The 57671-nt window shown below is 61.4% G+C and carries 44 protein-coding genes and 2 pseudogenes (1 of these 46 running past the window's edge); 35 read left to right on the plus strand and 11 right to left on the minus strand.

Going from position 1 to position 57671, the window contains the following annotated elements:
* From OO306_RS00005 to OO306_RS00070, 14 genes and pseudogenes are all read left to right on the plus strand, one after another.
* A partial coding sequence (locus OO306_RS00005) for an RHS repeat-associated core domain-containing protein (protein WP_323055818.1) occupies positions 1-1772 on the plus strand: 1772 nt, incomplete at its 5' end.
* Positions 1773-2159: a hypothetical protein gene (locus tag OO306_RS00010; RefSeq protein WP_157765546.1), complete on the plus strand. Its 387-nt coding sequence runs from the start codon at positions 1773-1775 to the stop codon at positions 2157-2159.
* A gap of 73 nt (positions 2160-2232) precedes the next feature.
* The gene (locus OO306_RS00015) at positions 2233-2493 is read left to right on the plus strand and encodes a PAAR domain-containing protein (protein WP_265967496.1); all 261 of its coding nucleotides are present in this window, start codon (positions 2233-2235) and stop codon (positions 2491-2493) included.
* 16 nt (positions 2494-2509) lie between these two features.
* On the plus strand, positions 2510-3337 hold the full coding sequence (locus OO306_RS00020; RefSeq protein WP_265967309.1) for an RHS repeat-associated core domain-containing protein: 828 nt from the start codon (positions 2510-2512) through the stop codon (positions 3335-3337).
* Positions 3338-3700: 363 nt separating this feature from the next.
* The gene (locus OO306_RS00025) at positions 3701-4102 is read left to right on the plus strand and encodes a hypothetical protein (protein WP_265967310.1); all 402 of its coding nucleotides are present in this window, start codon (positions 3701-3703) and stop codon (positions 4100-4102) included.
* Positions 4103-4166: 64 nt separating this feature from the next.
* Positions 4167-4430: a PAAR domain-containing protein gene (locus OO306_RS00030; protein WP_265967311.1), complete on the plus strand. Its 264-nt coding sequence runs from the start codon at positions 4167-4169 to the stop codon at positions 4428-4430.
* Between the two features lie 143 nt (positions 4431-4573).
* Positions 4574-4804, plus strand: coding sequence for a hypothetical protein (locus OO306_RS00035; RefSeq protein ID WP_265967312.1), 231 nt, complete (start codon positions 4574-4576; stop codon positions 4802-4804).
* A 165-nt stretch (positions 4805-4969) separates the two neighbouring features.
* The gene (locus OO306_RS00040; RefSeq protein WP_265967313.1) at positions 4970-6679 is read left to right on the plus strand and encodes an RHS repeat-associated core domain-containing protein; all 1710 of its coding nucleotides are present in this window, start codon (positions 4970-4972) and stop codon (positions 6677-6679) included.
* A gap of 14 nt (positions 6680-6693) precedes the next feature.
* Positions 6694-7278: a hypothetical protein gene (locus OO306_RS00045; protein WP_265967314.1), complete on the plus strand. Its 585-nt coding sequence runs from the start codon at positions 6694-6696 to the stop codon at positions 7276-7278.
* Between the two features lie 155 nt (positions 7279-7433).
* The gene (locus OO306_RS00050; protein WP_265967315.1) at positions 7434-7739 is read left to right on the plus strand and encodes a hypothetical protein; all 306 of its coding nucleotides are present in this window, start codon (positions 7434-7436) and stop codon (positions 7737-7739) included.
* Positions 7740-7755: 16 nt separating this feature from the next.
* Positions 7756-8042, plus strand: a pseudogene (locus OO306_RS00055) (PAAR domain-containing protein).
* A gap of 366 nt (positions 8043-8408) precedes the next feature.
* Positions 8409-8528: pseudogene (locus OO306_RS00060) on the plus strand (flagellar basal body protein); the annotation flags it as partial.
* A 292-nt stretch (positions 8529-8820) separates the two neighbouring features.
* Positions 8821-9888 carry an aromatic ring-hydroxylating dioxygenase subunit alpha gene (locus OO306_RS00065; RefSeq protein WP_265967317.1) on the plus strand — a complete coding sequence of 356 codons (1068 nt, stop codon included), beginning with the start codon at positions 8821-8823 and terminating at the stop codon, positions 9886-9888.
* Positions 9889-9900: 12 nt separating this feature from the next.
* Positions 9901-10851 carry a PDR/VanB family oxidoreductase gene (locus tag OO306_RS00070; protein ID WP_265967318.1) on the plus strand — a complete coding sequence of 317 codons (951 nt, stop codon included), beginning with the start codon at positions 9901-9903 and terminating at the stop codon, positions 10849-10851.
* A 6-nt stretch (positions 10852-10857) separates the two neighbouring features.
* Here the strand turns inward: OO306_RS00070 and OO306_RS00075 are convergent, their stop codons facing one another.
* Entirely contained in the window at positions 10858-11571 is a 714-nt protein-coding gene (locus tag OO306_RS00075) for a GntR family transcriptional regulator (protein WP_027593685.1), read from the minus strand.
* A 370-nt stretch (positions 11572-11941) separates the two neighbouring features.
* Positions 11942-13273 carry an MFS transporter gene (locus OO306_RS00080; protein ID WP_186679731.1) on the minus strand — a complete coding sequence of 444 codons (1332 nt, stop codon included), beginning with the start codon at positions 13271-13273 and terminating at the stop codon, positions 11942-11944.
* A gap of 563 nt (positions 13274-13836) precedes the next feature.
* On the opposite strand from OO306_RS00080, the gene mrdA reads away from it, so the two are divergent.
* The 4 genes from mrdA to sfnR all read left to right on the plus strand — a co-directional run bounded on the left by mrdA (position 13837) and on the right by sfnR (position 19130).
* The gene (gene mrdA / locus OO306_RS00085; RefSeq protein WP_027593687.1) at positions 13837-15729 is read left to right on the plus strand and encodes a penicillin-binding protein 2; all 1893 of its coding nucleotides are present in this window, start codon (positions 13837-13839) and stop codon (positions 15727-15729) included.
* A 536-nt stretch (positions 15730-16265) separates the two neighbouring features.
* The gene (gene msuE, locus OO306_RS00090; RefSeq protein WP_099428959.1) at positions 16266-16826 is read left to right on the plus strand and encodes an FMN reductase; all 561 of its coding nucleotides are present in this window, start codon (positions 16266-16268) and stop codon (positions 16824-16826) included.
* 9 nt (positions 16827-16835) lie between these two features.
* The gene (locus OO306_RS00095) at positions 16836-18023 is read left to right on the plus strand and encodes an acyl-CoA dehydrogenase family protein (protein WP_265967319.1); all 1188 of its coding nucleotides are present in this window, start codon (positions 16836-16838) and stop codon (positions 18021-18023) included.
* A gap of 9 nt (positions 18024-18032) precedes the next feature.
* Positions 18033-19130, plus strand: a complete 1098-nt coding sequence (sfnR, locus tag OO306_RS00100; protein WP_265967320.1) for a sigma54-dependent transcriptional activator SfnR — start codon at positions 18033-18035, stop codon at positions 19128-19130.
* A gap of 132 nt (positions 19131-19262) precedes the next feature.
* On the opposite strand, the gene OO306_RS00105 is transcribed toward sfnR, so the two are convergent.
* The gene (locus tag OO306_RS00105) at positions 19263-19769 is read right to left on the minus strand and encodes a hypothetical protein (protein ID WP_265967321.1); all 507 of its coding nucleotides are present in this window, start codon (positions 19767-19769) and stop codon (positions 19263-19265) included.
* A gap of 200 nt (positions 19770-19969) precedes the next feature.
* Complete coding sequence (locus tag OO306_RS00110) at positions 19970-20614, minus strand: glutathione S-transferase family protein (protein WP_085273329.1); 645 nt, start codon at positions 20612-20614, stop codon at positions 19970-19972.
* A gap of 190 nt (positions 20615-20804) precedes the next feature.
* Here OO306_RS00110 and OO306_RS00115 point away from each other — a divergent pair, with 190 nt between their 5' ends.
* From OO306_RS00115 to OO306_RS00135, 5 genes are all read left to right on the plus strand, one after another.
* Positions 20805-22124, plus strand: a complete 1320-nt coding sequence (locus OO306_RS00115; protein WP_265967322.1) for an FAD-binding oxidoreductase — start codon at positions 20805-20807, stop codon at positions 22122-22124.
* Positions 22125-22136: 12 nt separating this feature from the next.
* Positions 22137-22907, plus strand: a complete 771-nt coding sequence (locus OO306_RS00120) for an NAD(P)-binding domain-containing protein (RefSeq protein WP_265967323.1) — start codon at positions 22137-22139, stop codon at positions 22905-22907.
* A gap of 213 nt (positions 22908-23120) precedes the next feature.
* Positions 23121-24500, plus strand: coding sequence for an MFS transporter (locus OO306_RS00125; protein ID WP_027593696.1), 1380 nt, complete (start codon positions 23121-23123; stop codon positions 24498-24500).
* A gap of 12 nt (positions 24501-24512) precedes the next feature.
* Entirely contained in the window at positions 24513-24863 is a 351-nt protein-coding gene (locus OO306_RS00130) for a cupin domain-containing protein (RefSeq protein ID WP_265967324.1), read from the plus strand.
* A gap of 11 nt (positions 24864-24874) precedes the next feature.
* Positions 24875-25213 (plus strand): RidA family protein, encoded by a 339-nt coding sequence (locus tag OO306_RS00135; RefSeq protein ID WP_265967325.1) that lies wholly within the window; start codon positions 24875-24877, stop codon positions 25211-25213.
* Between the two features lie 77 nt (positions 25214-25290).
* Here OO306_RS00135 and OO306_RS00140 read toward each other — a convergent pair whose 3' ends face one another.
* The 4 genes from OO306_RS00140 to OO306_RS00155 all read right to left on the minus strand — a co-directional run bounded on the left by OO306_RS00140 (position 25291) and on the right by OO306_RS00155 (position 41296).
* Entirely contained in the window at positions 25291-26352 is a 1062-nt protein-coding gene (locus OO306_RS00140) for a GlxA family transcriptional regulator (RefSeq protein ID WP_265967326.1), read from the minus strand.
* A gap of 91 nt (positions 26353-26443) precedes the next feature.
* Positions 26444-29395: an RHS repeat domain-containing protein gene (locus tag OO306_RS00145; protein WP_265967327.1), complete on the minus strand. Its 2952-nt coding sequence runs from the start codon at positions 29393-29395 to the stop codon at positions 26444-26446.
* A gap of 11 nt (positions 29396-29406) precedes the next feature.
* Positions 29407-33744, minus strand: a complete 4338-nt coding sequence (locus tag OO306_RS00150; RefSeq protein WP_265967328.1) for a SpvB/TcaC N-terminal domain-containing protein — start codon at positions 33742-33744, stop codon at positions 29407-29409.
* A 97-nt stretch (positions 33745-33841) separates the two neighbouring features.
* Positions 33842-41296 (minus strand): neuraminidase-like domain-containing protein, encoded by a 7455-nt coding sequence (locus OO306_RS00155; RefSeq protein ID WP_265967329.1) that lies wholly within the window; start codon positions 41294-41296, stop codon positions 33842-33844.
* Between the two features lie 348 nt (positions 41297-41644).
* Between OO306_RS00155 and OO306_RS00160 the strand changes: the two genes are divergently transcribed.
* The 9 genes from OO306_RS00160 to OO306_RS00200 all read left to right on the plus strand — a co-directional run bounded on the left by OO306_RS00160 (position 41645) and on the right by OO306_RS00200 (position 52188).
* The gene (locus OO306_RS00160) at positions 41645-43036 is read left to right on the plus strand and encodes an FAD-binding oxidoreductase (RefSeq protein WP_265967330.1); all 1392 of its coding nucleotides are present in this window, start codon (positions 41645-41647) and stop codon (positions 43034-43036) included.
* Positions 43037-43047: 11 nt separating this feature from the next.
* Positions 43048-44016 (plus strand): NAD(P)-dependent oxidoreductase, encoded by a 969-nt coding sequence (locus tag OO306_RS00165; RefSeq protein WP_265967331.1) that lies wholly within the window; start codon positions 43048-43050, stop codon positions 44014-44016.
* A complete protein-coding gene (locus OO306_RS00170) occupies positions 44013-45461 on the plus strand; it encodes an aldehyde dehydrogenase family protein (RefSeq protein ID WP_265967332.1) in 1449 nt (482 codons plus the stop codon). The genes OO306_RS00165 and OO306_RS00170 overlap by 4 nt, the downstream gene beginning before the upstream one ends.
* A 248-nt stretch (positions 45462-45709) precedes the next feature.
* Positions 45710-46027, plus strand: a complete 318-nt coding sequence (locus OO306_RS00175; RefSeq protein ID WP_099429773.1) for a DUF2388 domain-containing protein — start codon at positions 45710-45712, stop codon at positions 46025-46027.
* Between the two features lie 132 nt (positions 46028-46159).
* Complete coding sequence (glcD, locus tag OO306_RS00180) at positions 46160-47659, plus strand: glycolate oxidase subunit GlcD (RefSeq protein ID WP_265967333.1); 1500 nt, start codon at positions 46160-46162, stop codon at positions 47657-47659.
* Entirely contained in the window at positions 47659-48711 is a 1053-nt protein-coding gene (glcE, locus tag OO306_RS00185; RefSeq protein WP_265967334.1) for a glycolate oxidase subunit GlcE, read from the plus strand. Before glcD ends, glcE begins: the two co-directional genes overlap by 1 nt.
* A 9-nt stretch (positions 48712-48720) precedes the next feature.
* Positions 48721-49956: a glycolate oxidase subunit GlcF gene (gene glcF / locus OO306_RS00190; RefSeq protein WP_265967335.1), complete on the plus strand. Its 1236-nt coding sequence runs from the start codon at positions 48721-48723 to the stop codon at positions 49954-49956.
* 382 nt (positions 49957-50338) lie between these two features.
* Positions 50339-50677 (plus strand): hypothetical protein, encoded by a 339-nt coding sequence (locus OO306_RS00195; protein WP_027593708.1) that lies wholly within the window; start codon positions 50339-50341, stop codon positions 50675-50677.
* A 77-nt stretch (positions 50678-50754) separates the two neighbouring features.
* Positions 50755-52188, plus strand: coding sequence for a PLP-dependent aminotransferase family protein (locus OO306_RS00200; RefSeq protein ID WP_027593709.1), 1434 nt, complete (start codon positions 50755-50757; stop codon positions 52186-52188).
* Here the strand turns inward: OO306_RS00200 and OO306_RS00205 are convergent.
* Positions 52181-53377 carry a cyanate transporter gene (locus tag OO306_RS00205; protein WP_265967336.1) on the minus strand — a complete coding sequence of 399 codons (1197 nt, stop codon included), beginning with the start codon at positions 53375-53377 and terminating at the stop codon, positions 52181-52183. The genes OO306_RS00200 and OO306_RS00205 overlap by 8 nt on opposite strands.
* Positions 53374-53832, minus strand: coding sequence for a nucleoside deaminase (locus OO306_RS00210; protein WP_265967337.1), 459 nt, complete (start codon positions 53830-53832; stop codon positions 53374-53376). Before OO306_RS00210 ends, OO306_RS00205 begins: the two co-directional genes overlap by 4 nt.
* Positions 53833-54031: 199 nt before the next feature.
* On the opposite strand from OO306_RS00210, the gene OO306_RS00215 reads away from it, so the two are divergent.
* Entirely contained in the window at positions 54032-54469 is a 438-nt protein-coding gene (locus OO306_RS00215) for a carboxymuconolactone decarboxylase family protein (RefSeq protein WP_027593712.1), read from the plus strand.
* 10 nt (positions 54470-54479) lie between these two features.
* On the opposite strand, the gene OO306_RS00220 is transcribed toward OO306_RS00215, so the two are convergent.
* Positions 54480-55496, minus strand: coding sequence for an AraC family transcriptional regulator (locus OO306_RS00220; RefSeq protein ID WP_265967338.1), 1017 nt, complete (start codon positions 55494-55496; stop codon positions 54480-54482).
* A gap of 168 nt (positions 55497-55664) precedes the next feature.
* On the opposite strand from OO306_RS00220, the gene OO306_RS00225 reads away from it, so the two are divergent.
* A complete protein-coding gene (locus tag OO306_RS00225; protein ID WP_265967339.1) occupies positions 55665-56849 on the plus strand; it encodes an acetyl-CoA C-acyltransferase family protein in 1185 nt (394 codons plus the stop codon).
* Positions 56850-56861: 12 nt separating this feature from the next.
* Positions 56862-57671, plus strand: the 5' portion of a protein-coding gene (locus OO306_RS00230; protein WP_027593715.1) for a 3-hydroxybutyryl-CoA dehydrogenase. The gene runs 39 nt beyond the window's last position; the window shows 810 of its 849 coding nt (coding positions 1-810); its start codon is at positions 56862-56864; its stop codon lies off the right edge, out of view.

Genomic DNA, 57671 nt, shown 5'->3' on the forward strand with positions numbered 1-57671 from the left:
GCACCTGCAGACTGCAATGGTTCTACGATGCAGCAGGTAACAACACGCGCGAGCATCAGTGGCTGGATTATCTGGTCAAGCCACAGGTGGCCGTGTTCAAGCATGAGTACGATGCGCTTAATCAACGCATCGCCACCACCCGCCCCGATGGCCACCGGGTTAGCTGGCTAACCTACGGCAGCGGTCACCTGCTCGCGCTCAAACTCGACGACCAGGAGTTGATCAGTTACGAGCGTGATGACCTGCACCGGGAGATCGGCCGCGTGCAGGGCAATGGCCTGATCCAGCGCCAGACCTGGAGCCCGAATGGTCAGTTGCTGGAACACACCCTGGTTCGGCAAGGTGAGTCCAAACGCATAGCAGCGCGCACCTATCGTTACGACGAGGCGGGTCAGTTACACCGCATCAAAGACTTGAACCGTGGTGATCTACGCTACCGCTATGACCCAGTGGGGCGCTTGCTCGAAGCCAGCCTTAACTACGAAAAGGAAACGTTTGCCTTCGACCCGGCGAGCAACCTGCTGGACCCCGAAGCTCCACCGGGGCCCAATCCGCACTCGCCGCGCAAGCTCATGGACAACGTGCTGCGCAGCTACTGCGGCACGCAGTACCGCTACGACGAGCGCGGCAATCTGCTGGAGCGGATTGAGAACGGCAAGACCGGCAAGTTTACCTGGGACCTGTATGACCGCCTGCGTCGATACGAGGATGATCGACTGGTTGTCGAGTTTGGATATGACGCCTTAGGCCGCCGTGTGTACAAGGACTCGCGCTCGAAGTACCGCAACCGCGTCCAGGCTGGACCGGTTTGGAACGAGAACGCACGGCGTGCGCTGGATCAGAAGCTAGGCTGCGATCTGACGCTATTCATCTGGGACGGTGACACACTGGCCTTCGAGCAGCGCGGTCGGGATGGCAAGGGGCAGACCACACACTATGTGTTTGAACCAGCCACCTTCGTTCCGGTTGCACAAGGAGTGCTCAATCACATCGAGGAAATGCTGTATCAGCCGGCCTATAATTCCCCCTATGACATGGACCGTGATCCGGTGTGGCAGCACAAGCCTAAACCAAAACCGTTGGATGGGTTTGCTTGGTATCAATGCGATCAGCTTGGCACCCCCCTGGACGTGACAAACTGTGGCGGGAAAATATGGCGGCGCGACATCTATACAGCCTGGGGATTAGCTGATCAGAATACAAGCACCAATGAATGCTCACATCTCCACCATAATTCACTTCGATTCCAAGGGCAGTACTTTGACGTCGAGAGTGGCTATAGCTATAACAGATATAGATACTACGACCCCAGTACAGGCCGCTTTATCACCAAAGACCCAATCGGCTTCAGCGGTGGCCTAAATGTTTATACCTACGCGCAGAACCCTACTCAATGGATAGACCCACTCGGACTAACAAAAAGCTCATCGCCAAGCGGAAGAAAACCAAAGTCATCAAAATCCAATCAACATTCTTCAAATCCATGCAGGAAACCATGGGAAGTGCACCGCTACAATCGCGTATGCGAAGGCATGTTAAACGGAACAAGAGCAAAGTATTATCGAGATCCAGAAAGCGACCTATGGTGGTCGCGGGACACTGAGAATCATGGTGGTAGTGAATGGAAAGTAATGAGACAACTCGGCGATCAACTTATCCACCAAGAAGATGCGGATATATATGGCGATTACATGAAGGGCAAACATAAAGGTGCTACTGGCGAAAAAATGAGCCTGAAGGGCATGCAATGCAAGGACCAAAAGGGGAAATAGATGAGTATCACAGCTGAAGAATTCAGGATCCTTTGCGACGATGATGAAGATACCACGTTTGCACACCAAACTGCCTCACTTGAAGTATGGACTGAAATACTTAATAACTACCCGGAGCTCGCACGATGCGTAGCTGGGAACAAAAACATTCCCGACGACATCATAGACCGTCTCTCGAAGAGCAGCGACATAGATATCCGATGGAAAATAGCAACCAAACGAAAACTTAATAGAACGGTCTTCGAGCGACTCGCAATCGATTCGGACGCAACTGTAAGACACCGAATTGCCTGCAATCCCAAGGTGCCCAAAGACATCCTGCAACAACTATCCAAAGACCCTGACCCCATGGTTGCATCATCAGCCATTAGAAAACTTTATACCTAAAACGAAGCCGCAAACCCAAAACAGACACTATTGATTGAGTTCCAACTGAATCTGGAGTAGGCCCAACACAATGATAAAAATAATCTGTCTTGCTGACACAACCGATCATGGCGGAGAAGTCGTGAACGCCATCCCTCATACCAACCTCAACGGCAAACCAATGCCCGGCAAAGGCTATAGAGTTTTATGCCCTCTATGCAAAGGTGAGTTCCCAATCATCGAAGGCAGTGACACCTACCGCGTCAATGGCATTTCCGTCGCGCTCGACAGCATGAAAACCGCGTGTGGCGCCAGCTTGATTGCCAGCGCATCACACGGCAGCGTCCATCGCTGAGTGGCCGCGCAGCCTTATGGACAACGTGTTGCGCAGCTACTGCGGCACGCAGTATCGGTACGACGAGCGCGGTAACCTGATCGAGCGGATTGAGAACGGCAAGACCGGCATGTTCACCTGGGACTTGTATGACCGACTGCGGCGGTACGAGGATGACCGATTGATTGTCGAGTTTGGTTATGACGCGTTAGGCCGCCGCGTCTACAAGGACTCACGCTCGAAGTACCGCAACCGGGTGCAAGCTGGACCGGTTTGGAACGAAAACGCGAGGCGTGCGCTGGATGAAAAGCTGGGCTGCAATTTGACGCTGTTCATATGGGATGGGGACACGTTGGCCTTCGAGCAGCGCGGTCGGGATGGCAAGGGGCGGACCATACACTATGTGTTTGAGCCGGGAACATTCATACCAGTTGCACAGGACGTGATGAATCACATCGAGGAGATGCTGCACCAGCCAAGCTATGATTTTCCCTATGACGTCGCACAAGATCCGGTGTGGCAGCGCAAGCCAATGCCTAAACCATCCCACACCTTTGCTTGGTATCACTGCAATCATCTGGGTACGCCCATGGAGAAAACAGACGACGTTGGCAACATATTCTGGAGCGGTCAGCATACCGTCTGGGGAATGTCGCATGAGAAACACAATGATCATCCCGTCTCAACCGACATTCGAAATCCGCTCCTGTTTCAAGGGCAGCACTCTGACCTCAAAACAGAGTTGCACTACAACTACCATCACTACTACGACCCTCGGACGGCAAGATTTATTAGCAAGGATCCAATAGGGCTTGATGGCGGGCTTTACGTATCAGTACGCGCCAAACCCGATACAGTGGATTGACCCATTTGGACTGACAAAAACCGCCACGCCATGCAGCGCTAGAGACAAGAGAAAAGAACTCGAAAGAGAAAGGACTAGGAAAGAACGTCAATGTGACGAGTTGCACGACGACTACAATCAAGCAATGAATAGCGCCCTAGGACACACTCAAATCTCCGCAAAAGACTCCGTTCCCAATCCGGCTAAATTCATACCAGAACCCTTCAATGGGAGACGCGCTCAAAATGAGCACCGGGGATTCCGTGTGGAATATGACAACAGACACAAGGCTCATATAAATGCTTTCAACAGGAAAAACGAAAGAACAATTTGCTTTGAGGCAACACAAAAAACAGTTGGGAAAATAATAAGGAGATTTAACCGATGAGCTTCACACCAGAATGCCAAGCTTACATCGACACCCACCTCTATGAAAACCAGGATGAACTTTTAAAAAAAATTAGGAGCCTACTACCAACAGGCGCATCCAACATTCATTGGGATAAAATCCCCGACAAATATGAAGCACACTCTATCCAAAGAGACAAATTAATCATGGAGATACTCGCCGCAGCATCACTCATAGACCTAAAGGAATCAGAAACCATAATAATCATCAACATAGATGATGCCTTCCCAGCAATTATAACCACTCTGAAAGAATGGCAACCATACGCACAAGAACTAGATTACGTAAACACTCTATACGTAAATGAAAATAACTCAAAAATTATTCATTGGGGTTTTTACAAAAATCTGTACGCACTTAAAACCCCCTCACAGTAGCATTCGCCGCATTAAGGGTCATTTGAGTGACCTAACCTACCTGAAACACACAAGAGAAATTCACATGAAGAGCATTGTAAGGACTGGGGATCCAACCGACCATGGTGGTATGGTGATCGGCTCCATAGACAATACTAACCTCAACGGCAAACCAATGGCCGGCGAAGGCAGCATGGTTTTCTGCCCTCTGTGCAAAGGCGAGTTTCCAATCATCGAAGGCAGTGACACGTACCGCGTCAACGGAGTACCCGTCGCCCTTGACGGCATGAAAACCGCGTGCGGCGCCAGCTTGATTGCCAGCGCATCACACGGCAGCGTCCATCGCTGAGTCAATCAGGCCAAGTGAAGCAGGCGAACAACAGACACCCAGGCAGTATGTCTGTTGCCGCCGCTCCCGACTTAGAACTCAGAGCTGGTCAGGCAGCTCTCCATTCCGTCGATGTACATGCACCGATGGAGGGCGGTGCGAGAATGAATTTCAAACTGAATGCATGGAACCCAAACATCCGCCTGACTCGCATAGTGGATGCCAACGGCAACCCTGTAGGCCGACTGCTCAAGCAAACCGGCTTCGACAAAGAGACCATCCACTACCTTTACGACAACGGCAGCAACCTGCCGACCCGCCGTGTGGATGGCGACAGAACTACCCACTTCGAGTACGCCCCCATGGGTCGGCTTATCCAGCGCAAGGCCGGATGACGTGGCGGCGAGAAGTGGGAGGTTGAGACCTTTGCCTATGACGGCAATGGCAACCTGCTGCTGGCTAACAACGGTTCCTGCAGGCTGCAATGGTTCTACGATGCAGCAGGCAACAACACGCGTGAGCATCAGTGGCTGGATTATTTGGTCAAGCCGCAGGTTGCCGTGTTCAAGCACGAGTACGATGCCCTCAACCAACGCGTCGCCACCACCCGCCCCGATGGCCACCGGGTCAGCTGGCTGACCTACGGCAGCGGCCACCTGCTCGCGCTCAAACTTGATGACCAGGAGTTGATCAGTTTCGAGCGTGATGACCTGCACCGAGAGATCGGTCGCGTGCAGGGCAATGGCCTGGTCCAGCGACAGACTTGGAGCCCGAATGGCCAGTTGCTGGAACAGACGCTGGCTCGGCAAGGTGAGTCCAAACGCATAGCGGCGCGCACCTACCGTTATGACGAAGCCGGGCAGCTATGCCACATCAAAGACTTGAACCGTGGCGATCTGCGCTACCGTTATGACCCGGTTGGTCGTTTGCTTGAAGCCAGCCTTAACTACGAGAAGGAAATATTTGCCTTTGACCCAGCGAGCAACCTGCTGGACCCCGAGGCACCGCCCGGGCCAAATCCGCACTCGCCACGCAAGCTGATGGACAACGTGCTGCGCAGCTACTGCGGAACGCAATACCGGTACGACGAGCGCGGCAATCTGCTGGAACGGATTGAGAAGGGCAAGACAGGCAAGTTCACCTGGGACCTGTATGACCGGCTGCGGCGGTACGAGGATCACCGGTTGGTCGTCGAGTTCGGCTATGACGCGTTAGGCCGTCGTGTCTACAAGGACTCGCGCTCGAAGTACCGCAACCGGGTCCAGGCCGGACCGGTCTGGAACGAGAATGCGCGGCGTGCGCTGGATGAGCAGCTAGGCTGCAATCTGACGCTGTTTATCTGGGACGGCGATACGCTGGCGTTCGAGCAACGAGGCCGAGACGGCAAGGGGCAGACCATACATTATGTGTTTGAACCAGGCACCTTCATTCCGGTCGCGCAAGGCATGATGAATCATATTGAAGAGATGCTGCATCAGCCGAACTATGATTTTCCGTACAAAGCCGACCGGGATCCAGTATGGCAGCGTAAACCAATGCTGAGGCCATTCGACGCTCTCACCTGGTATCAATGTGATCACTTGGGTACGGCGATGGAGCTTACTTCCAATGATGGAAGAATTCAGTGGAGCGGAACTTATAGAGCTTGGGGACATGAGAGCCAGAAACGGCCCGACACCGGGCTAGCGCACTACCGTAATCCGCTGCGCCTCCAAGGTCAATACCTTGATATTGAAACAGGACTACATTATAACCGACATCGCTATTATGACTCGCGCCTTGGTCGCTTTATTGGAAAGGACCCCATCGGCTTCTTAGGCGGCATAAACATATATATGTTTGCCCCAAACCCAACGGAGTGGGTAGACCCATTAGGCTTGGCGCGAAAGTGCCAACTAGGCACCTACGAAAGCTTAACAGATTTAGAGACTAACAGAGGAGACCAATTGGATGCACACGAATTTATACGACACGAAGCACTTGAGCAAATCGGACTAATTCCAGAAGGGAGGCGAAGCAAGAACAACCCTTCCATCGCTATTCCACGCCCAATGCACGTCGATGCTCATAGAGCAGAAAATCGCCTGGCGTCGTTGCACTTAGGCCTAGGTCGCGACGAATTCCAAATCGGCACCAATGGAAAACCAACTAAACGACAGATGGATATATGGCAAGGAGCATTGAGAACATCCGGGGTTCCAACCTCCCGCGCCAGAGCGTTACGCAATAACGCACAACAATTTCTAGATTGCAACTGCCCCTGCCCATGATAGGATAAATCAATATGTTCAAAGAGTTAATATTTACCAAGCACCCTCAAACAGCTGAGTTGCCGTTCATTGGTGGCGAACCATACATCCCCAAAGCCACGCCATGGCCAACGGACAAGCTCGGAAATCCACTACTACATCTGGCAAGCCTGCCCGCCTCTTTCATTACAAAGCAAATAAGCGGGCTAACCATTAACTCAGAGCTATTGATTTCTATATTCACACCATACTCCAAATCAGACCAATATATTGAAATCGCATTAAACGAAGGTGGCAAGGTACTTGCCTACCCTCCTTGCAAAATTCACTCAAGCACCTTTAATCCAGCACTCGAAAGCCACCTGATATCGATAGTAGAAAACCCCGAAATTGACACCTCAGATAATGGAATTGCAAAAATAGGCGGAATACCATCCTGGCTTCAGGACAAAGAGGAGACCAATCTAAAATTTATCCTCCAAATCAACAACTCAAGGCTAAACAAATCAGCGCCAAACCATAAAGGAATACTTGTTGGCGGCATAGGCTATTTATTACTAAAAAAAGAGATCATTGAGCAAGACCAAGCAGCCGGGTCGTTCGTCATCCAAACCACTTAAATAGACTACTGGACGAGTAATAATGAAACCCCTCACCAGGCTAGGGACTTGCCAGATCATGACGGCGCGGTTATGACGAGCATTCCACAAGGTGAATATCGAACAAGGACTAGCAACACCTGAAAATTAAACTGCACATATTAGGGGGCGACGCAATGCTCAGCAGAAACGAAAAAAAACGCATCGTGCAAAACATGATTAATTTCCTCTCATCAAGAGAGTACAACCCGTTAGAATTCTCCAAATACACATACCTGATCAGCCTAGATGAGAAAACCCATCGCTCCGATGATATCCAGCTGAATGAAATAATTTACACCTTAAGCGGGATGGATGCAGGTGAAGAATTTATATTTACGAAAACCGAAGTACTTGAAATTCTTAGATCCTACCTACTTTCAATTGATGAGGGTCGAGCAGAAGTATCTCCCACCCCAAAATCCGATTCAGCAGAATCATAAATAGGAGCCAAACCGAATGTTGAGGATTATAAGACTTAACGACTCAACCGATCACGGAGGCAAAGTTATTGAGTGCATAACCAATACAACCTCAACGGCAAACCCATGGCCGGCAAAGGCAACATGGTCTTCTGCCCTCTATGCAAGGGTGAATTCCCAATCATCGAAGGCAGTGACACCTACCGCGTCAGTGGCATCCCCGTTGCGCTCGACGGCATGAAGACCGCGTGCGGCGCCAGCCTGATCGCCAGCGCTTCACACGGCAGCGTCCAAAAGCCGCAAACCCAAAACAGACACTATTGAGTGAGTTCCAACTGAATCTCCGCCATGATCGGTTGTGTCACCAAGACAGATTATTTTCATCATTGTGTTGGGCCTACTTGAAGACACCCTTTGCGATGGGGCCGATCGGCAGCGAGCCATTCTTGCCATCCAGCTCCAGTGTTGCGAAGGCGTTCTGGTCCGGGTCGGTCTGGCAAGCGGAAAGGGTGATCTGGAAGTCAACCTTCGGCGTCGCGAGTGGAACGGGTCACCTGGTACTTCTACTAGTTTTCGACGCTGAACCTTGGCGCTAATACTTCCTAACATTCAATGAGTACAAGCGCTCAATTGCAAATCGGCTAATCATATTTGAACGGGTGCCGTAAACAGGCGCACGAGGAGAACAGCATGCTTCCGGCTCGTTGGGTCGCTAAAACCGGCCTGTCCGCCATGGACACCATTTCCAACAACCTGGCCAACGTCTCGACCACTGGCTTCAAACGTGATCGCGCCGAAGTCCAGGACCTGAAAAAAACCTGTTCGGTCAGGGTCTCGCTAGGCACTGCATGCCACTGCTTTTTGTGCCAGGCGAGGTCGGGATTGGTTTCGTCAGGTTCCGGATCGTTCAAGCGCGGCAGGGTGACATCCAGCGGTGCTGAAAACCCCAGCTAATGGATCCATAAAACAAAAAACCACTCATGTCAGTCCGATAATCGCCCAGATAAATCAGCAAAAAATACCATAATCGTTGACTAGGCCGCCCTCCGCCACTTTTAATGGATCCATTAAATAAAAACAATCGCTACCCCGGAGAGCCTCCATGTACCCCAAAAACACGTGGTATGTCGCCTGCACCCCCGATGAAATCGCCGAGAAACCGCTGGGCCGTCAGGTCTGCGGGGAGCGGATCGTGTTCTATAGGGGCCACGAAAACCGGGTAGCTGCGGTGGAAGACTTTTGCCCACACCGTGGCGCCCCGCTGTCGTTGGGCTATGTCGAAAACGGCAACCTGGTGTGTGGCTACCATGGCCTGGTGATGGGCTGCGACGGCAAGACCGTCGAGATGCCAGGGCAGCGAGTCAGGGGCTTCCCTTGCAACAAAACCTTCGCGGTGGTCGAGCGCTACGGCTTCATCTGGGTCTGGCCCGGCGACCAGGCGCAAGCGGACCCAAGCCTGATCCCGCACCTGGAGTGGGCGGAGAATGACGCGTGGGCCTACGGCGGCGGGCTGTTCCACATTGGCTGCGACTACCGGCTGATGATCGACAACCTCATGGACCTGACCCACGAAACCTATGTGCATGCCTCCAGCATTGGTCAGAAGGAAATCGACGAAGCCCCGCCCGTGACCACCGTCACCGGTGACGAAGTGGTGACTGCCCGGCACATGGAAAACATCATGGCACCGCCGTTCTGGCGCATGGCCCTGCGCGGCAACGGCCTGGCCGACGATGTGCCGGTGGACCGCTGGCAGATCTGCCGCTTCACCCCGCCCAGCCATGTGCTGATCGAAGTTGGCGTGGCCCACGCAGGCAAAGGGGGTTATCACGCCGATGCGCAGCACAAAGCCTCGAGCATCGTGGTCGACTTCATCACCCCAGAGACCGACACCTCGATCTGGTACTTCTGGGGCATGGCGCGCAACTTTGCAGCGCACGACGAAACGCTGACCGCCAACATCCGCGAAGGCCAGGGCAAGATTTTCAGCGAAGACCTGGAAATGCTCGAACGCCAGCAACAGAACCTGCTCGCCTACCCCGAGCGCAACCTGCTCAAGCTCAACATCGATGCCGGCGGGGTCCAGTCGCGCAAGATACTGGAGCGCCTAATCGCCAACGAACGCACGGCCCAAGCCCAACTGATCGCGACCAGCGCAAGCCCAGCCTGACGAGGAACGGACATGATCGATGCCGTAGTGGTTTCCCGTAACGACGAAGCGCAGGACATCTGCAGCTTCGAGCTGGCCGCAATCGATGGCAGCCTGCTACCGCCCTTTAGCGCAGGCGCGCACATTGACGTGCACCTGCCGGATGGGCAAGTCCGCCAGTATTCACTGTGCAATCACCCCGAAGAACGCCACCGTTACCTGATCGGCGTACTCAAGGACCCTGCCTCACGTGGCGGCTCGCGCAGCCTGCACGAGCAGGTGCACAACGGTGCCCGCCTGCGTATCAGCGCACCGCGCAACTTGTTCCCCCTGGCCCTGGGCGCCCGTCGCAGCCTGTTGTTCGCAGGTGGCATCGGCATTACGCCGATCCTCTGCATGGCCGAGCAACTGGCCCACAGCGGCGAAGACTTCGAACTGCATTACTGCGCCCGCTCCAGCGAACGTGCAGCCTTCGTCGAACGCATGCGCGGTGCCGCCTTCGCCGACCGCCTGTTCGTGCATTTCGACGAGCAACCTGAAACTGCACTGGACATCGCCCAGGTATTGGCCAACCCGCAAGACGATATGCACCTGTATGTGTGCGGCCCAGGCGGGTTCATGCAGCATGTGCTGGAAAGCGCCAAGGCGCAGGGCTGGCAGGAGGCCTGCCTGCACCGCGAATACTTTGCCGCCGCGCCGGTTGATACGCAGAACGACGGCAGCTTCTCGGTGCAGGTGAACAGCACCGGCCAGGTCTTCGAGGTGCCCGCCGACCAGAGTGTGGTGCAGGTGCTTGAACAGCACGGCATCGCGATCGCCATGTCGTGCGAGCAAGGCATTTGCGGCACCTGCCTGACGCGCGTGCTGGCAGGCACACCGGAGCATCGCGACCTGTTCCTCACGGAACAGGAGCAGGCGCAGAACGATCAGTTCACGCCCTGCTGCTCGCGCTCGAAAACGCCACTGCTGGTGCTGGATATCTGAAGCGCTTTAAGACGAGGGCAGGATGACCTTCATGCGCGCATCGGCCGTGGCCGCGCCGAACGTCTCGGCGTAGCGCAAGGTGGCATTGGCGTGCTCGCGCATGATGGCCTCGGCGCGGGCGCCCTGCCCGCTGACCAGGGCATCGAACACCGAATGGTGCTGCATGTGTGCATAGTTGAAGCGCCTGTACTCACGCGCCAGGTCATGGCGGTCCACGGCCAGCGCAGTGACCGAGGCAAACGGCAGGTGGTCATTGCGCGCCAGGGCATCGGCAATCGCCGGGTTGTGGCTGGCTGCGATGATCACCTGGTGGAAGCGCATGTTGAGGTCATGGTAGGCCTGCAGGTCTTCCTCGGTGACAAAACCCTTGTCGAACAGCTGGTCGCCTTCGACCAGGCAGCGCTGCAGCGCCGCGCGCGCTTCAGCGGACAGCCCACGCTCTGCCGCTTGGCGCGCAGCCAGGCCTTCCAGCACGCCACGCACCTCGACCGCACCGGCGATGTCGTCTGCGCTGACGGAACGCACCTGAAACCCACGCCCGCCAAAACGCACCAGCAAGCCCTCCTGCTCGAGGGTGCGAAATGCCATGCGCACCGGCATCCGCGAGACACCGAACAGTTCGGCGGTGGGGATTTCCATCAGACGCTCGCCGGCCGCCAACTCGCCGGAGGCGATCATCTTGCGAAGCGTAACCAGCACCAATTGACCGGGCTTGCTCATCCAGGCAGTTTCCAGAGACATGAGCGGTAATCTTATCGCAGTGCTCGCCACGACGCATTGGGTGGCCATGAGATCGAGCGCCGCCCGCGCGGCGCTTCGCAGCACAAGGCTGCTCCCACATCTGTTTCGGGCCAGTGAGGCCTGTGATATTTGCGCGCGACCGCCTTGTTGGTCCGACTCAATATCGTGTCAGGCGCCAAGGGGGCGCGCGCTCATGGCACAGGAATAATTGGCCCGAAACAGATGTGGGAGCAGCCTTGTGCTGCGAAGCGCCGCGCGGGCGGCGCTCGATCTCAATGCCGGCAAAATTGCTGCGGCGTACACCTGCCAGCCTCACCCATTCTTGGCAAAATTTTGCTGGGATACGACCCTAGGCATCGGCCATCACTGCCTGCCCCGGCCGCGACGCTGGCTTGAGCAAAAGCAGGCAACCAGCAGCAAGCACGAAGACACTGGCAAACACCCCATACAGGTGCAGCGGTTGCCAGCCACCGTCGAGCAGTACGCCTGCCACGGTCGGCGACAGGATTGCGCCAATCCGGCCAATGCCGATGCCCCAGCCCACCCCGGTGGCGCGCACCGACGCGTCATAGACCACCGGTGACAGCGCATACAGCCCAGCCACGCAACCGTTGGCGAACAGCCCGATCAGCAAGCCCAGCGCCAGCGCGGCAGTGACCGATGACCCGCTGGCCACGAACAGCACCAGCAGCCCGGCCGTGACCAGCATGAACATCGCCAACACGCGGCTCAGTGGCCAGCGTGACGACAGGCCGCCAATCAGCGCCGCACCAAGGATGCCGCCAACGCTCAGCAGCACTCCGCCGGTAATGCCCTGCTGCGCCGACAAGCCAGCCGCGACCAGCAGCTTCGGTGTCCAGCTCATGACGAAGTAGAAGCCGAACATCACCAGGAAGAACAGCAACCAGATCACCAGCGTGGTACGGCGCATGGCGGGGGTCAGCAACTGCCTGAACCCTGTGGCGGCACCAGGCACGCTTTGCGCGGGCGGCGGCAGCTGGGACAGTGCCGGTTGCCCGAGTTTGTCGGCCAACCGATTGACCCGCGCCAAGGCATTCGCCGGGCGGCGTGCCAACAAAAAGTCCAGCGACTCCGGCAGCCACAGCAGCACCAGCGGGATCACCAGCACCGTGACGATGCCGCCGAACAGGAACACCGAACGCCAGCCCCAGTGGCCCAGCAGCCATACCGCCAACAAGCCGCCCAAGGTCGCGCCCAAGGCATACCCCGTGGACTGCAGGCTCACTGCCAGGCCACGCCAGCGTTTGCTGGCATATTCACTGGCGATCACATTGCTGCTGGCCAGAATGCCGCCGATGCCAAGGCCGGTCAGCCCGCGCAGCAGCGCCAGTTGCAACGGGCTCTGGCTCAACGCCGAGAGCAACATGCCGACACCGGAAAGCGCCAGACAGAACAGAATCAATGGGCGCCGGCCAACGCGGTCGGCCCACGGCGCAATAAACAGTGACCCTGCCGCCATGCCGAACAGGCCGGCGCTGAGCAGCAGCCCCACCTGCGCCCCACTCAGGCCCCACTCGGCAGACACCGAGGCGGCCGTGAAGGCCATCACCAGCACGTCAAAGCCATCGATCATGTTCAGCACGATGCAAATGCCGATGGCCAGGCACTGGAAGCGGCCCATCGGGTCATTGTCCAGACGCTGCTTGAGATCGATGTTCATGGGGCCACCTGCAGGCCGATGCGGGCCACAGGCGGGAGGACAGACGTGCACACGCAAGCAGAGCAGAAGGAACGTTGACAGTTCCGTGCCCCAGATAAGCCATTCATGACTGGACCCTTCTTGTAATTGTCGTCGCGCACGGCCGGAGGGCTGGCCGTCGTCAGGCGCTAATCAATCAGATAATGGATCCACAGACAACCGTGTGTGATTTGCTAAACACCAATCCGACGACACAAAGCGGCAAGCGCACAACGAATTAATACAATAATCCGTTAATTTTCAATATTTTATGAATTTAGCGCCTGATGATTATTTCGTTCGTTTATCGCACAGCAGTTGTTTTGTGGATCCACAAACAACCTTATACGCCCCCTCTGCGCAGCCATCCGAGTGCCGGCATGAACAAATCTTCATGTTCGCCGTGAACACCCTGATACCGGGGCCAACAGCTGATCGCCGGCCCCGGCCCAAGGCCGCCTGCCTTGAGCGAAAGGGAGGGGTTGCGTAGCATCGCCGGCCCCGGGGCCGCCGCCCGGCCACACCGCCACCCCACAGAGCCACCCATGCCGCAGCCCATACCCCTCAAGGACCACGAAAAGGAAAAGCACCTGGTCAACCGCCGGCTGATCGCCTGCGCCACCCTGGTCTTCACCCTGGTCGCCGTCCTCGTGGGCCGCCTTTATGTGCTGCAGGTGCTGCAACATGACCAGCAGAGCGCCGTGTCGGAAAACAACCGCGTGCACGTGCTGCCCATCGCCCCTGAGCGCGGGCTGATCTACGACCGTAACGGTGTGGTGCTGGCCGACAACAAGCCCAGTTTCGACCTGACCATGACCCGTGAGCGGGCCGGCGACTCGGCCAAGGTGCTGGATACCCTGGCGCAGGTGTTGAGCCTTTCGGAGGATGACCGCCGGCAGTTCGACAAGGACCTGCGCCGCGGCCGCAAACCCTTCGAGCCGGTCACCCTGATGGTCGGCCTGAACGAAGAGCAGATCGCCCTGGTTGCGGTCAACCAGTTCCGCCTGCCCGGCCTTGAGGTAGAACCGCAGTTCATCCGCGAATACCCACTGGCCGAGCATTTCGCCCATTCGGTGGGTTATGTTGGGCGCATCAACGAGAAAGAAGCCAAGACCCTCGACAGCACCGAGTATCGCGGCACGCAGTCGATCGGCAAGACCGGTATCGAGCACTTCTACGAACGCCAGCTGCACGGCCAGGTGGGCTACGAAGAAGTCGAGACCAACGCCCAGGGCCGGGTCATGCGCGTGCTCAACCACAAGGCCCCGATCCCCGGCAAGGACATCATCCTGAGCCTGGACAGCCACTTGCAACTGGCGGCCGAAAAGGCCCTGGGCGACCGCCGCGGTTCGGTGGTGGTGCTGGACCCAGCCAATGGCGACGTGCTGGCGATGGTCAGCAACCCAAGCTTCGACCCCAACCTGTTCGTCAAAGGCATCAGCTTCAAGCAGTACGCCGCCCTGCGCGACTCCATCGACCGGCCGCTGTTCAACCGCGTGCTGCGCGGCTTGTATGCACCGGGCTCGACGGTCAAGCCGGAAGTGGCCATCGCCGGCCTGGACAGTGGCGTGATCACCCCCGGCAGCCGTGTGTTCGACCCGGGCTACTACGAGCTACCCAACTACGAACACAAATACCGCAACTGGAACCGCAGCGGTGACGGCTGGGTAGATATGTACACCGCCATCATGCGGTCCAACGACACCTACTTCTACGACCTCGCGCACAAGCTGGGGATCGAGCGCCTGCACGACTACATGGCCGAATTCGGTCTGGGGCAGAAGGTGTCGCTGGACATGTTCGAGGAAGCGTCCGGGCTGATGCCTTCCGCCGAATGGAAGCGCGCCACGCGCCGCCAGGCCTGGTTCCCGGGCGAGACGTTGATCCTGGGGATCGGCCAGGGCTACATGCAGGTCACCCCGCTGCAATTGGCCCAGGCCACCAGCCTGCTGGCGAGCAAGGGTGTATGGCACCGCCCGCACCTGGCCATGACAGTGGGTGGCGAGACCCCGGTCGACCCCAACCCGATGCCCGACATCGTGCTGCATGACAAACGCGCCTGGGACCAGGTCAGCCAAGGCATGCAGATGGTCATGCACGACCCCCGCGGCATCGCCCGCGCCTCGGCGGCCGGCGCCCAGTACCGCATCGCCGGCAAGAGCGGCACGGCGCAGGTGGTGGCGATCAAGCAAGGCGAGCGCTACAACCGCAACAAGACCCTGGAACGGCACCGCGACAACGCCCTGTTCGTCGGCTTCGCACCGGCCGATCACCCAAGCGTGGTGGTGGCGGTGATGATCGAGAACGGCGAAGCGGGCGGGCGCGTGGCAGGGCCGGTGGTGCGCGAGGTGATGGATGCGTACCTGCTGGATGAGCAGGGGCACTTGAAGCCTGAATATGCGGGCAATGCGGCGACCAAGGCAGTGCCGCACGGTTAGGGGTGGATGTGGCGATGGGTTGCTAGGGGTTCGCCATGGGATTTGCAGCGCCTATGAGATCGAGCGCCGCCCGCGCGGCGCATCGCGAGCAACGCTCGCTCCTACGTTTGTTTCGGGCCAGTTATTTCTGGGGCAAACGCGCGCGACCGCCTTGGCGTATGGCTCAATATCGCGCCGAACAAACAAAGCGTTCGCGCGCGCCTGTCACAGGCGTTATTGGCCGAAAACAAACGTAGGAGCGAGCGTTGCTCGCGATGCGCCGCGCGGGCGGCGCTCCGCCTGGTTAGTGGAATAAGAATATAAATTCTTATTCTTTTTTGGTCGAACCCAAATCCTCTATAACGCTCTCAACTGTACAGCCGCCAACACCCGGCCAACTGTCTGCAGCGCAACACCCGATCAACAGCCAGCGCCCGCACGGCAACATCGCCCCGGGCGCTGTAAAGCGTAACCCGTTGATCTAAAATACGTTTTATAAACGGCACGACGATTGCTCCAGCAAAGTCCCCCGCTCAACCCGAACCGGAGACTTGCCCATGAGCACCCCACTGAATGTCGTCGCCCTGTCTGGCGGTACTTCCCGCCCTTCGCGCACCTTGGCCCTGACCGAGGCGATCCTCGCGGAACTGGCCGAACACCTGAACATCAAGCCTCACCTCATCGACCTGGGTGACATTGCCCGCCCGTTGGGCAGTGCCCTGTGGCGCAGCGAGCTGCCCGAGGCCGTGGAGCAGCAACTGCGGCTGGTGGAAAAGGCCGACCTGCTGGTGGTGACCACGCCGGTGTACCGCGGCAGCTTTACCGGCCACTTCAAGCATCTGTTCGACCTTATTGGCCAGGACGCCCTGGTCGACACCCCAGTGCTGCTCGCCGCCACTGGGGGCAGTGAGCGCCACGCGCTGGTGCTCGATCACCAGTTGCGCCCGCTGTTCAGCTTCCTGCAGGCCCTGACACTGCCGATTGGTGTGTTTGCCAGCCAAGCGGAACTGGCCGACTACCGCGTTTCCAGTGAGGCCCTCGCCGCGCGTATCCGCCTGGCCGCCGAACGTGCCGTGCCGCTGTTCGGCGCCCATCACGCGCTGCGCAAAAGCGCCTGAGGAGCGGCCATGAATGCACCGGTAAACACGGCACCACGCCCTGCCCTGGCCATCGCCCGCGAGTTGGCTGGGCAGTTCGCCCAGACCGCCGTCGAGCGTGACGAGCGCGGCGGTACGCCCAAGGTTGAGCGCGACGCGCTACGTGGCAGCGGCCTGTTGTCGCTGGCTATCCCACAGGCGTTCGGTGGCCAAGGCGCGAGCTGGTTCGATACTTTCGAAGTGGTGCGCGAGTTCGCCCGGGTCGACAGCTCCATTGCCCACGTCTTCGGTTTCCATCACCTGATGCTGGCCACCGTGCGCCTGTTTTCGCGCCCAGACCAATGGCAGCCGTGGTTCGAGCAGACTGCACGCAAGCAGTGGTTTTGGGGTAACGCCCTCAACCCGCTGGACACACGCACCGTGGTCAAGCACTTCGACGGTTGGTGCGAATTCTCTGGCAAGAAGAGCTTCTGCTCCGGTGCCAGCGACTCGGAAATGCTGATCGCCTCCGCCGTGGACGAACGCGCGGGCGGCAAACTGCTGATCGCCGCGATCCCCAGTGGCCGTACCGGTATCAGCCTGCACAGCGACTGGCACAACATCGGCCAGCGCCAGACCGACAGCGGCAGCGCCACGTTTGAACGGGTGCGGGTCGAGCACACTGAACTGCTGCTCGACCCAGGGCCGTTGAGCACGCCCTTCGCCGCCTTGCGCCCGCTGATTGCGCAGCTGCATTTTGCCAACCTGTTCCTGGGTATCGCCGAAGGCGCGTACGAGGAAGCCCGCCAGTACACCCTCAAGGAAAGCCGGCCGTGGTTCCGCTCAAACGCCACCACCACTGCCGAAGACCCTTATGTGCTGCGCCATTACGGCGAGTTCTGGGTCGGCCTGGAAAGCGTCCGTTTGCTGATCGAACGCGCTGCCCGCCAGCTCGATAGCGCCTGGGCCAAGGAGCATGCCTTAAGCGCAGAGGAACGCGGCGACCTGGCCCTGGCCATCGGCACTGCCAAGGTTGCCGCCAGCCGCCATGGCCTGGATATCTGCAACCGGCTGTTCGAGGTCACCGGTGCCCGCGCTACCCACGCCTCGCTGCGCTTCGACCGCCACTGGCGCAACCTGAGGACACAGACCCTGCACGACCCCGTGGACTACCGCATCCATGAATTGGGCGAGTGGGCCCTCAACGGCAAGCGCCCTGCCCCCTCCTTCTACTCCTGAGGATTGCCCATGCAACTGCTGACCCTCCCCCCGTCCCCGACACTGGCCACCTCGATCAGGGCGACCGCGCAGGTTTTCGAAGACCCCAGGTCACAGGCGCTGCTCGCCCACCTGCAACAGGTCGCGCCGAGTGAGGCGAGCGTGCTGATCATCGGCGAAACCGGCACGGGCAAGGAGCTGGTCGCACGCCATATTCATAACCTCAGCGGCCGGCGTAACGGCCCATTCGTCGCGGTCAATTGCGGGGCGTTTTCCGAGTCGCTGGTGGAGGCCGAACTGTTTGGCCATGAAAAAGGCGCCTTCACCGGCGCCCTGGCGGCCAAGGCCGGCTGGTTCGAGGAGGCTGACGGCGGCACGCTGTTCCTCGATGAGATTGGCGACCTGCCCTTGCCGATCCAGGTCAAGCTGCTACGGGTGTTGCAGGAGCGCGAGGTGGTGCGGCTGGGTTCACGCAAAAGCATCCCGATCAATGTGCGTGTGCTGGCGGCGACCAACGTGCAGCTGGAGAAGGCCATCAATGCCGGGCATTTTCGCGAAGACTTGTATTACCGGCTGAACGTGGTGACCTTGCAGTTGCACCCGCTGCGTGACCGGCCAGGTGACATCCTGCCATTGGCGCGTCATTTCATTCGTAGCTACAGCGACCGGCTGGGCTACGGGCCGGTGGAATTGAACCCGACGGCCCAGGCCAAGCTGGTTGACTATGCGTGGCCGGGCAATATCCGTGAGTTGGAAAACGTTATTCACCACAGCTTGTTGACCTGTGCTGACGGGGTGATCCAGGCGCAGGATTTGCGGCTGTCCAACCTGCGTATCGAACGGCAGGAGGAGCCTGCCAGCAATGCCGTGGAGGAACTGCTGCAGCGGGCGTTTAGCCAATTGTACGAGGAGCAGCCTGGGGGGCTGTACGAGAAGGTCGAAAATGCCCTGCTGCGCTCGGCGTACCGTTTTTGCCATTACAACCAGGTGCATACCGCGCAGTTGCTGGGGCTGTCGCGCAACATCACCCGGACCCGGCTGATTGCGATTGGCGAGTTGGTGGTGAACAAAAGGCGGGGGCAGGAGCATCAGGTTATGGATAACCGGGTGGTGCGATTGTCGATTTGAAATGTGCAGTGCCTGTACCGGCCTCTTCGCGGGTAAACCCGCTCCTACAGGTATTCCACTGCTTTCAAGGCCAGTGAAGATCCTGTGGGAGCGGGTTTACCCGCGAAGAGGCCGGCACGGGCCACTCAAATGCTAGGTGCGGTCACCGCCATGATCATCGCCGACATCATGATCGGCACCATCATCGGCGCCATGCCCTACACCGTGGGCCTCGCCAACACTGTGATTCGCTTCGTGATTCGCTTCATGGTTGGCCTCATGGTTGGCACCATCATCGGCGCCATTGCGTCCACTTTCACCACGGCCTGAGCTGGCATGCCCGCCGCCATCGCCGCTGTGTCCGCTCCCACTGCCGCCGTGGCCTCCACCGCCGCCACTGCCGCCGCCTCCACTGCCACCACCATGACCACCTCCACCACCGCTGCCGCCGCCGTGACCACCGCCACCACCACCACCGCTATCACCCCCACCGCCGCCATGACCACCGCCGCCACCGCCGCCACCATGGCCGCCGCCACCTCCACCACCGCCATCCTTCGCAAACGCGCTGGACGCACCGCCAATGGAGTCAGGCACCAACACGGCCGACGCTGACAAAACCGCGCCGATTGCCAAAGCCAACAAGCATTTTTTGAGCATGTAGAGCCTCCGCTTGGAGTAGCACGGGGGTTGCACATGACACCCCGTGAGTTCCGGCCCCCCCATGGGGCGACCTGCAAACCAGTGCGGCCTTCCATCTGCAGCGGGTGAGCGAGATCCATCAGGGCCAACTGGCCAGTTGTTGCAGAATGTGTCTTACGTCCTGAGCGTAGTCATGCGCTAGCGCTTGTCACGACCAGTCATCCGAATGGCGCTTGAACAGGCGCTGTCCGCGGCATCAGGTCATAGGGGTGTTTCCAGCCTGGCGTGCTCTTGATCCGCGCTTTCCAGGCCTCGATATGAACGAATTCGTCCAGCGCGATACCCGTGTCTTCAGGCATGAACACATACCCCGCCAACGACAGGTCGGCGATGGTCAAGCGCCCGCCGACCATGAACGGCGTCTTCGCCAAATGTGCATCAACGATGCGATAGGCCGCCGTGGCGCGATCACGCAAGAACTTGGTCACATCGGTTTCGCCCATTTGTTTCAGGCAATAGATGAACCGCAGCGCCGCGTAGTAGCTGGTGAACTTGTGGTTGTCGAACAGCATCCAGCGCCAGATCTCGCGCTTTTCGTCCTCATCGCGTGGGCCAAACTGGCCGGTCTGCTCAGCGAGGTATTCCAGGATCAAGGCCGATTGGGTGAACGACTTGCCCGCGTGTTCGAGCACCGGCACCTCGCCCTGCTCGTTCACTTCATCGCGCCAGGCCTGCTCGCGGGTCTGGCCGTTGAAAAAGTCGACGAACACCGGCTGCCAAGGCTGGCCGGTGAGTTCGAGCATGAGGGCGGCTTTGTAGGCATTGCCGGATTCGGCGAAGCAGTGGAGCGTGTATTCGGACATGGCAGACCTTCAGTTTCCTTTGAATGATCGTTAGGTGCCGGGGCTTTTGCTCGGGCCAGTCACCGGTAAACCGAGCAAATCACGCAGGGCTTGCCGCGGTCAATTCAAAACCTCCCACGACCCGTCATTCCCGTTATATGCCCCCTGCCCGGGCCATGCGACAGTGAAGAAAACAACACGGATAAAACCCATGTACAGAAACACCTCTACCCCCGCGGATGACAACGGTTGCGGCTGGTTCCACCTCAGCCCCATGCGCCAGCCACGCGCCGCGCACCGGGGGCGGAGCGAAGCGCGCTGGGTGGTACTCGGTGCTGGCTTCACCGGCCTTGCCGCCGCGCGGCAGCTGGCGCTGCATCATCCGGATGACGAGGTGATCCTGCTCGAAGCCCAGGAAGTCGGCTTTGGCGCCTCGGGGCGCAATTCAGGCTTTGCCATCGACCTGCCCCATGACATCGGCGCACCGGACTACATCGGTGAGCTGGCCACGGCGCGGATGAACCTCAAGCTCAACCTGCGCGCGCAGTCGATACTGCACACGCTGATCCAGCAGCATGGCATCGACTGCCAGATCCGCCCAGACGGCAAGTACCAGGCGGCGGTCGAAGACAAGGGTTTGGCGGTGCTCGAAGCGTACCGCAGCGGCCTGGAGAAACTCGGCCAGTCCTACCAGATGATCGATGCCCGTGACCTGCCCGAGCATTTCGGCACCGCGTTCTACCGCAAAGCGTTGTACACCCCAGGTACCCAGTTACTGCAGCCGGCCGCCTTGGCCAAAGGCCTGGCAGACAGCCTGCCCAGCAACGTAACGCTGTACGAACACACCACCATCACCCGCATCGAACAGGGCACGCGCATCACCCTTGCGCATGCCCATGGCGAGATCGTTGCCGAGCAGTTGCTGCTGACCAACAACGCCTTCGCCTCGTACTTCGGCTTCTTGCCGGGGCGGCTGCTGCCGATTTTCACCTACGCCAGCATGACCCGGCCCCTGAGCGAAGACGAACAAGCACGCCTGGGTGGCAAGGCGACCTGGGGCATCATCCCCGCCGACCCGTTTGGCAGCACCCTGCGACGCACCCCGGACCAGCGCCTGCTGGTGCGCAACAGCTTCAGTTTCAACGCCGATGGGCGCGCCAACCAGCGCCACCTGCAACGCGCCGGGCGACAGCACCGGGCGTCGTTCGAGCGGCGCTTCCCGATGCTCGCGGGTACGCCGTTCGAATTCACCTGGGGCGGTTCGATGTGCCTGTCGCGCAACCACCAATCGCACTTCGGCACGCTGGCACCCAATGTCCATGCGGCGCTGTGCTGCAACGGCCTGGGAATTACCCGGGGCACTGCCACCGGGACCCTGTTGGCCGACTGGCTGAGTGGCGAGCGTGACGAGCTGATCGACTTCCTGCTGGGCTCGGCCGGACCCAACCGCAACCCGCCGGAGCCGCTGCTGAGCCTGGGCGTCAACCTGAACCTGCACTGGGGCCAGCGCCGCGCCGGCCTAGAAAGCTGACAAGGAGGCATCATGCATAGCCTGGGCATCCTCGGGGTCGGCGAGCTGACCGAAAAAGTCGTTATCGGCCTGCGCCGCGGTGGTTTCGACGGCGCGATCCTGCTGTCACCACGCAACGCCCAGCGCGCCGAAACACTGGCCCACGCACACGGTTGCCAAGTACTGCCGAGCAATCAGGCGGTAGTCGACCAGGCCGAGGTGCTGATGCTGGGCGTGCGCCCGGAATCACTGGCACACCTGGCCGACGAGGTACGCCTGCACCCCGGGCAACGCCTGCTGTCGTTGGCGGCAGGTGTGAACCTGCTACAGCTGCAAGCCGCCTTCCCCGCCGCTCACTGCGTGCGCGTGATGCTGTCTTATGCCGCGCAACACAACCAGTCCACGGTAGTGGTCTACCCCACGGATCCCCCCACTGAGCAATGCCTGGCCGCGCTGGGCAACCTGGTGATATTGCAGGATGAAGCCGCATTCGAGCTGGCCACGGTGGCCGCGTGCATGAATGGCTGGTTCTACTTCCTTTTGCACGACCTGCAGCAGTGGCTGACCGACAAAGGCCTGCCCGCAACCGAGGCACGCGCCTTGGTGCTGGGCAACCTGCACGACTGTGTGAGCAGTGCCCAGCGCCAGCCCGAACACACGCTCAAGGCCCTGGGGCAAGCGATTGCCACGCCGGGCACCTTTACCGCCGATGGGCTGGCCGTGTTGATGCATCAACCGGTAAGTGCCAGCTGGGGCGCGGCCTGCGAAGTGGTGCTGGATGCGCTGTTGACTCGGTCGCGGTAGGCGCAGCCTTATGCTGCGAAGAGGCCGGTGACAACGCCGTAAATCTTGGCTGATGTCGCCGGCCTCTTCGCAGCACAAGGCTGCGCCTACAGTGCCATTCACACTTCGCAATGCCATCCCACGACCCGTCCGAACCGTTATAGGGAACCCCTGCAACCCGGTGCCATAGTGCCGCCACGCAAGTGCGTCAAATAACAACAAGAGGTAAGTCCAATGTCTGTCCCCAAACGCTCCGTCGAAGATGCGCCACTCAATGCGTTCCATCGCAAACTGACGGTCTATTCCGCCGGTGGCCCGTTCCTCGACGGCTATGTGCTGAGCATCATCGGCGTGGCCATGCTGCAGATCACCCAGGCCCTGCAACTGTCGGCGTTCTGGGAGGGGCTGATTGCGGCTTCGGCGCTGATCGGGGTGTTCCTCGGCGGCTTCCTGGGTGGCTGGTTCACCGACAAATACGGGCGCAAGGTGCTGTACCTGGTCGACCTCATCGCCATTGTCGGTTTTTCGGTGGCGCAGTTCTGGGTCGAGTCGGCCTGGGCATTGTTCGCCTGGCGGTTGTTGATCGGTATCGCGGTCGGCGCCGACTACCCGATCGCTACCTCGCTGCTGGCCGAGTTCCTGCCACGCAAGCAACGCGGGCCGCTGCTGGCGGCAATGGTACTGATGTGGTTCGCCGGGGCCGCCGTGGCCTATGTGGTCGGTGAACTGTTGCTGCGCGTCGGCGGCGATGACGGCTGGCGCTGGGTATTGGCCAGTGCGTTGGTCCCGGGTGCGTTGTTCCTGATTGCCCGTAGCGGTACGCCAGAATCGCCACGTTGGCTGCTGAGCAAGGGCCGCACTGCCGAGGCGGATGCCGTGATCAAACGCGTCTATGGCCCGGATTACTCCATCGCCGATCTGCCCGAACACGTCAGCGGCAAACCGGTGTCGGTGTGGTCGCTGTTCCACTCCGGCTACGGCAAGCGCATGGCCTTCGTCACCCTGTTCTGGACCTGCGCCATCGTCCCGCTGTTCGCCATTTACGCGTTCGCCCCAAAGGTGCTGCAGGCGCTGAAGCTCACCGGCGACTGGGCCGCCTACGGCTCGATCGCCATCACCCTGCTGTTCACCCTGGGCTGCCTGCTGGCAACCAAGCTGATCAACCGCCTGGGGCGGCGCAAGATGCTGATCCACAGCTTCCTCTGGTCGGGCATGTCGCTGGTGCTGCTGGGCGTGTTCCCCGACGCATCGCCCACCACCGTGCTGGTGCTGTTTGGCGCCTACGCGGTGTTGATCGGCGGCGCTCAGGTGCTGGAATACGTCTACCCCAACGAGTTGTTCCCCACCGAGATCCGCGCGTCTGCCGTTGGTCTGGCCACTTCGCTGTCGCGTATCGGCGCGGCCGTGGGCACCTACCTGGTGCCTATTTCCCTGGCCACCTATGGCATTGCCAACACCATGTTCGCCGCCGCGTTGATCTCACTGTTCGGTGCACTGATCTCGTGGTGGCTGGCCCCAGAGACCAGCAAGCTCGACCTGCAGCAAGCCGCCGCGTTGGGCGGGGCCGCCCCTGCACCGTCACCGTCCTACAAAACCGTTGCCCGAAAAGCCTGAAGGAGCCACACCATGAGCCAAGTGCTTACCGTTGTCCGCAATGCCGCTGCCTCGCCCCTGGGCACGCCAGCCCCTGCCCGGCTGCCGATCGGCGAACCGATCGCCCACGCCGCCAGCGCCCAGGACCAGACCGATGAAGCGGTGGGCGCCAGCATTGGCGTCTGGGAAAGCAGCCCCGGGGTGTTCCGCCGTTTCCTGAAAAACCGCGAGTTCAGCCATATCGTCAGCGGCAGCTGCACCTTTACCCCCGACGGTGGCGAGCCGGTCGAGCTGCGGGCGGGCGATGCGGTGCTGTTCCCAGAGAACTGCGAAGGCGTGTGGGAGATCCACGAGACCCTGCGCAAGACCTACGTACTGTTCTGAGGAGCGCGCTGATGATCGAACGTATCAACCCCGGCAAACGGGCCAGCCAGATGGTTCTGGTGGATGGCCGCCTGGAAACCTGCGGGATCGTCGCCCTTGCACCGGGCGATATCGCTGCGCAGACGCGGTGCGTGCTGGCGCAGCTGGAGCAATGGTTGGCGCAGGTTGGCGCAGGTAAGGGCAACCTGACCCGCGTGCAGATCTGGCTGGCTGACATGGGGGAGTTTGCGGCGATGAATGAGGTGTATGACGCCTGGGTAGGGCAGCAACCACCGGTGCGGGCGTGTGTAGGGGCTGCGCTGGCGGCGCCTGAGTATCGGATCGAAATTCAGGCATTTGGTCAGCTTTGATAGCGCCGGGGCCGCTTTGCGGCCCATTCGCAGGCAAGCCAGCGCCTACACGGGTAGCGCTGGAGATGGCTACACAGCTACAGCTCCGGGTCCAAGCCTACTTTGTCCCCATGCCAGTCAAACCGCTCCACTTCATGCCGCCGTTTGCGGAAGCTGTAAGGCGTCTCGCCGTACTGCTTGCGGAACCACAAGATGAAGTGCGACGCATCGGAAAACCCACACGCCAAGGCAATGGTGGTGATGTTCTGGCTGGTATTCACCAGCAAGCGCCGGGCATGGTCCAGGCGCAGCTTGCGCCAGTAGTTGGCCGGTGGCTCTTGCGTGTTGGCAACGAACTCGCGGTGCAACTGCCGCGGGTGCGTGCCCACTGCCTCGGCCACGGCCTTGAGGGTCATCGAGGCATCCAGGTTGGCGCGCATGAAGGCAATGGCCCGCTGCACACGGTCGTTCTGGTAAACGCTTTCGCTGGCGGCCTTGTCCTCTTGCGCGTCGGCACGCTCGTCCACCAGCAGGTACTCCAAGCCCTTCTGCGCACGCACCGCTCCGCAGTGCCGGCGAATCAGGTTGGCCGCCAGGTCGATGGCCGTGCCGCCCGGGCAGGTGATAATGCCGCGGTCATCCACATAGCTCTTGTCAATCACGGCGGTGGACATCGGGAAACGCTCCTTGAACTCATCGCGCAAAGTGAAATGCAACGCGCACCGCCGGCCATCGAGCAGGCCGGCCTTACCCAGCACGAACGAACCTGAACACAGGGCGATGATCGGGATATTGGCCGCATGCACCTCACGCAGCGCATCGAGTAGCCAGTCTGGGGGGTTACGCGTTTCGCCCAGCAGCCCGCCCGCCAGCACGATGTAGTCGTACTGGGCAAACAGGTTGAGCGGTTTGGTCGGCGAAATGGGCATGCCGCAACTGGCGGTGATCGGCTGGTCGTCCAGGGTCATCCAGTCCCATTGGCAATACACTTGCTGGCTGCGGAACGACTTGTCGGCAGCGAAGCGCAGCGAGTCGACCAGGCCAGCGACCGGGACCAGGGTGAACTGGTTGAGGAGCACGAAGCCGACCCGCAGTTCAGGTTTTATCTGCGAGGCGGCTTCGGGGGGCTGTGGTTGTTGTTGATCTTGTAGGGCGACCATGGACGCTGCTCACATGACATCCGAAGTGGGTGTCATTTTAGGCGTATTCAGGTGTCCGTCCTATCATATTTAGCGCCGAAAATAGAATGGTTCAGACGTACCTCCGCTTAACCTCAGCACTCTTGTCCTTCTCCCAATCGGACATAGTAATGGCCTTTTCCTTGTTCCAAGCATCAATCTCGTACTTCAAGGGTGCCCTTCGTGTCCCATCAAGATTCTGAAGGGGATTAGCACCCAGTACACTCATCCTATCAATATTAAGTTGTACAGAGACGTAGGGGTTTCGGCTGCCGTCCCCTCCGACGTGGTAGATCAGTCGCGCTCGCTTGTTATCACTGTAGTTTTGTATGCCTACGTCCTTGCCATTAACCCAGGCATTCATCACTTCACGTTGAATTTCGCGATCTCCCGTTACACCATCCCTCGCGAAGTCTCCGGCGTGCCTTCCACTAACATGATCCAAGCCCCCCACCATCGTTTTACCGGACTCCTGGTAGATCTTTTTCTCCAAAACGGAAACCTCTCGTCTACCGTGAATAAAACTTGGCCTTTCGGCGATCGCCAAAACGTTTTCCGGTCTTTTTTTACTGATTGCAGGAATTAAGGGAAACAATTCTGAATAAATCGAACTCCCCCTCAATCCATACCTTCTTTCAACTTCCTTCTTTGCTTTGGGAGCAACTACTTCCCAGCCATCGTCGTCCTGGCTATCGGCAGCCGGTCCCTCTGAATGAGAAGATGATGCACGCGCCTGCGCACCGTCATGGCTCGGCCCTGCTGAAGCTGAGGTTGACGCGACAGGTGGAGGGTCAGCGTCACCACTTCGGCTGACAACCGGCGTGCCTTGTGCTCCGGAACTGCCCCCCCCGCCTTTGTTCTTGTTCCCTTTGCCCATCAACCCCAACTCATCAACCAAAGTCATCGGGTTGTTACGCACCATCGCGTACAAGTTCAAGCCATCCACCGTACCTGCCGGGTCCGCACTCAACCACCGCCCCAGCCAAGGCTGGTAATAGCGATACCCGTAGTAGTACAGCCCTGTCGCATCGCGCTCCTTGCCCGAATAACGAACAAACTTGTAGCGCCCCTGCACCTCGCTGCGAGCGGCCCATACCGCAGTGCCGCCGTACGGGTAGTACTCCTCTTGGCTGATCACCGCACCACTGCCATCGACCTCCAGGCAACCGCTGCCCAGCTGGTCGGCGTAGCTGTAACGCAGTTGCGCGTCGGCAAGTTCTGGCGGCTTACCTGCAGCCCAGTGCAAGGCCCGCACCTGGGCGTGCCCAGCGTCGCCCACCAGCACCACCTGCAACTGCTCGATCAGCGTGCCGCCCTGGGTTGTACTGCGCAGCTCCAGGCCTGGCAGGTACTGCACACGTTGCGTGCGCATGTGGGTCGCGGTCTTTTGGGTACTGACCTTGAGCACCCGTTGGTTGCCGATGTCGTAGCGGTAACTCTCGCCATCGTCCTCCGCCCCTTCGCGCATGACCTGGGTAACGGCGTGCAACTCACCGCGCGGTGTCCAGTTCAACTGTTGGCCAGGCAACAAAGCCTTTTGCTGGCCACTGGCATTGAACAACGCGTCGACGGCGGCCGGGTCCTGGGTGAGCGCGCTGTGCACCGCCCGGTTGCTGCGGTCGCTGACAGTGATATCGGTGGTGTAGCTATGGTTTGTGGCAGGCGCGCTGTGGCGGATGCGGGTCAGGTTGCCCGCCATGTCGTAGGTATAGGTACGGTTGTAACGGCTGTAGGTGACGTTATCGAGGGTCGCCATATCCGGCAGGTTGGCGCCCTGCTGCCCGGCATTGGCCATCTCGCGCCCGGTGGCGCTGGCCAGCTGGTACAGGCTGTCATAGACATAGGTGCTTAGCGGTTCGACTTTCTGATTGCGCCAGAAGCGGGTTTCTTCGGCGTCGTTGCGCACACTCAGCACATTGCCCACCGGGTCGTAAGCGTAGCGCAGGTCTTGCAGCACCTTGGCCCCTTGCGCGTGCCCTGTCGGGCGCTCGGTACGGACTTCGGCCAGCCGCTGAGTGCGCGGTTCGTAGCGGTATTGGGTGACCAAGCCATTACCGTGCTCCTCGCGCAGCTTTTGCCCGGCCGCCGAATAGCTCAGGGCTTTGAGAATGACCTGCTCAGGGCCGCCCTCGAGCGTCAGCCAACGCTGCGTGAGCAGGCCCGCCACGTCGTAGGCGTGGCGGCGCAGATGGCCTGCGGCATCACGCGTGGCCAAGGGGGCGCCGGTCGCATCCACCGTGGTCAGCGTAGTGCTGGCTTCGCTTTCCGGCTGCAGTTGGGCCTCCCAATCAGCAGGCTGCTCACTTTGCCAATCCGCCCCTACCTGCGGGTTATCGGCATCCGCCAGCAAGCGTTGCGTGGTCTCTAGCGGGACGCCGGTCAAGCCAACGCCATGGGTCTGCAGCAAACCGGCGGTGTGGTAGTGCCGGCTCGCCTGGCCCGCCAAATTGTGGGCTTTTTCTGCGGCGCTGTTGCCGGCATAAATCAGCCGCTCCAGCCGACACGCCACGTGGCCATTGGCCTGTTCGCTGATGCCCAGCAGGCGCCCTGGCAGGTTGGCGTTCTCGTAAAGCCAGGTGCGGGTGACCGCTTCACTGCGCAGGTGCTCGCCGTGTTCATCGAGCGCGATTCGCGACACCGCCAGCAACGGGCGCCCTGCTGCATCGCTCAGGTTGATCGACACGCCGGCGTCGGCGCTTTGGGTGCACACCGGGGTGCCGGCCAGGTCGGTCAGCCAGGCAAAGTTACCCCGGCCGCTGGGGTGCAGGCGCGGGTCGCTGCTGTGGGTCATGGAGCCCTTGGCGTCATGCTGCTGGCGCGTAATCCGAGGTTGCGTCAGGGTTGGCGTGTCTGGGTGGCGGTGGTAGTGGATGGTCCGGGCCACCAGGCCGCGGTTGTCCACGACCGTGACGGTAGGGGTATTACGATGGACAGCGTTGTCCGAAAGAGCAGGCATCGCGTGCCTCCTGTTCTTGAAATCTGCATGGGGTTGAGTGGATGGCGCGCGCCAGGTAGCGCGCGCCATCAAGGTCGCGCTCAGGCCGTGTCGTTCTCGTCCTGCGCTACCGTGAACCAGGGGTAGTACTCGGTACGCCGCTCCCAGCCCGCGGCGGTGAGGACGCGGTAAACGCGCCCCATGGCGTCATACAGCTGGGTATCGGCATACAGCCCGGGGTGGCCGCTGTCATCGCTTACAGGGCGCCAGTCATCGAGGTAGTACGGCAACCAGGTGCGCACAGGCTGGCCTTTGTTGTCGTACTCGGTCTTGCCGGTTACCGCCCAGCGTCGCGCTGCCGGCTGCACGCGTGCAGCACCGTTGGCATCGCGCTCGAGGCTGCCTGCGGCGGTACGCACCCACGCATCGCCAGGCGCACTCAGCACAGCGGTCTGCAACAGGCGGCCGGCGCCATCGCTGTGCGCCACGTTTACGCGCAGCTGCTGCGCAGGGTCGCCGTCGTAGCGGTCGGTCTGCAGGCTGATGATGTGCGGTGGCTGGCGGCTTTCGCCGTCGTCCCCAGCGGGCAGGCCATTGGCCTTGAGCAGGCGACGCAGCGCCAGCTCGCCCATACGGGTAACCAGAGGGCGCCCTTGGCTATCACGTGCCAAGGGCATCCAGCTGTCGGTCACTACCCGGTGCGCCGTGGCCACGGGTACCTCGCCTCCTTCGAGTGCCAGGATGCCCTCGACCGTTGCCGGCAGCGTGAATGCCTTGCTGCTATAGCCGGCCAACTGGCCTTGCTCTGTGCCGTGAAAGCGGGTTTGTGTCACTCGCCCCAAGGCATCGAGGCTGACCTGGTGCTGGTTGTCGTTGGCATCGGTCATGGCTACGGGCGTGAGGAAACGCCAGTCATACTCGAAGCCGGTTTCCAGGCCAGCGGCGTCGGTTATCTTCAGCACTTGCTGGGCGTGTGGGCTCCAGTCAACACGCTGCTCACCAAGCAGCTCGCTGGCACGCAGCGTGGCCAGTCGATAAAACAGTGACGCACCCTGGTGCTTGATCAGGTCGTGGCGGCTGACGTACACCCGCTTGCCGTCCTCAGCCAAGGCGATGAGGTGATAGCCGCCGTTGGCCTGCCACTGTGCCAGCTCGTGCGGCAAAAGCGTTGTCTCGAGCGCAGCCAAGGTGGCGTGTTCGAGCATGGCGGTTTCGCGGTAGGCCACCAGCGCCTGGCGGATTGGCGCCGTGGTCGGTTGCCCCTGGGCATCACACCATTGCTTGCGCTGGTAGCCCGATAGAGTGGCAGCATCCAGGCCCTCCAATGGGCCATCGGGTACCAGCAGATGCTCCACGCTGAAGCCGCCCTGCGGCAGCGCGTGCGCTGGCAGCGCCAGCACATCGGTACGGGTCGCTTCGATCAGCCCGGACACGTAATCATGGCCGTCCTCCAGGTTGCTTACCCGATGGCGCGCGTGCTCAAGCCAGGCCATGTCCTGCTGAGGGTCGCGGGCATCGTCCAGCAAACCGGCTGGCAGCGAGGCTGGATAAGGCGATGGGGAGGCTGCGACCCGGCGCGGGTAATGCACCTGCACCTGCTGCAGGACATGGCCGTACTTGTCTTGGCCAATCACCAGTGTCTGCGTGATAACCGGGTCCTGGACAATGCGCTCGGTGGTGAAGGCCAGGCTCTCTATTGCCGTTACCAAGGCCGCAGGCCGGTCGGCGTGCGCGGTCTCGTAAACCCGCACTTGCCAGCGCTGACGGGTGATGCTGTACGGCACCCCAGCGTGTTCAGTGCCGTCAAGGCCGTAGGTTTCACTGCGCACTTGCGCCCCTTTCAAGGCACAAAGCAGCCAACGCCGGGCTGCACCTTGCGGCGAGTAAGGCACATCGCAGTCACCTTCAAGGCGAGTGAAACGCACCGGTTGCAAGGGAAAGTCCGCCTCTGCGCTGCGCTGCCCATCAAAGCCCTGTGGCGCGATGCTGTCCAGGTCTTCGATGCCACTGAGGAACCAATGGCGTATTTGCGCCGGCGGCGAACGCTCGGCGGCCGTGCCCTGGGCGTCGCTCAGGGTGTCGGTCTGGATCAGCTGCCTGAAACCGCGAAACTCCCGCTCGACTGGGTCCCAGACCGGGCTCTGATAGCGCATGCCACTGACAGTACGCAGGCCACTGATGTCGTCCACAAGGGTCACCTGGGCCAAGGTGTGAACCGGGAACGGCAAGCGACTGATCGCTGCCCTGCCTTCCACTTGCAGGGCACGCTTTTCATCCAGCCAGCTCTGCGCCGAACTGCGGTAATCGAACAGCGTACGGCCACCGGTGTTGCTGCACACCTCAGCCAGCAACCAGGGGCGTCGGTCATTGAAGCGGTACACCCAGCTACGGGGAGAGAGGTGCGGCACAGTCAGCACCAGCTCTGCACAACCCTGCCCGCGCAAATCGACCAGTTGCAGCTTGCAGCTGGCATCGAGCACGACCCCCTCTGGCGCCGGCACGCAATGGCTTTCGACGAAGCGATTGCCGTTATGGCTGACGAATACCCGGATGCGGTCCGCGTCTACATAAAGGATATCGGTAGTACCACTGCCATCGGTATCGCCAAGCAATACCCGCGAGGCGTTGAAATGTTCGATGGCAAAACCCGGCATCTGCACAGGGTTGGCAAAATGACCGTGGCCAAGCATCGGCCAGTAGGTGACGCCTTCGGCCGTGACCTCGATCAATTGCTGCAACCCTGTACCCGCCAGGTCGGCAAATGCCACCAGCCGGTGCTCACCGCCAGGCAATGGCAGCGCGGTGCCTGCCACGATGTCGCTGGCAGGCTGCCAGCCGGCACCACGCACCCTGGCAGACAAGCGCACGCTACGTGGCCCGATCATCACCAGGTCCTGCTGCCCGCCACCGCTGAAATCGACCAGTTGCGCATCCCCATGGGCCAGCTCGCTGGGCATGGCGTCAGCGGCAATGAAGTCACCCCATTGCCCATCCGGCGCCAGGGTGAAGCTGCCGCGAACACCCGGCAGGTTGACCAGCCATTGTGGCTGGCCGTCTCCTTCGAGGTCGGCGAGCATCCCGGTGCCTGGGCGTGGGGCTCCCGGTAATGCCTGTGACTCACCCCACGTGACGGCATCGCCACCCAGGTCGCTGTTGCGTTCCGGCGCGCGATACCACCAGGCACCGGCATCCTGGAACAGCAAACCCGGCAGCCCCTCGCCGTAAAGATCCACCATCTGCCAGTGTGGCGCGCTGAAGCCATCGAGGTCGGGCAATGCCTCCCAGCTTGAGTGCTCACGCCCTGGGCGACTCGGCTCGAATTCCACCGGTGGCAGCAACAACGGCGTGCCATCCGTTTCGTAAGCGACCTGTTGCGCGGCGACCAGCACCGAGGCGACGCCCGATGCGTCATACCCCAGGTGCAAGCGCGAAACCAGTTGCGGGCTTGGGTCAGCCTCCCCGGCCATCATTCGCGTACGGTGCCACAGCAGCACCTCGTGGCAAAGCCGCCGCACCCGTTTATCGAAGCCCCAGCGCCAGTACGAAAAGCAGTCCTCGCGCACCGGCCAGGGTGCCTTCACCTCGAACGCCGGTGGGGTGTTCACGTCCACGCCGCGCTCGCCGTAATCCAGCTGCATCACGGTCATGAAATCGTCCGGGCGAAAGGCCTGCTGCGGTAACAGCAGCGCTGCGCTTGGGGTTGCATTCATGGCGTGGACGGCAACCAGGTAGGTGTTGGCAACCTGCGGGTGCATGGCCTGTTCGTGCGCATCACACCCTGCCTGGTCTTCGCTGCGGTAGGTGTAGACCACATGCTCCCCCATGGCACTGACGGTCTCTTCGGCATACCAGCACGCGACCTCTGCCGGTTTGCCGGGCTTGGCCAGGCGTGCCGAGGCCGACCAGCCAAACAGCGTTATGCTGCCGTCGGCATGGTATTGCAGCCAGAAGCCCGGCGAGTCAGGGCTCGCTTGCGCTTGCCAATGCTCCAGGCGCTGGTCGCGGCCGCCACTGCGCTGCACCCAGGCGGTTACCGTGTGAGCAGCGGGGGTATCGGAAAACGGCAAACTGGCGACAGTGCGCGGCGCCCCGCGGTCGAGCAGGATTTCTTCGCCATCGGGGCCCTGCCAACGGTCACTGCGGGTGTAACGGGGGACCCCCAGGCGGTCCAGGCGGCAGACTGTGGGCGGGCTACACTGCCAGCCAGCACCGAAGGCGCCATTACCTGCCGAAGAACGGTAGGCCAGGCTCAACGACGGCGACAACGCGCGGCCGACCGGCAATGGTAATGGCAGCGACCAACCTGCGGCGCCGTCGGCGCTACCGACTGACAGCATGCCTCCGCCCGCCGAAACCGTACCGCCGCCCTTGGGTAGCGAGGGGGGGCTGAACACAGGTTCACCGCCGTCACCCGAAGGGGTGACAGACATATCATTCATGATGTTGCTCCTTGACGACCCCCGCGCCTTGGCGCAAGGGTCAGGAAATAGGAAGTCGGCCTCAGCGGGAGGGCACCTGGGTACCCTCCCCTGCCCCTTAGCGGACGGTGAACTGCACGTGCAGAATGATGTCGTTGAGGCGTTCCAGCAGTGCTCGCTGATCGCCCTGAGCCTGGTCGAAGTTCAACGTCATCTGGGTCTGGTCTTGGTCATCATCCGCCTTGGCGATGTGCAGCCCTTCGAACGGCAGCAACTGGTTACCTGGGCGGAATGCCGGGTAACCATTGAGCTGGCTGAACTGGCCGTTGTCCTGCATGGCATGGGAGATGTTCATCTGCTCACAGCCCGCAGGCAGGCCTTGAGTACTGGTCAACAGCCGTGCATGCACATCTTGGTAGGGGCCCAGCAAGGCTGGCAGCGAGACGGCAATGCTGCGGATGCGTCGCGAAGCTGCAGTTTCGAAGCCTGCTGCCAGGTTCAACGTTTTAAGGCCGAACTGGATCGATAGCATGCCGTTTGCAGCCAGTGCAAAGCTGCTGTTTTCAAGCGTGTCATCGACCTCAACTGTTTGACCGTCAAGCAGCGCCTTGACCGCCTCACCCAGGGTTACGGCTTGCTCTTGCGAGCTGAGCTTGCCGTCGAAGAGCCTGGCCAGTGACACCGTGCGCGTGACCTCAAGCTCGCGCTTCTGCCATTTGACCCAGGCCGTTTCCATCTGCCCCAGTGCCAGCATCAGCCCCTCACCACACAGCAAACCCGACCAGGCGCTGTTCCAGGTGCCGGTGCGCAGGTACAAAGCCGCGTCGCCTTTTTCCCACTGCAGGGCCTTTTGTGCCATCAGGCAGCGCGACACGGTGAGGTCGTAATAGGTGTAGAAAATGCTCGCCAGGCGTGCGCGCAGCCAGCTGTACATGGCCTTGCCAGTGTACTTGCCTTGGAACAAGGCAAGCTGGGCCTGTGAATGGGCAGCTTGGGTGTTCAAGTGAGCAATGTGCATATGGGCGGAGGTTTCACGTACTGCCAGGGCATCGAGTTGAGCCTGTACGGTCGCCATCTGTTTCTCTGCCGACTCATACTGGAACTTCCAGTCAGCGCGACGGCGCGCGAAGGCCTCCTCTTGGCTAAGGCGCGATGCCTTGAGGCCACACACTTTCGAGCGCGCGCCAAAGCCGTAGGCAACGGCCTTCAAGGCGTCTTCCGGTTTACCGCCACCGTTGGCGAAACCAAAGATCTTGGGGAAGGCGGCAATGATCGAAGCCCCTGCCATGAGGGCAGATTCAGCCGCACCTGCCTGTTCAGACTCGGTTCGCAACTTCAGCGCAAGGTGCTCGCGATCAGAGATGTTCCTTTGGTAGAGGTTCAGGTAGTGATTTCGACTGGCCGTGGCCGCCACCAGCGAGCTTTGCAAGGTCACGCGGTCGGCTGCCAGCTCCTTGAGAGTGTGCTTGAACAGCGCCACATTGCTCTCGGCAAGCTCCGCGCCCTGGCTGGCCAGCAAGCCTGCCAACGCATCGGCATCCTGGCGCTCGAGAATCCATTGCAGCTCGCTGCCAAAATGAATCAGCTGGGCGGCCATGCTGCGGGCGCCGTCGAGCAACACGGTGAAGCGCAGCGCCGGCACGTCTTTGACTTCCGTAAGGCCACGTTCGCCACTGGCCTCTGCTGCCACTGCAGCGGCCAGCAACGCCTTGGGATCGGCCGGTGTGGCGTAGAGCGGCAAGCTTAGCGGCTGGCCATCGAGGGTCAGGTTGTGGCGCAGGTTGTACTGGCGAATGCGCAGCGCCTCCCAGTAACCGAGCAGGGTCCGGTTGACCTCTGGCAGAAACGGGCTTTCGCCGGGCACTGCGGCCTGCCCCAACACGGGTTCGTTCCAGCCCGTTGCCGGCGGGGCCCAGGGGGCGTCGCCCAGCAGGCTCACCGCGCGCTGATACCAGACGCGGGCTTCGCTGAGGGTGTCGCGCTGCAGCTTACGGTAAGCGGCATCGCCGCGGCCGATGCAAATGTCCAGCAGGCGCATGAAGACGTTGTACTTGTAGTGCATCGGGTCGTTCTGCGCCACAGCATCCGGGTCGAGCGACTTCAGGGGGTCGTCGTTCCAGCTGCTGTCTTCTTCCAGCGGCCGTACATTCCACATCCGCTGTGTGCCTACGCCGGATACTGAGTAGCCAGCCGGGTTGAACACGTACTTCAGCCACTGTTCGGCAAGGTCAAAGCGTTCTTCCTGAAGGAAGCGCTGCATGACCAACATTGGGGTGTAGTAGAACAACTCCCAGAAATACAGGGCATTGGCGCCGGTGAAATCCATGCTATCCGTGTCGTTCCTGCCAAACACCTGCACACTGTCGACATTGTCCTTGAGCAGCACTTGGCCGGTAGATGCCACATCAGAGTCACGCTGAATTGCCAGGGTCTCGCTTGAGATCATGATGCTAAGGCCTGATATGGCCTTGTTGTGTTTAGCGCTGTATTTCGTTTCCAAGTGGTAGGACTGTTGCCCGACATACCGCTGATCCGACTCGAACATCATGCTGGCGAGCACCTTGGCGTTGTCGCTGAGCTGGCCCCTCCACAGCAAGGTGCGCTCCTCTTTGTCGGTAGCAAGCCAGACTTCGGCCCAGCGCTCTGGGCCGTGATACGAAGGCTTGTACACCGGAAGCGTCAGACGCACGACGACGCCAAGTTTCGGCTCGGGCATGTGCTGGGTGTCGTAGTTCAGGATTGAGTCGATCCCTGAGACCGCCTTTACCGTCAGCTCCCGAGCGAACAGGGTGTTGAGGCGGGTTACCTGCCCTCTGTGCGCCAGATACTGAGCGCCTTGATCAGTGGCACCGATGATGGCGGTCTTGAGTACATCGGCATCTTTGTAAACCTTGACGGTGTAGTTGCGGGTATTGCCGTTGCCGAACTGGAACTCGATGCGGTGCAGGGCTTCGCTACCCCCATCCCACTCGCTGATGTCGCCCATGGGTGCAGTGGTGTTCAACTGTACCTGCGCCGGCCCTTGTGACAGATCGTACTCCTGGTTGGCCTTTACGGTTTTAAAGCGCGTGCCATCGACGCTGTAGATGCGGCACAACACTTCCTCAGCAGGAACGCTGCCAAGCAGGTTCAGGTAATCCTGAGGGTAGAAGGTGTCTTCCCTTGCGATCTGTGTGTAGCCCAAAACCGCAGGTGTAAGTCTTGGTGGAGGGGTTCCGCCCGTGCTCTCATCAAAGAGCAGAGTCATGCGAGTCATCGGGTCACTGGTCGCAATTGTGAAGCGTGCGACCACTGCGTTCCCGGCACTGCTCTCAATCTTCTTCAACGAAGCCCAATACATAGGGTTCATGTGGTTAGAGACAAGTGTGATAGAGCTACTGTTAGGCCCGAAGTAGGAACTCATTTGTGACGCACTGATAATCAGATAGCCATAATACAAGCTGCCTTCTTTACGCACCAGCAATGCACCCCCATCACTGCGTAACAGGCCTTGTGTTGCATTTGTTTCTGTGCCCAATGCAGGGTATTGCGCAATGAGGACCGCAAGCCATTTATTTTCAATGGCTGGCCGCTTTGACGTTACCGACAACTGGCTGCGAAAATACAGGCTGTAGGTATTCCCAACCTCCCCTGCACCACCGATAACCTTGGCTTCATCGAGCCTTGCTTCAAATTGCGTAAAACCGCCGGGCGTACCGTTCCCGTCAGCGACCGGCATGCGATCTTCCGCAGTTGGCAGCTCCAGCCCTTCGAACACCGCGCACATGCCGGTATCAATAGTGGTATCCAGCCAGTGCTGCACCGGCCCCAGGAACAGTTCGACACTGCCCAGCGTGCTGCTGCTGAAGTTCTCGGAAATCTCCAAGCCGGCAACAGTAGAAGCTTCGCTAACTTTCTCTGCAGACCGATCATAGATGACTGCCAGCAGCCCATCACGTTGCGGCCAGGCGGCAAGAAACAACGAGAAGTTTTCCAGAACTGTTTCTTTGCCAATATCGACCACGAGCGGATACTCGATGGGCACGCTCCACTTGCCGTCATAACGCAGCCAGGCCAGCTTGAACGTCCAGCTCCACTCACGCAGTTTTGGCTGCCCGTTGTCATCGCGGGTAATAATTTGCTCCTGGCGCTCTACCCAGCCCAGATGCAAACGCCCGCGGAACACCACAGGCCGAATCAGGCGCCCTTGCACTTGCGGGGCCAGTTCGATTTTTGTCCAGGCGGTCCAGGCATTGGCTGGCAGCACGCCTTCTGGGGCACGCTTGGCTTCGTCTACCGTGCGCCACCAGTACTGGTGAGGCTGGCTGCGGCTACGCCCGATAAACCAGGATTTGCCCGTGTCGGCTTCGCGGCTGTCGTGGTAGCCACTGATAGTCTCCAGGTTGGCCACCTCCTCGAACGCACTCAGGTAGCCCTGGAAGGCATCGCCCACGGTATCGTCATTGATCTGCGCCTGCCCCAGCGTTTGCAGCATGTCGTCCATTGCCGGGGTTTGCCCCAGGCGCACTGTCGGGTCGATGTAGTTTTCTGGGTAGTACATCAGCATTTGCCCTGCAGCCCAGTTGGCATAGCTGGCGTTCCAACGCGTCCAGTCCTTGAAAAACTGGCGACCAAGGACAGCATGGCGCACGTTGGCCGGGTCTTCTGGGGTCGACAGGGTGCAGTGGATGAACTGCTGCAGGGCCGACATCGCTTCGGCGATACGGCTGCTTATCACCTGTTCGGCATTCAGCACGTCGATCAACAGGTGCTTGTTCAGCGCTTCGACAGTGAAGTGCTCTTTCGCGCCCAGCACGCCCGTCAGCGCCAGGCTGAGCGGCCGCTCCGTGGCGGCATGGGCCGCCGTGACCTGCGACGGGTTCAGGCCTGCCTGAAACGCGTCTGCCATCTGCCGCCATTCGGCCCAGTCGTCGTCCTGGGCCAGCAATTTTGCCAGGGTGTCCGGCATCACGGCATAGGCTTCGGTCAGTTTCGCCCATTGCATCAGCAGTTCGATTTCCTGCCAGCTGTGGACCTTTGTCGGCTCTTTCAGCTCGTCTTGGTCATGTGCGTGCACAGCCGCCTGCGCCAATGTCGCTTGAGCAACACCGGTCGTCATAGAAAGCTGGGGCAACGACACGCCTGCACCTTCACCAAGTGCCGCCAGCAGTGCGCCACCTGCGCCTGATTGGTCCGCTAGCTTGCTTAGCCAGTCACTGAAGTTGCCGAGCGCCATGACGGTCTGGACATCCCGCAGCAAGCCAGCACTGCCACTGTGCCCGGCGTTGGCTGCCAGCAACTGCGGCTTTTCCACCAACAGGAGCAGCGCATCGCCTGTGACGCCGCATCCATGTGCGATGAGCGCCATTTGCGCGAGGGTGTAGGCAAAGTCGACCAAGGCACGCTCATGCGGGGCCGATGGGTCGGCCTTGAGCAGGCGTTCGCAAGCCTGCTGCAGCGTAAGCCCACTCGGCTCGGCACGGTTTACCCAGTTCAACAATGCTTGCGCTAACGCATCACCACTGAGGTTGAACGTGGAGGCGATCAAGGGCGACAGCACGCCTAATAGATCCTGCACGGTCGGTGCTTCGGGTGGTGCTTCGGGTGGTGCTTCGGGTAGTTGCGCGGCGCTCAAGGCGGCCTTCATGGCGTTGAGCAGATTGCCGACTTCGGTACTGGCTGGGATGGCCTCGACAGCGCGGGTCATCAGTTGCAGATCGTGAACGGTCCAGCCATGGGCAGCCATCCAGTCGGTGGTACTGCGCACCTCCTGCAACAACAGCTGCCATCCGCTGTTGTCCAGCGAGTGCATCGGATGCGGCGCGCCCATCATCTGCAGCAGTTGGCGCAGCTCGGTAAGCGTCAGACCGTGATGCCGAGCCCACAGGCTCAAGGTGTACAGCGCGGACAAATGGGACATGATGACATTCATGCCGACGTCGGCATCCGCAAGACCACTGATAAGCCGGCCCAGCTCGAGCAGCCCTTCGTCATCGGTTTGGCAGGCACGCTTGAGGGTTGCCTTGATGTCGGCATGCTCGCTGGCATGGTCCGGGTGCAGGCGCAGCCGCGTATTGTCTCTGATCAAACCGCCCGCAACCAGTGGCGGGTCATTGAACAGGCGGTCGAACTGGCTTTTTTCAGTGCCGTCGGACGCTTCGGAGATAAACCCCCTGGCCATGAGCAGCGCGTCCTGGTGATCGATGCCGTAACGCTTCACTGAATGGGCGGTGCGGAAAACAACGGCCAGCGTCTGGTCGGTGATCTGGCTTGGGTCGACGCTGTTTATGATGTCTTGCAGTGCCCGTGGGGACAGCTGGGTCACTTTGTACAGGCGAACGATCTTGTTCAACTGAAGCAGGTACGCTGCGATCGACAACCGCGTGCAGGTAATATTTAACGTGCTTTCACAGCTCTCATCGTTAGCGCTGCGGGACCGCGTCCATTTAGCCGTAAGCTCGGCCTCGGCCGGCACGTCGGCCCATTCGAAACTGTGGCGATACTCGACATCAGGCGCATAGTGGTCGAGCCCATAATCTGACGCTTTCAATTCAAATTCAAAAGGACCGCTGAGTTCAAATTTAACAACGCGATTGATCTGAAACTTGAACGCCAACTGCCAGGTGCCGTTATGCAATGGATACAGTCGAACATAACGCATATTGGGAGGCGTATCACTCAGCGTCAACTGGATGATTTCGTCATCGGCACGTGCAGTTAGCGTGCGCCCAATGTATTCAGCTTTATCCATTTCCCCCATGAAGCCTTGCAGCTCAGCATCTGTCAGGCCAAACCAACTGCGCAAGCGCGCGGGCTGCATCATGGAGGTTGGCGTCATGCCAGGGAAGTACTTGATAAACTGCGCCTCAGCACTCTCCTCGTTGATTTCGTCCGTCAATAAACAGCGCAACGCGGGCGAGATATCGTAGTGAAGGCAAGCCAGTGCCGCGTCATCCAGATGTTTGGCGAAACGGGGGGCCGCCAGCAAGTGCGACAAATCCGCATCGTTCTGGACGAACACCTGACGCAGGCGGTTGTAATGATGATGGTACGGCGTAGTGCTAGTACCGACATCAGTCGACAGGGCTTCAAGGAGCTGGTCGTTATTCAACGCCGGGCTGCCCGGCTGGGTAAGCGCCGCAATCGCCCGGCTCAGCAAGATCTCATTGGACAGGCTGAGGGCACTGATCGGCGTGTCCAGATTGTTCTGGCTGAGTACCAATTGCCGCAGGTCGGGGCGGCGTTCGTCGATATGCCAGGGGTTTTTCGCGGGATACAACTCCTTCGCCTGTTTATACAGCTCTGCCAGGTAAGCCGCCGGCGAAAACATCGAGGCCACATCTCCAGGGGCACAGTAGGGTCCTGGGCGCTCGATCGGCCCATCGTTAACGTGCTGGAGGCTCTGCGGCACAAGCGGAGAATGACGGATGATGATACTTTTCTCATCGAGCAGTGTTTGGTTGCGTGCCCGGCGTACGTGGTCATGTAACTGGCGAGCCTCGTCCATATCAACCATATCGCCCAATTGCTCACGCAGTTCTTCGGCAGATAGATCGCCCATAGACGCCAGCGAATCGACCTTCAACTTGCTCATGAGAGACTTACTCTGTTCAGAAAAATCTTGAATCATTAGATAACCTTGCCGCAATAAACCACTAGACAAGCCCACCCCCTGGGCGAGCAACTTTTTAACTTGGCGAGCCAATTCAAACGCGCCAACACTAATGGATCACTCCTGAAAAAAGACCTCTCAGAACTACTAGCTAGTAACTGTAACCCTCGAAAACATGCCGTCAGTTTTATTCCCTCATGATGTAAGCGTTTTCAGAACGCCCTCTCCAGACAAGCGCCCACGTCCTATCAATTGTCATGACTGTAATATCGCGCCCCGACCGCACTGAGCATCATGTACACAAGACAAACATGCTCAGAGGCACCCCTCATGTACCGTGGATTCTGGTATGCCCAGGCGCTGGACCTGGACAGCGACCTCGCCCCTGCCCTGCAGGAATCGATTCAAGCCGACGTGTGCATTGTCGGCGGTGGCTTCCTTGGCCTGTGGTCGGCCATCCGCCTGAAGCAGGCCCACCCGGAAAAAACCATCGTCATCGTCGAACGCGACCGTTGTGGCTCGGGCGCCAGCGGGCGCAACGGTGGCGTGGCCACCAACTGGTGGGGCAAGTACCTGTCGGTGCGGACCATTTGCGGCGACGTCGAGGCGCGGCGCATCTGCGAGGCTGCAGAGTCGGCCATCGATGAGATCGGCAGCTTCTGCCAGGAACACGGCATCGACGCGCAGTACCGCAAGGATGGCTGGCTGTGGACGGCCACCAACCAACGCCAGATGAACTCCTGGCGGGTGCTGACCGATGGCCTGCAAAAGCTAGACGTCAACCCGTTCCAAGAGCTTGACCGCCAGACCATTCGCGGGCGCGTCGGCTCACCGCTGGTACTGGGTGGCATCTATGACCCCAACGCCGCCACCGTGCAGCCCGCCATGCTCGCGCGGGGCCTGCGCCGGGTGGCGCTGAAGCTTGGCGTGCAGATCTTCGAGAAATCGCCATTCACCCACCTGCAACGTGGCGCCAACCCGGTGGTGCACACCGCCAAGGGCCATGTGAAAGCCAAGCACGTGGTGCTGGCACTCAACGCTTGGGGCGCGCAGTTCCCGGAGTTGCGCCGGATGATCGCGATCATGTCCAGCGACATGGTGGCGACAGCACCCGTCAAGGCCAAGCTCGATGCCATCGGTTTCAGCCGCGGCGAATGCATGACCGACTCGCGCACCGTGCTCAACTACTGGCGCAACACCCCTGATGGCCGCGTAGTCTTCGGCAAGCCGCTGGGCCAGTTCGCTTATGCCGGACGCATCGGCAACCTCTACGAGAAGCCTTCCCCTGCTGCCGACAAGGTGGCTGCCGAGCTGCGCCGGCTGTACCCGCAACTTGCCGATGTACCGGTCGTCAGCAGCTGGACCGGCCCCATCGACCGGGCCATGAAGGGCTTGCCGAACTTCGGCTACCTCGATCACCACCAGAACATCAGTTACGGCATCGGCTTCTCTGGCAATGGCGTGGCCACCACCGTGTTTGCCAGCCGCATCATCAAGTCGCTGGTCGAGCATGCCAATGACGAATGGGCCAACTGCGGCCTGGTCAACCAGAAGATGAAGATGCTGCCGCCAGAGCCGTTCCGCTTCTTTGGCGCGCACATGGTGCGTGATGCCCTGGTCCGCAAGGAATCCCTCGAAGACCATGATCAGGACGCCGGTTTCCTCACCCGTCGCCTGGTGGCCATGGCCCCGGCCGGCTACGTGCCGGCCCAGAAAAAATAAGGAAACGGACCGTGAGCGAACATATCGTACTGCTCGACGACGAGGGCCTGGCGCCCTCCACCCGCCTCAAGCACCCGGCCTGCGAGCACACCTGGCAGCAGTTTGCCTACACCCACCCCGAGCAGGTGCTCGAACACCTCAAGGACGCAACCATCGCCTTTACCTGCAGCGTGCCGCTGCGTGAGGAACACCTGCGCCAGTTGCCGAAACTGAAGATGATTTCGCTGGCCCTCACCGGCCGCGATATCGTCGATGTCGATTACTGCGATGCCCATGGCATCGAAGTGGCCAGTGTGCCGGGCTATGCCGCCAATACCGTGGCCGAGCACAGCCTGGCGATGATCCTCGAACTGTTCCGCCGCCCGGCCGCGTTCACGCGTTTGATGCGCCAGGTGCATGCCGGCGAGAAGCCGCAGCAGAACATCTACTTCAACCACCGCATCCGTGACGTGCGCGACAAGCAACTGGCAATCATCGGCAGCGGCCCGATCGCCCTGCGCCTGGCGCACCTGGCGCGGGCCTTTGGCATGCAGGTGCTGTTCGAAGACCGTGGCGGCAAGCGCCAGGGGCCGGACTGCCGACCGCTGGCCGAACTGCTGCGCAGCTGCGACGTGCTGTCGATCAACTGCCCGCTGACGCCCGACACCTACAACCTCATTGGTGCCGAACAACTGGCCCTGATGAAGCCCGACGCCCTGGTGGTCAACACCGGCCGTGGCGGCGTGGTCAACGAAGCCGCGCTGATCCAGGCACTGCGGGCCGGCCGCCTGGGCGGCGTGGCGCTGGATGTGGTCGAGCATGAGCCGCTGCACCCGAGCAACCCGCTGTTCCAGCTGATCGAGCGTGATGATTTCCTGCTCAACCCGCACATCGCCTGGAGCAGTGAAGATGCCATGCAGCAATTGATGGACAGCGCCGTGGACAACATCAGCGACTTCGTCGCCCGCCAAGCCAACGTAAAAAGGAGCCGAACCGCATGACCCTGGTCACCAAGAGCAGCTATGTCGATGGCGCCTTCGTCGCCCCAGGCGGCAGCGATGTGCTGGAAAACCGCAACCCGTCCAACCCGAGCGACGTGGTCGAGCGCTTCGCCCGCGCCGATCAGGCACTGACCGAACAGGCCCTGCTTGCTGCCCGCCGCGCTGCTCCCGGTTGGGCGCGCAGCAACCCGCAGCAACGCGCCGATGCACTGGACTTTATCGGCAGCGAAATCCTCGCACGCCGAGAAGAACTGGCCACGCTGCTGGCCCGCGAAGAAGGCAAGGTGGTGCGTGAGGCACTGGGCGAAGTCGACCGTGCCGGCCGCTCGTTCAAGTTCTACGCCCAGGAAGCCCTGCGCGCCGAAGGCGAAAAATACCCGTCGGTACGCCAGGACGTAGGCATCGACGTGTTCACTCAGCCGCTGGGCGTGATCGCCATCATCGCGCCGTGGAACTTCCCGATCGCCATCCCGGCCTGGAAGATTGCCCCAGCCCTGTGTTTCGGCAACTGTGTAGTGTTCAAGCCGGCCGAATTGGTGCCCTCGTCAGCCTGGGCGCTGGCCGAAATCATCTCGCGGGCCGGTTTGCCCGCCGGTGTGTTCAACCTGCTGATCGGGCCGGGCCGCAGCGTGGGTGACACCCTGATCCGCTCGCCGCTGGTCGATGGCATCAGCTTCACCGGCTCCGAGCACACTGGCCGGCAGATCGCCAGGCTGGCGGCCGATGGCATGAAGAAAGTGCAACTGGAGATGGGAGGCAAAAATCCATTGATCGTACTGGACGATGCGAACCTGGAGCAGGCCGTGGAGGTGGCATTGAACGGCTCGTTCTACAGCACCGGCCAACGCTGCACGGCTAGCTCCCGGGTGATCGTCACCGTGGGTATTCATGACGCGTTCGTGGCGCGCCTGGCCGAGCGTACCCGGGCGCTGAACGTGGGCGATGCATTGCAGCCCACCACCGACATAGGCCCCGTGGTCGATAGCCGGCAGTTGGAGCAGAACCTGTCGTACGTGGCCTCAGGCCTTGAGCAAGGCGCGAAGCTGGTGTGCGGCGGGGAGCGCATCGACAACGAGGCTGGGGCATACCTGTTCACGCCCGCGCTGTTCACCGACGTGACGCCGCAGATGCGCATCTACCGCGAAGAAATCTTCGGCCCGGTACTGAGTGTGCTGAAGGTGCGTGACTACGACGAGGCGTTTGCGGCTGCCGAGGACACCGCGTTTGGTTTGTCGGCCGGGATCGTCACCACGTCGCTGCGCCATGCCGAGCATTTCAAGCGCAACAGTTCGGCGGGCATGGTCATGGTCAACCTGCCCACGGCAGGGGTGGATTACCACGTGCCATTTGGTGGCAATGGTGCATCGAGCCTGGGCTTACGAGAGCAAGGCACCCATGCACGGCAGTTCTTCACCCGGGTAAAAACCACGTACCAGCTGGCCTGACCTTACGCACTGTGTAGGAGCAGCCTTGTGCTGCGAAGAGGCCGGTGATTGCAGCACAAAAGTTGGTGTGTCATCACCGGCCTCTTCGCAGCACAAGGCTGCTCCTACCCAAGACCCAAGACGCAAAACCGTGCATGTCCAGCGCGTGCGGCAGTCCCCAGGCAAAGATTGAACTACTCGCACTCCCAAGCGCTCTTACTCAGTGAGTGGTTTATTTCCTTGGGCTTGACGCTACTGGAGAACACACTATGCGCCACCTATTCCTCGCCCCCGCGCTGCTGCTCCTGCTGCCTGCCGGTGCTGCCCTGGCCCGCGTCGATGCGGGCGACGTGGCCACCTCGGCCGGTGTTTCCGCTTCGCTGTATTCGACCTTCAAGGACGATAAACGGATCATCCCGGCCCGTGACGAGCTGTCTGCCTTCGTCGCCAGCGGCGGTGCTATCCGCGGTGCCTACGTGGAATCGGCGCTGGAACAGGCACGCAAGGACCACCCCGGCCTGCAGGCCAATGACGAAGAACTGGCCCGGGCCATTCTCTCCCAGGACGATCCTGTAGCAAATCATTGAAACCTTGCCCGCCGCACACCCACGCCTGCTTCTCTTTGCAGATTGAGCAGGCGTGGGTGTGCTGCGGGCACACGCAGGCTGAAGGGGTGATACGCTTCCAACGACAATAACAATTGCCGCCGAGTGAGCCCCATGAACATCCTCTACGACGAGCGGGTCGATGGAGCGCTGCCTGACGTGGACCTGCCCGCCCTGCTCAAGGCCCTGCGCGATGCGCTGCCGGACCTGACTATTCTTCATCGCGCAGAAGACCTCAAACCCTACGAGTGTGACGGCCTCTCCGCCTACCGGACGGTGCCCCTGCTGGTGGTGCTGCCCGAACGCCTAGAACAGGTTCAGACCTTATTGCAACTCTGCCACCAACGCGGCGTACCGGTGGTGGCGCGCGGTGCCGGCACCGGGCTGTCCGGGGGTGCCCTGCCATTGGCCAAAGGCATCCTGCTGGTAATGGCGCGCTTCAACCGCATTCTCGAGATAAACCCCGAGGGGCGCTTCGCCCGTGTTCAGCCCGGGGTACGCAACCTGGCGATCTCCCAGGCTGCCGCACCCCATGGCCTGTACTACGCCCCCGACCCGTCTTCGCAAATCGCCTGCTCCATCGGCGGCAACGTGGCCGAAAATGCCGGGGGCGTGCATTGCCTCAAGTACGGTTTGACCGTGCACAACCTGCTCAAGGTGGAGGTTCTCACGGTGGAGGGTGAACGCCTGACACTGGGCAGCGACGGCCTCGACAGCCCCGGTTTCGACCTGCTGGCACTGTTCACCGGCTCCGAAGGCATGCTCGGCATCATCACCGAAGTGACCGTCAAGTTGCTGCCCAGGCCCCAGGTGGCGCGGGTGTTGCTCGCCAGCTTCGACTGCGTCGAGGACGCCGGCAGGGCAGTGGCCGAGATCATCGGCGCCGGGATCATCCCCGGCGGGCTGGAGATGATGGACAACCTGGCGATTCGCGCTGCCGAGGACTTTATCCACGCAGGCTACCCCGTGGACGCCGCGGCGATCCTGCTGTGCGAACTCGATGGTGTCGAAGCCGATGTGCATGACGACTGCGAGCGGGTCGCGGCCGTGCTGACCCAAGCCGGCGCACGCGAGGTGCGGCTGGCCTGCGACGAGGCAGAACGCGCGCGCTTCTGGGCCGGGCGCAAGAATGCCTTCCCCGCAGTAGGGCGCATTTCACCTGACTACTATTGCATGGATGGCACCATCCCACGCCGCGAGCTGCCCCGCGTACTCAAGGGCATCAGCGCACTGTCCGAACAGTACGGTTTGCGCGTGGCCAATGTGTTCCATGCCGGCGATGGCAACATGCACCCGCTGATCCTGTTCGATGCCAACCTGCCCGGCGAACTGGAACGCGCCGAAGCCATTGGCGGCAAGATCCTCGAACTGTGCGTGGCGGTAGGCGGCAGCATCACCGGCGAGCACGGCGTCGGGCGGGAGAAGATCAACCAGATGTGCGCGCAGTTCAACAGCGACGAAATCACCCTGTTCCACGCCGTCAAGGCCGCCTTCGACCCACAAGGGTTGCTCAACCCTGGCAAGAACATCCCCACCCTGCACCGCTGCGCCGAGTTCGGCACGATGCACGTGCACCACGGGCAATTGCCCTTCCCCGACCTGGAGCGTTTCTGATGGGCAAGGACCGCGACATCAGCCAGGCCCTGCTGGAGCAGGTCAACCAGGCACTGATCCTGGGCACACCGCTGCGAATCCAGGGCGGCAACAGCAAGGCCATGCTCGGCTGCCCGGTCGCCGGGGAAGTCATCGATACCCGCGGCCATCGCGGTATCGTCAGCTACGACCCCACCGAACTGGTGCTGACCGCACGCGCCGGCACGCCGCTGCAGGAAGTCGAGGCAGCGCTGCACGAGGCGGGCCAGATGCTGCCTTGCGAGCCCCCGCACCTCGGCCCCGAAGCGACCCTCGGCGGTGTCGTTGCGGCGGGGTTGTCCGGGCCACGCCGGCCCTGGGCCGGGGCGGTGCGCGATCATGTGCTCGGCACCCGGGTGATCACTGGCCACGGCAAACTGCTGCGTTTTGGGGGTGAAGTCATGAAGAACGTCGCCGGGTATGACGTCTCGCGGCTGATGGCCGGCAGTTTCGGTTGCCTCGGGCTGCTGACCGAGGTGTCGCTGAAAGTACTGCCGCGCCCGCGCCAATGCCTGAGCCTATGCCTGCCGATGGACCGTCACCAGGCGCTGGCGGCGCTTACCGCCTGGGGCCAGCAGCCGCTGCCGATCAGCGCGGCCTGCCATGACGGCGAGGCGCTGTACCTGCGCCTGGAAGGCGGTGATGGCTCGGTGCAGTCGGCACGCCAACGCCTGGGAGGTGACGTGCTCGACAGCTGTTTCTGGACCGACCTGCGCGAGCAGCGCCTGGCTTTTTTTGACGACCCGGCACCGCTGTGGCGGCTGTCCGTGCCCAACGCCACCGGGGAGCTGAACCTGCCCGGGCGGCAACTGATCGACTGGGGCGGCGCGCAGCGCTGGCTGAAGTCGAACGCGCCAGTGGAGTCGATTCGCGCAGCGGTTGCCAACGTCGGCGGCCATGCCACTTGCTACGCACCTGGCGAACAGAGCAGCGCACCGTTGCCCGCCGCCCTGCTGCGCTACCACAAAGCCCTCAAGCAGCAGCTCGACCCCCAGGGCATCTTCAACCCGGGCCGCCTGTACCCAGACCTATGAGGGCACACCATGCAAACCAACCTGAGTGAAGCCGCCAAACGCCTGCCCCGCGCCGAAGAGGCAGAACGCATTCTGCGTAGCTGCGTGCACTGTGGTTTCTGCACGGCCACCTGCCCCACCTATCAGTTGCTCGGCGACGAGCTGGATGGCCCTCGCGGGCGCATCTACCTGATCAAACAAGTGCTCGAAGGCGCACCGATCACCGCCAGCACGCAACTGCACCTGGACCGCTGCCTGACCTGCCGCAACTGCGAAACCACCTGCCCTTCAGGCGTGAAATACCACGATTTGCTGGACATCGGCCGCGCCGTGGTCGAACAGCAAGTGCCACGCCCGCTTGGCCAGCGCCTGCTGCAGGGAGGGCTGCGGGCGGTGGTGCCGCGCCCTGCGCTGTTCAAGGCCCTGTGCCGCACTGGGCAAGCCTTGCGCCCGGTGCTGCCGGCAACCCTGAAAAGCAAGCTGCCCGCCCAGGTGACCGCACCCGGCGTACGGCCGGCGCCACGGCATGCGCGCCGGGTGCTGTTGCTCGAAGGCTGCGTGCAGCCAGCGCTGTCGCCCAATACCAACGCCGCTGCCGCGCGCGTGCTGGACCGGTTGGGGATCAGCGTCGAACCGATTCGCGAAGCCGGTTGCTGTGGTGCGGTGGATTACCACCTCAATGCCCAGGCCCAAGGCCTGGACCGCGCCCGGCGCAACATCGACGCCTGGTGGCCGGCCATCGAAGCGGGGGCTGAAGCCATCGTGCAAACGGCCAGCGGCTGCGGCGCGTTCGTGCGCGATTACGGCCACTTGCTGGAGGCGGACCCGCGGTATGCCGCCAAGGCGGCGCGGGTCAGTGCCTTGTCTCGCGACCTGGTGGAAGTGCTGTGCGAAGCGCCGGTCGAGCAGCTTGGGCTGTGCGCCGAGCAGCGTGTGGCCTTTCATTGTCCGTGCACCTTGCAGCACGCGCTCAAGCTTGGCGGCGCGGTCGAAGGCCTGCTGACTCGCCTCGGTTTTAACCTGACCGCGGTGCCGGATGGCCATTTGTGCTGTGGGTCGGCGGGGGCCTATTCGCTGACCCAGCCTGAGCTGTCGCGGCAGTTGCGGGACAATCGATTGAAGGCCTTGGAGAGCGGCATGCCGCAGGTCATTGTTACCGCCAACATCGGTTGCCAGGCCCACCTTGCTGGGGCCGGGCGCACGCCGGTGCGGCATTGGGTTGAAATTGTTGATGCGGGTTTGGGTTTGGGTTTGGGGGCGGGATAGGTATGACGTTAGATGTGCAGCGCCTGGGAGACCGAGCGCCGCCCGCGCGGCGCTTCGCAGCACAAGGCTGCTCCCACATCTGTTTCGGGCCAGTGAGGCCTGTGATATTTGCGCGCGACCGCCTTGTTGGTCCAACTCGATATTGAGGTGGGCGGTAAGGGGCCGCGCGCCCATGGAATAGGAATAACTGGCCCGAAACAGATGTGGGAGCAGCCTTGTGCTGCGAAGCGCCGCGCGGGCGACGCTCGATCTCATAGGCGCAGAAAACCCCAAGGCTGAACACTTTCAGAAATCCCCCACAACCACGTCAGAAATGCCCTACTTGTCGCGCCTGACTGCTGAAAACATGATCCCTCTGGACGACTCAGAGGAGGCCCCCCGCATGCACCAGTCCGCTCGCCCCACCGCCGAACTGCGCCACACCCTGCGTGAACTGCTGGCCCACAAGGTCAGCAACCCTGATGACGACCCGCACCTGTCGGGTGTGCTGTTCTTCTGTGCCACCGACGAGCGCACCCGCCAGTTGATCGAGCGCATCGAGCTGCTGGCCAGCGAAGCCTTCTTCGACGCCAGTGGCCGCGCCATCACCCACCGGATGCGAGCGGCTGCGGTTGACGGGGTGCGTATCAAGCAAAAACACAAGGCACCGGCCGATGAAACGGTGATACGCATCGCCCTGCCCGACAAAGGCTACATCACGGTCAGCACGGCACGCTTGTAGGCCCACCACGGTGCATTGGCACTGTACGTCGAAGTGCGATCCGCTATCCTCAGCACTCCCCTGCACCGGATCGTTTCATGGAACTGCACATCCGCCTGGAAGGCCGTAAAGGCCTCGCCGACCAGCTCTACCAGCAACTGCGCGCGGGCATCGACAGTGGCCACCTGGCGGCCGGCAGCCAATTGCCGCCCACCCGGCTGCTGGCCGAACAACTGGGCGTGTCGCGCAAGACCGTGGCCGAAGCGTACTCCAGGCTTACCTATGACAACCTGCTCAGCGGTGTGGTCGGCCGTGGCACGTTTATCACTCCGCGCCACCCCCTGCGTTCGAACGAGGCAACGGCCATCCCCTTGGCGGCTGCGGCATCCCTCGAACGCTGGCAGCAACGCGCGACCGTGCTGGGCAGGCCGCAACTGCAAGCACCGTCGCGCTATGACTTCGTTGGCGGCGCTTCGAGCAAGACGCAGTTCCCGTTCGACCAGTGGCGCAGCTGCCTGAACTACGCCCTGCGCCGCAGCCAGCGGCACCCCGAGCGGCAGTTCTCTGCCCAGGGGCTGCCTGAGCTGCGTGAAGCCATCGCCCACCACATCGCCTACGCCCGCGGCGTGCATTGCAACGCAGCGGACGTGTTGGTGTGCAATGGCGCGCAACAGGCGCTGGACCTGATCGCCCGGGTGCTGATCGAACCGGGCTGCCCGGTGGCCATGGAAGACCCGGGTTACCCGCCGGCCCGTCAACTGTTCCTGGCCTTGGGCGCACGTCTGCAATCAATACCGGTCGATGATCAAGGGATGTGTGTCGAGCAGATCGCCGACGGCACGCGGCTGATCTACGTGACCCCGTCACACCAGTTCCCCCTCGGCATGCCGATGAGCGAGCCGCGCAGGCGGGCGTTATTGGCACGCGCCGCCGAGCTTGGCGCGTTGATCATCGAGGACGATTACGACTGCGAATTCCGCTACCAGGGGCCGCCCGCCGACGCCTTGCAGCGCCTCGACCGGCATGGCCTGGTGGCCTACGTCGGGACCTTCTCCAAGACCCTGCTGCAGGAGCTGCGCCTGGGCTACGCCGTGTTGCCGCCCGCGGTGCTGAAGGCCGCCTGCGTGGCCAAGCACCTGAGCGACTGGCACAGCCCGACCCTGCTGCAATGGGCGCTGGCGCGCTTCATCAGCGAGGGCCACCTGAACAAGCACATCCGCCGCTGCCACGATGTCTACAGTGCCCGCCGCGAGCGCATCCTCGCCCGCCTGGGCGGCGACCTGGCGCCTTGGTTCAGCGCCGTGCCGGCCAGCGCCGGTTTCCACCTGAGCGCATTGGCCAAGCCGGGGGTGGATGTCGAACTGCTGGCCAACCTCGCACGCAAGGTGGAGGTCGGCCTTTACTCGCTGGCACCCTTCTTCAGTGACGTGCCCGTGCGCCCTGGGCTGGTAATGGGCTTCGGCGCCATCGAACTGCTCGACATCGACCCCGCCCTTGACCGTGTTCGCGATACCCTGCAGCGCCTTAGCTGACCGACGCGGCCTGGCCGTTCGGCAACGAGCGGGCAATAGCTGCCGCATAGCCGCGTGGCGCGAAACAGGCCGTCACCAGCAACATCGCCACCACGGTCACGGTCAACAGCACCCACGACGCCTGGAAGTCGCCACTGACGTCACGCAGCCAGCCGGTGATGTACGGCACGATCCCGGTAATGATGAAGCCGATCCCTTGAACAAAGGCCGCCAGGCTCCCCGCTTCGGCGGGTGTTTTCAGGTGCTCCAGGGTCAGTGTCAGGCTCTGGCTGAAGCACGCCCCCAGGCCAAAGCCGATCATCGCCACCCACACGCCCATGCTCAGCGTGGGCGCCAGCAGCAGCCCAAGGAAGCCGGCCAGCTGGATCGAAAGCGCCAGCCACAAACCTGGCCGACGGTCCGCCCAGCGGCGCAGCAACAATGGCAGCCCCAGCGCGCCGGCAACCTGGAAGATCGTCATCAGCCCCACCAGGTCACCACCGCCCTGGGCGGTTCCGCCGTGCTCCAGGTGATAGGCCGGCAGCCAGGCGACCATGCTGGTATAGCCACCATTGATCAGGCCGAAATACACCGCCAGCAACCAGGCACGGCGGGTGCCGAACCAATGCCCGTCTGTGGCACCCGCCAGTGTCGGCGTAGCCTGCCGTGGCCGCAGCAGCGTCCAGGCCAGCAGCGCCACAAGCGCCGGGATCGCCCACAGGCCCAGCCCGGCCTGCCAATGGCCAAAGTACCCACTGATATGCGGGCCAAGCACCGCCGCCAGGCCGCCACCACTCATCAAGGCCGCGGAATACATGCCCATGGCCCCAGCCAGGCGGGTGGGGAACCAACGGTTGACCAACCCCGGCATCATGCCCTGGACCACCGCCACGCCGAGGCCGGCGACCACGGCGCTGGCAATCAATGCCCAGGCGCTGTCCAGTTGCAGGCGCCACAAGCACGCCAGCGCAATGGCCGACAAGCCGGCGAGCATGCCGCCATGTTCGCTGATCCAGCGCCGCAACCAAGGTTGCAACAACGGCACCAGGCCCATGCACAACACGGGCAGCGCGGTCAGCAGTGCGGCCTGCTGGTAGCCCAGGCCGGTGCTGGCGCGCATGGGTTCGAGCAGCGGCCCGACGCTGGTGAGGATCGGGCGCAAGTTCAGCGCCAGCAGCACCACCAGCAACAGATTCAAGGCAGTTCTCATTGCGTGTTAGCCTGCTTCCACTCAAGGTACAGGCCGGCTTCGCCACTGGGTTTCAGCGGCCGCAACGGCAGGCCCTGCTGTTGCGGTGGGCGCGCCATCTGCGCATACACCGCAGCGGTGGACAAGCCGTAAGGCTCGCCTTCATCGTTGTCATAAGCGAACCAGGCACGCTCGATGCCGCACAGGTGCATGGCCGCGAGGCACATCGGGCACGGGTGACCGCTGGCGTAGACCTCGGCACCGTCCAGACGAGCCTGGCCCAAGGCATGCGCGGCCTTGCGGATGGCCTGCATCTCGGCATGGGCGGTCGGGTCCTGGGTGCTGTGGATCTCGTTGACCGCGCGCGCCACCACCTGCCCCTGATAGACCAGCACCGCTCCAAAGGGCCGGCCACCGGCCTGAATGTTGGTGCGGGCCAGTTCGAGGGCTTCGCGCATATAGCGTTCATCGGACATGAATCGGTACTCCTTCTGCAAGACCTGGCCATTATCCCGGCTTGCCGGCCTTGGCAGAAATGAAGAGATTGGATGCCCCTCAGTGGCCACCTGAATGCCCGGATTGGCCTCCGGGCAAAGTGTGCGATTGGCTATCGGGCTGATCGCTGCACAGCGCTAAGGTAGCGCCATGTCCACCCAACACCTTCTGGAGAACACCATGAACACACGTATTGAATGGGCCAAGCACGCACCGGAAGCCTACAAAGCCATGGTCGGCCTGGAACAGGCCCTGGCCAAGTGCGGCCTGGAGAATTCACTGCTCGAACTGGTGCGCCTGCGCGCTTCGCAGATCAACGGCTGCGCCTACTGCGTCAACATGCATGCCAATGACGCACGCCAGGCCGGCGAAACCGAAGCACGCCTGCAAACGCTGAGCGTGTGGCAGGAAACCGCCTACTTCACTGCGCGTGAACGTGCCGCACTGGCGTGGGTAGAGTGCCTGACCCGGCTGCCGGAGCGCGGTGCGCCACAACCGGAATACGAAGCGCTGCAAGCGCATTTCGAGCCGCAGGAAGTGGTCAACCTGACGCTGGCCATCGCCACCATCAATGCCTGGAACCGCTTCGGCGTCGGCTTTGCGATGGTGCCGGCCTGATGGTGTCGGCTTAGACACTGCGCCCGGTCAACTTGGCTCGATAGCTGCCGGGGCTCTGCCCGGTCCATTTCTTGAACGCCCGGTGGAATGCACTGGGCTCCTGGAATCCAGCCTGCTCGGCAACCTCGGCGATGCTCAGCACCCCTTCGCGCAGGTGCTCGAAGGCCATCGCCCGGCGCACCTCGTCCTTTATCTGCTGGTACGAACGCCCCTCCCGCTCCAGCTGACGGCGGAACGTACTGGCGCTGATTCCCTGCACCTGCGCCAACGCGGCCAACGTCGGCCATTGCCCGTAGCGGCGTGCGCGCAGGTGGCGATAGACCTCGGCCACCAGGCCGTTCTGGTTACGAAAGCGAATGACCAGGCCTTGGGGGGCGCTGCGCAAAAAGGTCTTCAAGGCCGGCAGGTCCTGCACAACCGGCAGGCGCAGGTAGGCACTGTCGAACTCCACTTCGGTACGCCCACTGCCCAGGCGCAGGTCAGGCCCCCATAGCAGCAGGTCATCGTCCTGCGCAGGGCGCGATACCGCAAGCTCGGTGCGGTCGATGGCAATGCGCCGCCCTGCCAGCCAGCACAGCAAGCCGATCATCAGCACCAGGTAGGTTTCTTCGGCATACACACGCGTAACCGGGTCGGCAATGCTCGACTGCACGCTGATCACCGCCCTGCCGCCGCGTAGCGTGAGGCTACCGCGCAGGTCACGTAGGAACAGGCCAAAACCGCCCATGCACTGACGCAAGGCCTTTTCCAGGTTCGGCTCCTGAATCAGGCCACGGCAGATCAGGGCAAAGCTGCCCAGCGGCATGCCGTGGCTGTCGAGGCAGAAAAACTCGTCGTCCAACAGCTGGATCAGGGCCAGCCACAGCTGAGCGAATGCCTTGGCCGGCACGCGGGCCTGGGGCTGCTCGAGCAGTTGCGGGTCGATACCGACCGCACGCAGGTGTGCATCGCGCACGTCCGGGCGTTCGCGCAGGGCATGAAGCATGGCTTCGAGGAAGTACACGGCGACCGTATCGCTATCGCGCATGGCGGATTTCGCTGTCTATGCTGAGTGGCAAAAAGTGCCAGGTTGATTGAACAGATCCGGCATAGGCTCTGACAGAGCCTTTGCCTAGACTCGGATGAACGAAGGGATCGCCCGCCATTCTCGCAGAGCCAGGCCCGGTCCCGCCATGCCTTCGCAATCGGAGCCCCTATGAGCAGCGCAGAAATTTACGTCGTCAGTGCCGTCCGTTCAGCCATTGGTGGCTTTGGCGGTTCCCTCAAGGACCTGCCGCTGGCCGACCTCGCCACCGCCGTAACCCGTGCCGCCATCGAACGCGCGGGCGTGGACGCCGGGCAAATCGGCCATGTGGTGATGGGCAGCGTGATCCCCACCGAGCCCCGTGATGCCTACCTGGCGCGGGTTGCAGCGATGAACGCTGGCATCCCCAAGGAAACCCCGGCGTTCAACGTCAACCGCCTGTGCGGCTCGGGCCTGCAGGCCATTGTCTCGGCGGCACAGTGCCTGCTGCTCGGCGACACCGATGTGGCCCTGGCGGCGGGCGCCGAGTCCATGAGCCGCGGCCCGTACCTGCTGCCACAAGCCCGCTGGGGCGCACGCATGGGCGACCTGCAAGGCATCGACTACACGGTCGGCGTGCTGCAAGACCCCTTCGAACACTTCCACATGGGCATCACGGCCGAAAACGTCTCGGCCAAGCACGGCATCACCCGTGAAATGCAGGACGAACTGGCCCTGACCAGCCAGCGCAGCGCTGCACGTGCCATTGCCGAAGGCCGCTTCACCAGTCAAATCGTCCCGCTGGAACTGAAAACCCGCAAAGGCAGCGTACAGTTCAGCGTCGACGAGCACGTGCGTGGCGATGTCACCGCCGAGCAGCTGGCCGGCATGAAGACGGTGTTCAAGAAAGACGGCACCGTCACCGCCGGCAATGCCAGTGGCATCAACGACGGCGCGGCAGGCCTGGTGCTGGCCAATGGTGACGCCGTGCGCCGCCTGGGCCTGAAACCGCTGGCACGCCTGGTGGGCTACGCCCATGCCGGCGTCGAGCCCGAGCTGATGGGCCTGGGGCCGATCCCGGCAACCCGCAAGGTGCTGGAAAAAACCGGCCTTAGCATCCAGGACCTGGACGTGATCGAGTCCAACGAAGCCTTCGCCGCCCAGGCCTGCGCCGTGGCCCGCGAGCTCGGCTTCGACCCGGAAAAGGTCAACCCGAACGGTTCGGGTATCTCCCTCGGCCACCCGGTCGGCGCCACCGGCGCGATCATCGCCACTAAGGCCATCCATGAACTGCACCGCATTCAGGGCCGCTACGCCCTGGCCACCATGTGCATTGGCGGCGGCCAAGGCATCGCCGTGGTCTTCGAGCGCGTTTGAGGAAGCTGACACATGAACATCGAACAGATTGCCGTGATCGGCGCGGGCACCATGGGCAACGGCATTGCCCAGGTGTGCGCCGTGGCGGGCTACCACGTGCTGCTGGTGGACGTTTCCGATGCCGCGCTGGAGCGTGGCGTGGCCACCTTGCGCAAGAACCTCGAGCGCCAGGTCAGCAAAGGCACGCTCGACGCCGAAAAGGCCGAGGCGGCGAAAGCCCGCATCCGCACCAGCACCGACTACGCGCAACTCAGTGGCGCGCAGTTGGTGATCGAGGCAGCCACCGAAAACCTGCAGCTCAAGCAGCGCATCCTTCAGCAAGTGGCTGCCAGCGTGGCCGCCGACTGCCTGATCGCCACCAACACCTCGTCGCTGTCGGTCACGCAATTGGCCGCGAGCATCGAGCACCCCGAGCGGTTCATCGGTGTGCACTTCTTCAACCCGGTGCCGATGATGGCCCTGGTCGAGATCATCCGTGGCCTGCAGACCAGCGACAGCACCTATGCCCAGGCCCTGCTGGTGACCGAGAAGGTGGGCAAGACCCCGATCAGCGCCGGCAATCGCCCAGGTTTTGTGGTCAACCGCATTCTGGTGCCGATGATCAACGAAGCGATCTTCGTGCGCCAGGAAGGCCTGGCCAGTGCCGAGGACATCGACACTGGCATGCGCCTGGGCTGCAACCAGCCGATCGGCCCACTGGCACTGGCCGACCTGATCGGCCTGGATACCCTGCTGGCAATCATGGAGGCCTTCCATGAGGGCTTCAGTGACAGCAAGTACCGCCCAGCGCCGTTGCTCAAGGAAATGGTCGCGGCCGGTTGG

Origin of the sequence: Pseudomonas sp. DCB_AW, assembly GCF_026240895.1 — a bacterium.
GTDB classification, from domain to species: Bacteria; Pseudomonadota; Gammaproteobacteria; order Pseudomonadales; family Pseudomonadaceae; genus Aquipseudomonas; species Aquipseudomonas kermanshahensis.

Coding starts and splice junctions, on each gene's coding strand:
- OO306_RS00070 (WP_265967318.1), top strand. CDS start 9,901: ATGATCGATGCCGTAGTGGTTTCCCGTAACGACGAAGCGCAGGACATC.
- OO306_RS00050 (WP_265967315.1), top strand. CDS start 7,434: ATGCTCAGCAGAAACGAAAAAAAACGCATCGTGCAAAACATGATTAAT.
- OO306_RS00200 (WP_027593709.1), top strand. CDS start 50,755: ATGGAACTGCACATCCGCCTGGAAGGCCGTAAAGGCCTCGCCGACCAG.
- OO306_RS00145 (WP_265967327.1), bottom strand. CDS start 29,395: ATGGCGCGCGCTACCTGGCGCGCGCCATCCACTCAACCCCATGCAGAT.
- OO306_RS00125 (WP_027593696.1), top strand. CDS start 23,121: ATGTCTGTCCCCAAACGCTCCGTCGAAGATGCGCCACTCAATGCGTTC.
- OO306_RS00175 (WP_099429773.1), top strand. CDS start 45,710: ATGCGCCACCTATTCCTCGCCCCCGCGCTGCTGCTCCTGCTGCCTGCC.
- OO306_RS00045 (WP_265967314.1), top strand. CDS start 6,694: ATGTTCAAAGAGTTAATATTTACCAAGCACCCTCAAACAGCTGAGTTG.
- OO306_RS00215 (WP_027593712.1), top strand. CDS start 54,032: ATGAACACACGTATTGAATGGGCCAAGCACGCACCGGAAGCCTACAAA.
- OO306_RS00075 (WP_027593685.1), bottom strand. CDS start 11,571: ATGAGCAAGCCCGGTCAATTGGTGCTGGTTACGCTTCGCAAGATGATC.
- OO306_RS00155 (WP_265967329.1), bottom strand. CDS start 41,296: ATGAGCAAGTTGAAGGTCGATTCGCTGGCGTCTATGGGCGATCTATCT.
- glcF (WP_265967335.1), top strand. CDS start 48,721: ATGCAAACCAACCTGAGTGAAGCCGCCAAACGCCTGCCCCGCGCCGAA.
- OO306_RS00160 (WP_265967330.1), top strand. CDS start 41,645: ATGTACCGTGGATTCTGGTATGCCCAGGCGCTGGACCTGGACAGCGAC.
- OO306_RS00130 (WP_265967324.1), top strand. CDS start 24,513: ATGAGCCAAGTGCTTACCGTTGTCCGCAATGCCGCTGCCTCGCCCCTG.
- OO306_RS00080 (WP_186679731.1), bottom strand. CDS start 13,273: ATGAACATCGATCTCAAGCAGCGTCTGGACAATGACCCGATGGGCCGC.
- OO306_RS00170 (WP_265967332.1), top strand. CDS start 44,013: ATGACCCTGGTCACCAAGAGCAGCTATGTCGATGGCGCCTTCGTCGCC.
- OO306_RS00020 (WP_265967309.1), top strand. CDS start 2,510: ATGGACAACGTGTTGCGCAGCTACTGCGGCACGCAGTATCGGTACGAC.
- glcE (WP_265967334.1), top strand. CDS start 47,659: ATGGGCAAGGACCGCGACATCAGCCAGGCCCTGCTGGAGCAGGTCAAC.
- OO306_RS00110 (WP_085273329.1), bottom strand. CDS start 20,614: ATGTCCGAATACACGCTCCACTGCTTCGCCGAATCCGGCAATGCCTAC.
- OO306_RS00220 (WP_265967338.1), bottom strand. CDS start 55,496: ATGCGCGATAGCGATACGGTCGCCGTGTACTTCCTCGAAGCCATGCTT.
- mrdA (WP_027593687.1), top strand. CDS start 13,837: ATGCCGCAGCCCATACCCCTCAAGGACCACGAAAAGGAAAAGCACCTG.
- OO306_RS00095 (WP_265967319.1), top strand. CDS start 16,836: ATGAATGCACCGGTAAACACGGCACCACGCCCTGCCCTGGCCATCGCC.
- OO306_RS00025 (WP_265967310.1), top strand. CDS start 3,701: ATGAGCTTCACACCAGAATGCCAAGCTTACATCGACACCCACCTCTAT.
- OO306_RS00135 (WP_265967325.1), top strand. CDS start 24,875: ATGATCGAACGTATCAACCCCGGCAAACGGGCCAGCCAGATGGTTCTG.
- OO306_RS00205 (WP_265967336.1), bottom strand. CDS start 53,377: ATGAGAACTGCCTTGAATCTGTTGCTGGTGGTGCTGCTGGCGCTGAAC.
- OO306_RS00195 (WP_027593708.1), top strand. CDS start 50,339: ATGCACCAGTCCGCTCGCCCCACCGCCGAACTGCGCCACACCCTGCGT.
- OO306_RS00225 (WP_265967339.1), top strand. CDS start 55,665: ATGAGCAGCGCAGAAATTTACGTCGTCAGTGCCGTCCGTTCAGCCATT.
- OO306_RS00210 (WP_265967337.1), bottom strand. CDS start 53,832: ATGTCCGATGAACGCTATATGCGCGAAGCCCTCGAACTGGCCCGCACC.
- msuE (WP_099428959.1), top strand. CDS start 16,266: ATGAGCACCCCACTGAATGTCGTCGCCCTGTCTGGCGGTACTTCCCGC.
- OO306_RS00115 (WP_265967322.1), top strand. CDS start 20,805: ATGTACAGAAACACCTCTACCCCCGCGGATGACAACGGTTGCGGCTGG.
- sfnR (WP_265967320.1), top strand. CDS start 18,033: ATGCAACTGCTGACCCTCCCCCCGTCCCCGACACTGGCCACCTCGATC.
- OO306_RS00030 (WP_265967311.1), top strand. CDS start 4,167: ATGAAGAGCATTGTAAGGACTGGGGATCCAACCGACCATGGTGGTATG.
- OO306_RS00065 (WP_265967317.1), top strand. CDS start 8,821: ATGTACCCCAAAAACACGTGGTATGTCGCCTGCACCCCCGATGAAATC.
- glcD (WP_265967333.1), top strand. CDS start 46,160: ATGAACATCCTCTACGACGAGCGGGTCGATGGAGCGCTGCCTGACGTG.
- OO306_RS00105 (WP_265967321.1), bottom strand. CDS start 19,769: ATGCTCAAAAAATGCTTGTTGGCTTTGGCAATCGGCGCGGTTTTGTCA.
- OO306_RS00010 (WP_157765546.1), top strand. CDS start 1,773: ATGAGTATCACAGCTGAAGAATTCAGGATCCTTTGCGACGATGATGAA.
- OO306_RS00150 (WP_265967328.1), bottom strand. CDS start 33,744: ATGAATGATATGTCTGTCACCCCTTCGGGTGACGGCGGTGAACCTGTG.
- OO306_RS00035 (WP_265967312.1), top strand. CDS start 4,574: ATGAATTTCAAACTGAATGCATGGAACCCAAACATCCGCCTGACTCGC.
- OO306_RS00140 (WP_265967326.1), bottom strand. CDS start 26,352: ATGGTCGCCCTACAAGATCAACAACAACCACAGCCCCCCGAAGCCGCC.
- OO306_RS00120 (WP_265967323.1), top strand. CDS start 22,137: ATGCATAGCCTGGGCATCCTCGGGGTCGGCGAGCTGACCGAAAAAGTC.